This is a genomic window from Helicobacter sp. 13S00477-4 (assembly GCF_002272785.1).
Taxonomy (GTDB): Bacteria; Campylobacterota; Campylobacteria; order Campylobacterales; family Helicobacteraceae; genus Helicobacter_J.
This window is the reverse complement of record NZ_MLAS01000013.1, coordinates 1-53,519: the sequence shown is the minus strand read 5'-3', so window position 1 is coordinate 53,519 and position 53,519 is coordinate 1. Positions and strand designations below refer to the sequence as shown.

Below are 53,519 nucleotides of genomic sequence, written 5' to 3'. Positions count from 1 at the left end.
CCTCTTCGCTGATGATACTGCATCTTTCAGGTGTGGGAATGTAAGTCGATGCAGGGATAGGGAAACTCCTTTTATCTTTTTTATTCCTTCTTTATTTGTTTTTATTCCTTTTATGATTGTGATGTATATATTTGAATATTTTTGATTTCTTTGTTCGGGAATAGGGTATAATTGGAAACTTATATAAAATCATAAGGATATTTGATGAAAGTAGCACTTTTGATGAGTGGTGGGGTAGATAGCTCTTATTCGGCTTATTTGTTAAAATCTCAAGGCTATGAGGTGTTGGGGATTTATTTGAAATTGCACGATAAAGAGGCGAAACATCAAATGTTTTTGAGGAATTGTGAAAAAGTTTCAAAGAATCTGGATTTTGAATTCAGAGTGGTTGAAGCTCAAGAGGAATTTAAAAAAGCTGTTTATGATGAGTTTGTAGAATCTTACAAACGTGGAGAAACCCCTAATCCTTGTGCTTTATGTAATCCTTTAATGAAATTTGGCTTAGCTTTGGATTTTGCTTTAAATTTGGGTTGTGAAAGGATAGCTACAGGGCATTATGCTAGGATTGAAGAGATAAATAATATCAAAAGAATCCGTGAAGCCAAAGATAAAACCAAAGATCAGAGTTATTTTTTGTATGCGATTTCTCAAGAGGCTATCAATCGATTGATATTTCCTTTGGGTGATATGTTAAAAGAAGAAGTGAAACCTAAAGCTTTTGAAGTGATGCCTTGGTTGGGAACTTTAGAGACCTATAAAGAATCCCAAGAAATTTGTTTTGTTGAGACTGACTATATTGATATTTTGAAAAAACACACAAAAGTCGAGCAAGAAGGTATTGTGAGGGATATGAGTGGGAATGAAGTGGGTAAGCATAAAGGTTATATGCAATACACTATCGGTAAACGCAAAGGGTTTAATGTAAAAGGTGCCCATGAACCCCATTTTGTAGTAGGTATCAATGCACAAAAAAATGAAATTATCGTCGGGAAAAAGGAACAATTAGCTATCTCTAGGGTTGAGGCGATAAATAAATCATTATTGAAGGATTTTAATGGAGGGGAGTATAAGGTAAAAATCCGCTATAGAAGCACTCCTTCAGATGCTAAAATTATTATCAATGAGGCGAAAATCATTGCTGAATTAAAAGAGCCTGTTTATGGAGTAGCAAAAGGACAGGCTTTGGTTGTATATCAAGATGATAAGGTCTTGGGCGGTGGGGTTATTATTTGAATAATACCTTTTAGATTGTATTTTAAAAATTCCAAGCTTTGGGATTTAAGAAATTTGTTCATAAACAAATTTGCTACTAAAATTTTTGTTTTCATAATAATCTAATCTATCCCCATCTACGAGTCCAAAAGCAGTATCAAAAGAAGCAAGGAATGTATTTTGAATACAAAAATCTCGGGCATAATTCATTAAAATAAAATCTTCCTTCCATGTTCCTATGCCATTAAAAGACTGATCTAGAATCGGTGTTATGATGTCATAGGGTACCCATCCTGTTGATGCTAAATATATTTCTGCTTTGCTTGAAAAAGTGTTTTGAGGGTTATACAGATCGATTCCAAAAGCTTCTGTAGCAGGTATATTGCAGGCTCTACATAGAGAAACAAAAAGGCTAGTAGCACTTATATTTTCACCTGAAAAAAGTATGCCTAAACTTTTAGTTTGGATACTCCTAATGCCTTTGGTATTTTTCGCATTTTTTTCATCAATATGATTGATGATCCATTCATATATTTTGTTTGCAGTTTTTTGATTATCGTTAGTTTTGAGATTTAAGGCAAGTTTTTTTATCATGCCATCAGTGCGGATATATCGTGTATTTTCAAGGTATTGTTTAGGATTTTTTTGAGGATTTTTGGTATTCATTTTGTTCAATAAGATGTTAAGATTTATGGATATGTATTTGAGTTTTGAGTCCTGATCGTATTGTGTATAGATAAATGGGACTCCGTTTTGATACTCCGTGCTATGATGCTTGTAGTTGCCATTTATATTGAGATTGTATGGTTGTTGGAAGTCTGTACTTATTGGGAGTGGTATGTAAAGTTTGATTTGTTTGGCAGAATCAAAGTTGATTTTGTATGAGAAATTAAGGGAAAATTTTTTGCTTGTATTGGCATACAAAATATTAGGATTCATTAATATGCCTGTCCCTAAAATACTTGTTTTGATAAAGTCTCTACGTTCCATTGTTTTTCCTTTAATATATTATATCAATAAATATAATATATTAATAATAATCATTAATAAATAAAAATTATTTTTTGTATTGATTTGATAATAATCCTCAGCTGATTATCAGCTCTAAGGGAGTAAAATAATGCCTCATTTTCAATTTTTGAAATGGAGTTCACAGAGTTCACACACGTTAATTCTTCAAAAGTTGCGGCATAGCTGTTAAGGAACGTGGAGGCAAAACTAAATAAAAATAAGGAGAATATCATGGTAACCATGAAAGATTTATTGGAATGTGGCGTACATTTTGGGCATCAGACTAGAAGATGGAATCCAAAAATGAAACGTTTCATTTTTGGTGTGAGGAAAAATATCCATATTATTGACCTGCAAAAAACCCTTAGGTATTTTCGTTATACTTACAATATAGTCAGGGATGCTACCGCAGAAGGCAAGACTATTATGTTTGTAGGTACAAAAAAACAAGCCAATGAAACCCTAAAAGAATACGCACAGAAAATTCAAGTTCCTTATGTGAATTATCGATGGCTTGGTGGTATGCTCACGAATTTTAGTACGATCAAAAAATCAGTAAGGAAGCTTGAAATCATTGAAGAAATGGAGACTAGCGGTCAGATTGATTTGTTAACCAAAAAAGAAAAATTGATGATTTTGAGGAAAAAAGAAAAGCTTGATAAATATCTTGGTGGTGTTCGGCATATGAAAAAAGCTCCAGATATGATTTTTGTCATTGATGTTGTCAAAGAAAAAATTGCTGTTGCTGAAGCCAGAAGATTAGGCATTCCTGTAGTAGCTCCTTTGGATACTAATTGCGATCCTGATGCAGTTGACTATCCTATTCCGGGTAATGATGACGCGATCCGATCTATACAGTTGTTTTGTAAAGAAATCAGTGAAGCCATTATTGAAGGTAGGGAAATGAATGATAAGGATGGAGATAATATTGCAGAGCAAGAGTTTCGGTCAGCTTCAGAAGAAGAAAAACAAGAGCTTCTAGAAGAGGTGAATGCAGAGCTAGAGCAACAGATGACAAAAGGAGAATGAATGGCAGATATTAGTGCACAGCTTGTAAAACAACTCAGAGAGATGACTGATGCAGGTATGATGGATTGTAAAAAAGCATTGGTTGAAACAAATGGTGATATTGATAAAGCAGTCGTTTATCTCAGAGAAAAAGGACTCAGCAAAGCAGCAAAAAAAGCTGATAGAGTCGCAAGTGAAGGTATTATTTCTATTAGGGTGTCTGCTGATTATAGCAATGCTGTAATGGTTGAAATTAATAGTGAAACTGATTTTGTAGCTAAAAATGAAAGTTTTAAAGAATTGGTAGAAAAAACTTCAAATATGCTTAAAGATTCTTCTATAGTCAGTGTAGAGAACTTACACAAGGCTACTTTAGAAGGTATAGTTTATGAAGAGTACCTCAAAACTCAAATTGCTAAAATCGGAGAAAATATTGTTGTTCGCAGGCTTGCTAATATCAATGCTTCTATAAATGGTATCGTGAATGGCTATGTGCATTCTAATGGAAGGGTAGGGGTATTGATAGGGGCTGTGTGCAAAGAAGCCAAGAATGCTAAAGCTTGTGTAGAGTTGATTAGAAATATTTGTATGCATGCTGCAGCTATGAAACCTCAAGTATTGGATTTCAAAACATTTGATTTGGATTTTATTCAAAAAGAAAAAATAGCGTTGATTGCCGAAATAGAAAAAGAAAATGAAGAGTTAAAAAGATTAGGGAAAACGCTTAAGCATATTCCTGAATATGTTAGTAGGGCTGAACTCAATGATGATATACTCAAAGAGCAAGAAAACAGATTTAAAGAAGAATTGCAAAAGCAAGGCAAACCTGAAGCTATTTGGGATAAAATTATACCCGGTCAATTAGAGAGATTTATTGCTGATAATACTTTAATTGATCAAAGACTCACGCTCTTAGGACAATTTTTTGTCATGGATGATAAAAAGACCATTGAACAAGTGTTGGAACAAAAATCTAAAGAACTCAATGATGATATCCGTATTGTCGAATATATTCGTTTTGAATTAGGTGAAGGGATTGAGAAAAAAGTTGAAGATTTTGCACAAGAAGTCGCTGCCCAAATGAAGTAACTACCTGTTTTTTTGCATATCTTTTTTGAGTATATGCAGGTATTCAATAGTCGAATGCTGTTTATGTATACGCGAAGAATCAGCTTTGAATCGTTGGTGCTGTTGTGAAATGATATTATAGCTTCCATATTTTCTAAACATAGATTCTATTTGATCTAGGTTTAGCAAACCTTCATCATTGTAGCTTAAAAATATGTATTGAAAATTAGCAAGTCTGATTGTATCTTCTAGGGCTTGTGCAACGGTTATTTTTTTGCAAAAATTACTTTTAGTATAAGGTCTTAGTCCTGTTTTTCCTGCAGGTATAAAATCATCATACAAAGCAATCGTGTTTAAAATATGATAATTTGCTCCATATTCCCTAGCATTATAAGGAGGATCAAGGTAGAGTATATCTCCTTTGATTTGCTTGATAAGCTTTAATGTATCTTCGCAATATACTTGATGTGTAGTTTGACTTTCATTAATCGGTATGGGCGTTAGGATAATATTTTTCATCGCTGATTTTTTGAATTTTTTTAAAAAAGCTCCATAGACTGAAGCTGTATTGGCTATTTTATCTGCAGATTCTAGCAATGAAGCAAGCAAATAATAATAGAGGGATTCATCAATATTTCCAGAGTCTTTCCAAGATTGGATTTTGATACGTATAGCATCGATTTTAGCACCATTATAGTCAGTAAAATATTGTCGTTTGTAAGGAATTAAATTATCTTTCTGAAAATAATTTGTTTGTGTGAATTTTTCATTTCCTAAACAATAATTTAGATAAATTTTTCCTTCTATGGGGGGTGTTTTGACATCAGATTGTAGTTCTTCAAATAGATCATTTAATTTTGAAGAAGAAAGATTATTTATATTATAGCCTTGATTGAGTATGAAGCTATAGTATTCTTTGTCATTTGAAATGATTTGTTTTACTTTGTCCTTAAAAAGTCTATTTACTATCCCAGTCCCTGCAAAAATATCACAAAAAACACAATCTTGCAGTTTTATTTTGTCTTTTGCCAAAGTCAACTCTATGCTTGATAATAAAAAAGCAGAAAGTTTAAGTTTAGAGCCGATGTAGTTCATAGATTGTGTAGTAGTATTATGAATGCTTGTGTTTTGTAAGTCTTGGTGCCAATGTTTTTGTGTTTGTAAGTAAAGGTTATATCTAAAGGAGTGTTTAAATTGGTTTGGGCAATAGTTTCTTTTATTTTCATGGGTAAAATTTCTTCATCTAAATACACGATATATAATCGAGGTGTATACCCAAATCTACCTTCATCTTGTTGTTCATAAAGATATTTTATTACAAGCTTAGGATTTTCTATGGCTTTATGTTTCCAATTTTCTTTGAAATCTTTTTTGAATTTATCTGTAACACTTCTTGAAACTTTTTGATCAAATGAAATTCCATTGATAAAAAAATCCACCCCTCTATTGTGAGATAAAGTTGGGATAATATTTTCATTTTTTTCAAAAATAAGACTTTCTAAGAAATCATTCCTTTCTGTATTGATTTCTTTAATCCTTCTATATTTGACTGCAGCAAGTTTAACTTCATCGTCTTTGATATTTCTTGAATTTTCTCCTGAATTGATTTTTTGGACAAAGGCATCAAAAGCACCTTGAGAAAATGGCCAATCAATTTTTCCAAAATCTAAATTTTTCCATTCCTCTAAGAGAATTTTTATCATATTTTCAGAATGCAATCCTCTTTTGAACTTTTTCGTTTCTCTAAAAAGTTCTCTGACGATGGGTAATGCCTTTTGATAATTCCAATTTTCTACAATCAAATTATATATATCTTGAGATTTGGTTGGGAAGTCGATTTTAATTGATCCTAAAAATCTTTTTAAGAATTCTTTTGCAATATCAGTATTTGAAAAAATTTTTTTTACAATCATAGGTTCTAATCTATTTTTAATATCAAAAACCTGCATCAATAAAGAAGCCTTATATTTATTTTGAGTTTGAATTATAGCATATGGAAATAAGATTTTATTATAAGTTTTATTCCCATTCAATAGTGCCTGGTGGCTTGGAGGTGATATCATAAACCACACGATTGATACCAGTAACTTCATTAATAATACGTGTAGATACTTTTTCTAAAAACTGATGGGGCAAATGAGCAAAAGTTGCTGTCATACCATCGATGGCTTCAACTGCACGGATACAAATCGTATTGTCATAAGTGCGATTATCCCCCATTACGCCTACAGATTTTACATTTAGCAAGACACAAAAAGCTTGCCATACATTATCATAAAAACCATTCTTATATAACTCATCAATAAAAATAAAATCTGCTTTTCTAAGTAAATCTAAATCTTGCTTATTTACTTCCCCCATAATACGGATAGCTAGACCAGGTCCAGGGAATGGATGGCGCATTAGCATATCTTGGGGTATCCCTAGTTCAAATCCGAGCATTCTAACTTCATCTTTAAAAAGCTCTCTTAAAGGCTCTATCAATTCAAATTTCATCCATTCAGGCAAACCACCCACATTATGATGAGATTTGATAGTTTTAGAAGGTCCTTTTACACTTACAGATTCAATCACATCAGGGTAAAGTGTGCCTTGTGCCAAGAATTTTATTTCTCCATTATTATTGTGTTTTTTTGCTTCAGATTCAAAAACCTCAATAAATGTCTCTCCGATGATTTTTCTCTTGGCTTCAGGCTCTATGATACCTGCAAGCCTACTTAAAAAAAGCTCACTAGCATCTATAGTGATGAGAGGGACTTTTAGATTCTGTTTGAACATTTTTTCTACTGCTTCTCTCTCTCCTGCCCTTAAAAGTCCATGATCGACAAAAACAGGTATAAGTTGCTCTCCGATTGCCTGATAAAGGAGAGTAGCCACAACAGAAGAATCAACACCTCCACTTACTCCGCAAAGGACTTTTCCTGTTTTTGTAATATTGCGAAGTTTTTCAATTTCACTTTTAGCAAATCTAGCCATATTCCATCCTCTGAAAGCCTTGCAAATTTTGAGTGCGAAGTTTTTCAATATTTCTCCCCCACATTCAGTATGGATAACTTCAGGATGAAACTGGAGTGCATAGATTTGGTTCTTTAAATTTGCTATAGCACAATAATGAGTATCCTCACTTTTTGCTAATTCTATGAAGCCATCAGGTATGATTTCAACTTTATCAGAATGACTCATCCATATAATGCTACAGGGCTTTACACCTTCAAAAATTTTATTTGAAATAGATGAGTTGAGTAGTTCTAAATTTGCTTTACCAAATTCTTGGACTTGTGCTTTGATGACTTTACCGCCAAAATAATCAGCAATATATTGCATGCCATAACAGATTCCAAGTATAGGAATTTTCAAATCAAATATCCTCTTATCTGGTTTATAGGCATCTTTTTGGTAAATGCTAGCTGGTCCACCACTCAATATTATTCCTTTTGGTTCCTTTGATTGAATGGATTCAAAACTTTCAAAATAAGGCACAATTTCTGTATAGACACCGTATTCACGAAGCCTTCTAGCAATAAGCTGTGTATATTGACTACCAAAATCTAATACTAAAATTTCTACTTTATCCATAAAAACCCTTCAGTAAATATTCTTAAAATCATAGCAAAACTTCCCTGTAGAGATATAAATTAAATATGGAGAATATATTTTGTAAAAATTTTTCCTTTGCATTAGTTTTGATAACATCATAGGACTATAGATTGGCCTTTTTAATAAAAATTTCAAAGATATTTTTATCCTTAAACAAACTAGATAGTAAAATTAATATAAGATTTATGAGATAAGATGAAGCTTTAAAATTTAGAAATATTAAAGAGCTACCTTTGATCAGGAAGCTCATTTGAAATATAGGATAATAAATCTGAGGCGAGGGGTATTACATCATACCGCCCATTCCTCCCATACCGCCCATACCTCCCATATCAGGCATAGGTGCAGGTTTATCTTCTTTGATTTCGTTGATAGTCGCTTCTGTTGTTAATAATAAGCTTGATACTGATACTGCATTCTGAAGAGCAACTCTAGCCACTTTTAGAGGATCAATGATGCCTTCTTTGAACATATCAACATACTCGCCATTGCTTGCATTGAAACCAAAAGATTCTTTGCTTTTTTCAACTTCATTGACAACTACACCTGAATCATAACCAGCATTAGCTGCAATTTGTGCAAGTGGAGCTTTTATGGCTCGTTTTATAATCTCATAACCAATAAGCTCATCATCTTTGAGTTTTAGGTTGACTTTTTGTGCTGCACGGATAAGGGCTGCACCACCACCAATAACAATACCTTCTTCAACAGCTGCTTTTGTTGCAGAAAGTGCATCATCAACTCTATCTTTTTTTTCTTTCATTTCTACTTCAGAAGCTGCGCCAACTTTTATTACAGCAACACCACCACTGAGTTTTGCCAATCTTTCTTGAAGTTTTTCTTTATCATAATCACTTGTAGTGGATTCAATTTGGGTTTTGATTTGAGCAATCCTATCTTTTACTTCTTTGCTACTACCTTTTCCATCTACGATAGTTGTATTATCTTTGTCTATGACAATCCTAGCGGCTTGCCCTAAATCACTAATTTCAGCATTTTCAAGAGTTTTGCCCAATTCTTCAGAAATAACTTGACCACCTGTTAAAGTTGCAATATCTTTAAGCATTTCTTTTCTTCTATCGCCAAAACCAGGAGCTTTTACAGCTGCTACATTTAATACACCTCTGAGTTTATTTACGACTAGAGTAGTGAGAGCTTCACCTTCTATATCTTCTGCAATAATGAGTAAAGGCTTACCACCTTTCATTGTTGCTTCAAGCAATGGGAGTATATCTTTCATGCTTGATATTTTTTTATCTGTCAAAAGGATGTAAGCATTTTCAAGTTGTGTAGTCATTTTGTCTGCATTAGTTACAAAATATGGTGAAAGGTATCCTCTGTCAAATTGCATTCCTTCTACTACACTCAGTTCATCATTAATACCTTTAGCTTCTTCTACAGTAATGACACCATCTTTACCAACTTTTTCCATTGCTTCTGCAATAAGTGCACCAATTTTTTCATCAGAATTTGCAGAAATAGTGGCAACTTGTGCAATGTCACTTTTGCCACCTATTTTTTTGCTTGCTTTTTTGAGTTCTGTGATGATGGCTTCACTTGCTTTGTCCATTCCTTTTTTAACTTCAATAGGGTTGGCTCCAGCAGTGATATTTCGTAAACCTTCTTTGAAAATACTATAAGCTAACACAGTAGCTGTTGTAGTTCCATCTCCAGCAGCATCAGCAGTTTTACTTGCTACTTCTTTTACTAGTTGAGCACCCATATTTGCAATAGGATCTGCCAATTCAATCTCTTTAGCTACACTTACGCCATCTTTTGTGATAGCAGGTGCACCATAGCTTTTTTGAATTAAAACATTTCTACCTCTTGGACCCATGGTAACTTTAACCGCGTCATTTAGTTGTTTGACACCTTCATAAAGTTTATTCCTTGCAGAATCTGAAAATTTAATTTCTTTATTTGCCATTTTTAACTCCTTAATTTTAAATGTTTTTTCTTATTTGCTCAAGATGCCCAATACATCTTCTAAATCTAGGACAATATATTCTTGGTTATCTAATTTGATTTCACTACCTTTGTATTTACCAAAAACAATAGTATCGCCTTCTGAAATACATTTACATTCATCAGCAACTTTTTTGCTTATAGCTTTTACTTTGCCCATAAGCGGTTTTTCTTTTGCGTTATCAGGGATAATTATTCCTGAACTTGTTTTGCTTTCTTCTTCTAGTCTTTCAACTAAAATTCTTTCGCCGAGTGGTTTGAATTTCATTGTTTTCTCCTTGTTTTCAAGTTTAATTTATTTTGAAAAATTAGCACTTAAAAAATTTAAGTGCCATAATTATAATGGATTTTGTTAAACGAGTCAATATATTTATGATAAATATATCAAAAAATATTAGTCTACAAGACTAAATATTAATATGTTTATATCATATAGCTTTTAAATAAGTTAGCATTTATTGAGATATATTTTTAAGGGTGAAGATAATAAAATAAGATAAAAATTAAAGGAAATGAATGATTGCTCAAGCCTCAATAGAAGGCTTAAAACAAGTTATTGATATTGTTGAAATTATTGATTCATATATTGAACTTAAAAAATCAGGTAGTAATTTTAATGCGTGTTGCCCTTTTCATGATGAAAAAACACCTAGCTTTATTGTTAATAGGACAAAAGGACTTTATCATTGTTATGGATGTGGCGTTGGTGGCGATGCTATAAAGTTTGTGATGGAATATGAGAAAATTGATTTTGTTGAAGCTGTTGAGAAAATTGCAGGGATGTTTAATTTTTCTTTGGAGTATGAAGGGAGTCAGATTGTTAAAAAAGATGATTCTAAAATTTTAGAAAGTATTTCTTTATTTTATCAAAGAAGGTTGATAGAGACACCTTATTATAGAGATTATTTACTACAAAGAGGAGTGAGTGAAGCTTCTATTGAAAAATTTGCACTTGGGTTTTGTGGTCCTAGTTTTGAGACCATAAGGTTTGCTCAAGAAAATGGATTTGATTTTAAAGAATTGGTTGCTTTGGGTATAATTGGTGAGGATAATGCACGCACTTATGCAAGATTTTCTGAAAGGATTTTATTCCCTATATATTCTCCAAATGGTAAGGTTGTTGGTTTTGGAGGTCGAACCCTTAAAGAGGGTTTTGCCAAATATATTAATTCTCCTCAAACCAGACAATTTAATAAATCAAAATTGCTTTATGGCTATCATATTGCCAAAGAATCTATTTATAAAACACAACAAATCATTGTTACTGAAGGTTATTTGGATGTCATCATGTTGCATCAAGCAGGTTTTAGTACTGCAGTAGCAACGCTTGGTACCGCTTTGACACAAGATCATTTGCCCTTGCTTAATAAAGGAGAGCCTAAAATTATTCTTAGCTATGATGGCGATAAGGCTGGCATTAACGCAGCATTCAAGGCATCAATATTGTTGTCAAAAGCAGGTAAGGCAGGAGGAGTAGTGATTTTTAATGGAGGACTTGATCCAGCAGATATGGTGGTGCAAAAAAAGATAGATGAGTTAGAAAATCTTTTTGCTTCACCAGTCCCTTTTATTGAATTTGTATTCGCTCAAATTGGACAAAAATATAATCTGAGTGATCCTCTTCAAAAAGAAATTGCCCTTAAAGAATCTGCAGATTTTTTACATAGTCTTTCTCCGTTATTGCAAGAAGAATATAGAGGATTTGTTGCAGATATTTTGAAGATCCCTTTAAACCTCATTGTCCCAAAATATAAAGGGAGTTATAAAAATAGTTTTGTAAGAGATACTTCAATTAATATCTCTAAAAATCCTTATGATAAGCTTGAAAGCCTAATTATCAAATATATTTTAGAGGATAGGAATTTATTGGATATCGCGATTGAGTATATTGATGAGAGTGTATTTTGTTATAGGAATAAAGAATTTAATGCTTTATGTAGAGGGGATTTTGAAGATAGTATATTGATTGGGATTGCTCTTGATGATAGTTTGTTAGTATGTGAGGATGGATTTGAAAAAGAGCTTTTAGTCTTAATATTAAAATACTATGAGAATCGACTCAAACAGATTCGTTTAGAAAATCATCTTGGTTTTGAAGAAAAAAGTTTTCAAATTAGGAAAATCAAAGACAATATTGTGAAATTAAAAAAAGGTCAGTTGGTAGCAATTTAAATATCACGTATTACGTTTGGATATGTGAGTTCAAAATATAACCCTATCGCTATGATAGGGGAGAAATCAGGAAAATTTTATTTTTAAAATAATTTTTAATTTAATTGGGTTTTTTTCGGCAATAAGCAACTGACTACGAGGCAAATTATCAGCATAATAATAATATAAACAAAAAACATATTTTCAAAACCATAGTTTTTAAATTGGAGGGCAAAATAGGGTGCTGTTCCCCCAAATACTGTATTGGCTATGGCATAAGAGAGTCCTGTGCCAAGTGCTCTGACTTGGATTGGGAAAAGTTCAGCTTTTATGATACCTGCCACAGAAGTATAAAAACTCAAAATGAGTAATGAGAATGTGATGATACCAAAAGCTATAGAAGGATTTTGCGTGTGTGCAAGCATATTTAAAATCGGATAAGTAAAGATTATTCCAAATATTGAGAAGATGATTAATGAATTCTTACGTCCTATTTTGTCTCCAAATGCTCCAAAAATTGGTTGGAGAATCATATAACAAAAAAGTGCTGCAAGCATAATATAATTAGAGGTTTGAGATGAAAAACCAGCTGTATTTATCATGAAGGTTTTGGTGTATGTAGTGAAAGTATAAAAACAAAGTGAGCCTGCTGCTGTGAAACCAAGTACCATCATAAAAGATTTTTTGTATTTGAAAAGTTCTTTAAGGCTTCCTCTATTTTTATATTGATTCAAGTTTTGAGTGCTGTCATGCATATTTTTTCTAGCAAATAGTGATAATAATGCCAAAATTCCACCGATCACAAAAAGAATTCTCCAAGCATAATCACCTAGTTCTTCTTGGGTATAAAATATTTCAATAATCACAGATGAAAAAACTGCAAGTAATTGTCCTCCAATGAGTGTAACATATTGAAAAGAAGAGTAAAATCCTCTATTTCCCTTACTTCCTAATTCTGAAAGATAAGTTGCTGCGATTCCATATTCTCCACCTACGCTCAATCCTTGTATCAATCTAGCAATCAATAAAAAGATGATCGCAGCATCTCCAACTGTATTTTTTGTAGGTAAAATTGCAATTAAAAATGAACCAAATGCCATTAAGATAATAGAATAGACCATTGATTTTTTTCGTCCAATTTTATCAGCAAGAGATCCAAATAGCCAACTCCCAATAGGACGCATTAAAAAACCTAATGCAAACACACCAAATGCAGATATAAGCTCTATGGTCGGGTTATTTGAATTTGAGAATTGATGGGCAAAATAATGAGCAGTGAAGGCATAGATATAAAAATCATACCATTCAACTAAATTGCCCGAGGAGGCTGCAATCATAGAAGTGATTTTTTGTTTGGTCGTGAGGATTTGTAATGACATAAACAATTTTCCTTTGTTGAAGTTGTGTTTGATTGAATGCTAGATTATTCCATAAAAATAATTTTAAGATATTGTTTTTTAATTTTAGTTATTTTTTAAAATATAAAAATGCTAAAAAAAGTAACACATTAAATAGATTTTAGAGTGCAGCAAAATTACTTAAAATTTTAAGACCATTTTGATGTGATTTCTCTGGATGTGCTTGTATCCCTAATATATTTTCTTTAGCTACGATGGCGGGGAATTTTTCTCCATAGAAACATTGTGCAACTAGATTTGTTGGATTTATTGAAGTAGCATGATAGCTATGGACAAAGTACAAATATGTTTTATCTTGAATATTTTTTACCAAAGGATGTTGGATACCCATTGATGTAAAATGACATTGATTCCAGCCTGTATGAGGGATACTTAAAGTTTTTGTTTCAAATTTAATGATTTCACCTTGCATCAATTCAAGACCACTATGTTCACCAAATTCTTTACTTTTTTCAAAAAGCAGTTGCATCCCTAAGCATATACCAAGTATATATTTACCTTTTTTTATGTGTTCTATCAAAGCTTCTTTCATGCCAGTTGTTTGTAGATTCAATATTGCATCTCCAAAGGCTCCTACGCCTGGTAAAATAAGTTTGTCATAATTTGGAATATTTGAAGGGTTATTCTCAATGATAGTTTTTATGCCAATAGTTTCAAAAGCATTTTTAACATTAGCCAGATTTCCCATATTGTAGTTAATGATACCTATTTTCATTGCCTAGCTTTATTTAGATTTTAATTATTATAATTTAAAATTCCTCAAAATTTTTAAATATTTTTTTTGATATGTTCAATTACACCTAGGAGTTTTTGTTTGTAGTGATTTGTTTTTTCTTGGTTTTGAGCTTCAAATCTGGTAACCAAAACAGGGGTAGTATTGCTTGCTCTCACAAGAGCCCAACCTTCTTTAAAAATTATCCTAAGACCGTCAATGGTTATGATATCAATTATTTTGGGGAAATCTTCAGAGGGATTTTTTAGGAATTGATAAAGTTCTTCAATAATAAGGAATTTATTTTCTTCTGTTGCAGGGATTTTTTCTTCAGATGTTGAATACATTCTTGGAAGGTTATTGATAATAGATTCTATTTGCTCAGGAGTATGGCTTAAAAATAATTCTAATGCTCTTAGTCCTGCATAAATAGCATCATCATAGCCAAAATAACGATCATTGAAGAACATATGCCCACTCATTTCTGCTCCTAAATGGGCATTGAGTTCTTTGAGTTTGACTTTAAGATTGCTATGTCCTGTTTTATACATCACGCTTTTACCTATTTTATTTATTTCATCATACATAATTTGGGAACATTTGACTTCCCCTATCACAAGAGGATCGATATTGGATTTTTTTAAGTTTTTGGCAAAAAGGATGGCTAATTCATCCCCTTTATAGATGTGATTAGTGCTTAATAAAGCAATCCTGTCAGCATCTCCATCAAATGCTAAACCAATAGAAATGTCGTGTTGTTTCATATGTTTTTTAATATCAGATAAGTTTTTTTCTTCGCTTGGATCAGGATGATGATTGGGAAAATTTCCATTAGGCTCGGCGAATAAAGAATAGTGTTGAATGTTTAATTGATCCAAAATATCTTCCATTCCAATAGCACCAACCCCATTACCATAATCTAAAATAATTTTATAAGGGAAATTTTTGAGAGACGAAAAGTGTTTGACTAAATAGTCTTTATAAGTTTCGAGTGCATTAATGTGGTAGTCTTTGCTAAGAGAGCATGTATAGATAATAGGATGATTTAAAAGCTCATTTCCTAATTCTTTTATTTCTTTGCCATAGAAAGGTTTAGCATTAATGGTTATTTTGAATCCATTATATTGAGGTGGATTGTGTGAACCTGTAATCATTATAGAATTAGGTGAAGTGATCGAATCTATGGTATTGCAAGTGGTAAAATAAGCTATAGGAGTAGGTACTAATCCAATATTATAGATTTTTATTCCCTTTGAACTTAACCCTTCTTTTATCCATTCATAGATTATAGGCGAATGGATTCTAGCATCGTAACCGATACAAATATCTTTTCCTCCATTTTTTTTGATTTTTTCTCCCAATAAAACCCCGATGCCAAAAACAATATCTTTTGTGAGATTTTTATCATAAATTCCTCTGATGTCATATTCTCTAAAAATACTCATATCAATCATTAGATACTTCCTTATTGTTTTTCAAGTAAATCAAGTGCTTGAGTGCATAGATTTTTCCAAGCAGAATTTATTGGGATATTTATACATTTTTGAAATGAATCTTTTGCTTCTTTGGTATTATTTTGAAGATTCTGTATAGAGCCTTTCGTATAGAAGGCTTTTTGAATTTGTTCTTGAGTGATTTTTTTGTCTAATAGGGCATCAACTTCAAATAATGCTTGCATGAGTTTATGGGTCTGGATGAGGGCATTGATTAGTTCAAATTCTGTGTAAGGTGTAAATTCATCGGTTTTATATTTATCTTGAAGATTGATAATATTTTGAGCATATATTTGTATGGTGGTTTGATTTTTATCTTTTTTTTGCCATTCAAGTAAAGTTGCATAGACTTTGATCATTCTTTTGTCATTTTTAAATAATTTTTCTAATGTTGAAGATAATTTTAGGGCTTCATTTTTATTATTGATATTTACAAGGTCAAAGAATAATGTAAAGCCAACATCGTAATATTGTGATTTTTTAGTTGAAGTCGACATAGAAAGAGCATCTCTTGCAGCCAAAATAGATGTTTTGTAATCCCCAAGCTGATAAGAGTTTTTGGCATCTCTATAAAGCCATGCAAGTTTTTTATCAATATTATTTTTTGCATTTAATGCCATTCCTTTGGCAATACTTTGAGCCTTTTTGTTTAAAGAGGCATCATAGAGACAATCAAAAGCTTGTAGTTTTTGATTGTCATCAAGTTGGTATTCTGAAGTTTGCAGCAGGTAAATATTAGCATTTTTGCAATCATTTTTTTCCAAGTAGGATTTGATGAGTTTATTGATAGCAAGTTGGACTATGGGAGAATTTTCTTTAAGATCTTTTCTCATATCGAGGACTTCTTTGTATTTTTTCTCATCTAAAAATATTTGTGCTTTTAATTGAAAGGCTTTTTGACTTTCTTCAGTGTTGGGGTATTTTTTGATGATATAGTCATAACGTTGGATTTTTTCTTCATTGCTACCACTGATCTCAAAAAGTATAGAATCATCTCTTGCTTTAACAGATTTTGCTTTAGGGTTTGTAGGGTAGTCTTTGAGGTAATTTAGATTCGCAATGTGGGCTTTGTCAAATTCTTTAGCTTTTTGATACAAAACTCCTAAATCATATTTGATTTGTTCTTGAATTTGTGTGTTTGTTGTGTGCTTTGATACATACTCTCCTATATCAGCAGTAGTTTTATAAAGTTTATTTTTTTTCAGGAAATCCATAATTTTGTAGGTTCTTGTAGGTTCTTGTGTGAAAAATTGTGGATTGGCTTGCAAGATTTTATCAATCAATTCTTTAGCATTTGAAATATTTTGCTTTTTTATTTCAAATGTTGCCCAATTGAGTGCAATAATGCTAGCACTTTCAATATCTTTGGCTTGTGTATAGGCTTCTTGGAAATAAACTGCAGCTGATCCAATGTTTCCGGTATTTGTTAGTTGAATAGCTAACTGCATTTTAGCAAGAGGAGCATACCTATTTTTAGGGTATTCTTGAATGATTCTTTTATAATAGTATTGTGATTCTGAATAATATCTGATACCGGTATAAGCATTCCCTAATAGATATAAAACTTGTGGAACTGATGTATCGTTAGGGTATTGTTTGATCCAGCTAAGACCAATTTCTATAATAGCATCTTGTTGATTTTTATTGATTTTTGATAGTGCTATGAGTTGATAGAGATAGAGATCTTTTTTAAATATAGTATCGGGAAATTGCTTGAGTGTTTCATTGATGGTGTTTAATGCTTGATAATAATCTTTTTTTTCCATAAGAGATTTTATTTTCATGTAACTGTTAGAATCAAAACCTTTTGAGTAATTTAGAGGCTCATTGTTTATATCAAGTTCTGGTATATAAGGGGTTTGGGCATTTTCAATGAGGATAGGGAAGTTTAAACCTTTTGGTTTTTGATTTGACAAAAAGGGTATTTGATCTTCAAATCCTATGATTTGCCAGGATTTAGATAAAGAAGGTTTTTCTCGTGTGATTTGTATATTTTTTTTGAGATCTAGAGGGACAGCAAAAAGCTTTTGTTTTTTTTTGGGTTTGATATAAAGATGAAATTTTCCTTTTATCATTTGATAGTAAAACTCAAAAAATGTTGTTTTTACTGGTATAAAACCTTCTTTTGGAACAGCATCAATGATACATTCAATGGTTCTATTTTCAATATCAGTGTGACCAAAAATTGTTTTACACGCAAAAGGTTGAGGATTTTTTATATTGAGTACTGAGAAATTTTTTGAATTTTCTTTTCCATAATTGAGTGTGATTTCAAGAGAGGACAAAAGATTTGAAAACACAGCTAAGAATAGAAAAGTTTTTAAGTGGATCAAAGATTTCTCCAAAAAAGATCAATAAATATTATTGGTGATATATTTTGAAGTAATATCAAGCAAAAATTGGACCACAAAAATAGATAAGCAGCAAATTATAGCAACAATTCCAATAACTCCTTTGATAGAATAGGTTGAATTTTCTAAATAAATTTCAGAGTTCTGCGTTCCAATAATAGGTTTTTTAAGAAACATAAAAACAATGAGTTTTAGATAATAATATGCAGCAATAGCACTATTTAACATCATTGTAATAGCTAGCCAAATATATCCAGCATTGATAGCTGAACTCACTGCAAACATTTTACCCCAAAAAACTGCAAATGGGGGTATGCCTGCGAGACTGAGCATAAAAATAGCTAATAAAATTGCCATTAATGGAGAAATCCTTACCAACCCTTGAAATTTTGAATAAGGATGATCGTAGCGAGGATGCCATAATTTTTGTTTGTTTTTTGAAAGCCAGAGGATACTGAATGCACCTATATTTGTTATGAGGAATAAAAACCAATACAAAAACATTGCATTTTGACTTTGTGTTGTATTGATAAAAATACAAGCTAAGGCAAAACCAGAGTGAGAAATGGAACTAAAAGACAGCATTCTTTTAATATCTTCTTGTATTAAAGCCATGATATTAGGCAAGGTGATTGTGATGATTATCAAAATGTAAAGCAAGTTTTCTATCCAAGTGATTTCTGATTTGATAAAAATATCAAATATCCTTATAGCTATTGCAAAGCCTGCTATTTTTGGGATGATTGAAATATATCCAGCAAGTACAGGGTTACTCCCTTCATAAACATCAGGCATCCAAGTATGGAAAGGTACAAGTGATATTTTAAATCCGATGGCTCCAACCATGAATATAAAACCAATCACCAATAAAATAGTCGGTTCAAAATTGTTTTTATAGATTGAAGCAATGATATTGTGCATTTCAATACTACCTGTAGAAAGATAGAAAAACATTGCACCTATTATATAAAAGGCACTTGCTAAAACACCCATCACAAAATATTTCATAGCTGCTTCAATACCTGTATTTTCATCATTGAAAGCAATAAGTACACAGAGTGATAGTGAAGCTATTTCAAGACCAAGTAGGATTAAAATGAGATTATCACTTGAAACCATAAACTGAAAACCTGCAGTCATAAATAAATATAAAGGATAAAATTCAGGAGTTTGAAATTCTGCATAACGTTTTTTTGAGATTGCTAAAAATATAAAAAATAAACTCCCTATTAATATAATGATTTGAGTCAATATAGAGACTCCATCAAGAGTTATTAAGCCAAAAAAACCAGAATCAAAATCCCTAAGCCCTAAGATAAATGCTAAGTCAATCGCAATAAAGAGCATACACAAAGCTACATTGAGGCTACGAGAAAACTTGAGTGTGAAAGCATTGACTGCTAATATACAAAGCCCTCCAAAAATAACAATAAACATAGGAAAAACTGTATGCAGTTTCAAATCCCCAAAAGAAAGATTAAGAGTATCAAGCATATTGCACCTCTTTGAGTAGTTTTTGTATATGTAATGTATCAAGAGCAGTTTTTTGTTTGTTTAAAGAGTTTTGCAGATGGATTTTTGTATTTTCTTTGATTGCCCTATCATTCATAATTTGTAATAATTGTTGAGTGCTATTTTGAATAGGGATTAAAATAGGCTTAGGATAGATTCCAAAAAATATAATCACAACAACAAAAGAAATCATTACAGTCATTTCTCTGGGGCAAAGGTCTTTGAGTGTGAGGTTTTTTATATTTTGGATCGAACCTAAAAATACTTTTTTGTATAAAATGAGCATATAAATCGCAGATAATATAATGCTTGTTCCAGCCAATAGAGTTAAAATAGGATGAGACTTAAAAAATCCCAGCAAGCTAAAAAATTCACCAATAAAGCCTATGGTAAGTGGTAAGCCAACATTTGCCATCATTACTATACCAAACATTGTCGCATACTTAGGCATTATTTGAGCTAACCCTCCAAATTCTGAAATTTGTCTTGTTTTTTTTCTATGATAAATCATCCCTACTAGCATAAATAGAGCTCCACTAATAATCCCATGCCCAAACATTGTGAAGATTGATCCTCCAAGACCTTCAAGATTGAGCGCAAATGTTCCTATTACTGCAACACCCATGTGTGATATTGAACTATAAGCAATAACTTGTTTCATATCAGTTTGGGCAAATGCAAGCATCCCTCCATAAATGACCATAAATAATGCCAAAATAGCTATGGGAACTACAAGTGCAAAGCTTGCATCTGGAAAAAATGGCAATGAAAATCTAATCAGGGCATAAGTACCCATTTTTAGTAATACGGCTGAAAGGATTACTGATCCTAATGTTGGGGCATCTCCATAGGCATGTGGTAGCCAAGTATGGAAAGGAAATATAGGGATCTTAACTGCAATACTTACAAAGAAAGCCAAAAATAACCAAATTTGAATATCAAATGGCAATGTAAGGGTATACCAATCTAAAACATCAAAACTCCATTTTCCTGTCGTTATAAAAAATAGGTAAGCAAAATATAGTATGCCAATAAACATAATTACTGATGATGTAAATGTGTATAAAAAGAATTTTAATGCTGCATATATTTTTTCTCCAGTTCCCCAAGCCCCTATCATATATAAGATAGGTATGAGTGAAATTTCCCAAAATATATAAAATAACACCATATTTAAGGAAGAAAACACTCCCATTAAAATACTTTCAAGAAGCAATAAGCAAACAACTAGATGATTTTTATCATTGGGCTGATTGAGATAAATGGTTCCTAAAAAGATGATAAAAGCATTCAGGATCAATAAAAAGAGTGAAATCCCATCAATGCCTATATGATAATTAATACCATAAGTTGTGATGAGAGCAAAAGTATTTTCAAATTGCATATTTGGATTTGAGTAATCAAAACCCATCCATAAAACCATCACTAAAATAAATTCAATCAGGCTAATGGTGATTCCGTATGGTTTGGCAACATTATTATCCATCATGAAGATAAAAATGGAAGCTAGAGCCGGAAAAAAAATAATAATACTAAGCAAATAGTCCATGATTTACCTCCAAAGTCCAATGATTGCGAATAAAAGCATCATAAAAATGCCAAAACTCATCAAATGTAGAGAGCTCGTGATGTTTCCATTTTGAATAGAGCGAAATATTTTACTTAGCAATATCAATAGTTTACCGATGCTATCGACAGTTGCATCAATAATTTTTATTTCAATGTATTTCCATAGAAAATTTGAAATATTAATAAAAGGAATTATTAGGAATTTTTTATAAAGCTGAGGAATATAGTATTGATTGGCAAGGATTTGATATAAAAATCCGGATTTTGTCTCTTTAAATCCATTATAATAACGATATATAGCATACAAAATCGATAGAATAACGATAAAGCTTGTGATGAAAATTAACAATAAGATAGGTGCGTGGAATTGTTTTAAATTTGGAATACTTTGAGCAATGAAATAAGAGAAATTTTTTTCAAAAAATCCTGTAATTATGGCTAATATAGATAATGGAAACATACTCCATAACATAAAAGATTTTGCTTCATGGGGATGTTTGATTGTGTGTTTTTGTGGTCCAAAAAATACAAGCATTATGAGTCTGAAACTATAAAATGCTGTCATAGCAGCTCCGATCAATAATATGAACCATAAAAAATAATGTTGAGAACCAAAGCTTATTTCCAATATTTTATCTTTTGAAAAAAAACCAGCAAAAGGATAAATACCTGAAAGTGCTGCAGAAGCAATGATCATAAAAATTGCACTTAATTTGAGAGGTTTGAAAAGGGCACCCATTTTTGTAATATCAAGTTTGTCTTCCATTGCATGCATTATATTACCAGCTCCTAAAAATAGGAGTGATTTAAAAAATGCATGAGTAAATAAATGGAACAATGCAATCCAATAAGCCCCAATCCCTGCTGCGACAAACATATAACCAAGCTGTGATAATGTAGAATATGCAATGATTCTTTTAAGGTCTGTGTTCACTAATGCCATACTTGCTCCAAAGATTGCCACAAATGCACCAAGACAGGCGATAAAATATCCAATATTGGGAATTGCATCATAGATTGGATTTGAACGGATGATTAAATATACACCTGCTGTTACCATTGTTGCAGCGTGGATAAGTGCTGAAACTGGCGTAGGACCTTCCATTGCATTTGCGAGCCAAGTATGCAGTGGAAATTGAGCTGATTTGCCCATAGCACCTATGAACAATAAGATACCAATTGTGCTTAAATAGGGAATTGGAATATCTATAGAAGTGATAATATCAAAGACTTCTTGGTATTTGAGCGTGCCAAATACCCAATAAATCATAATAATTCCAAGTAGCATAGCTAAATCTGCAATTCTATTCATTACAAAAGCTTCAATAGAGGCTTTGTTAGCACTTTCTCTCTCATACCAAAAACCAATGAGCAGATAAGAACATAGCCCCACTCCTTCCCATCCTATAAATAACCCTAAAAAATTATCACTAGTTACTAGCACCATCATTGAAAAAACAAATCCAGAAAGATAGCTAAAATATCGGTTATAGCCTTTATCTTTTTCCATATATCCAATTGAATAAATATGAACCAAAAGTGAAACAAGGCTGACGACTAAAATCATTGTAGCACTAATAGGGTCTAGCATAAAAGAAAATTCGGTTTGAAAATCTCCTAAACTTAGCCAGTCTATTAGGCTGATTTCAAATTTGACTCCATTTGTGGCACTTATGAATAATATCACACTGGCTATAAAGGATAAAAAGATAAAAAAAGAATTTAAAATACCAACATGAAAAGATTTTTCTTTATTTCCATAAAAACCTGCATATATAGCCCCAAACAATGGAGAGAAAATAACCAAACATAGAAGAAAGATATAGGCTTTGTCAGATAAGAAATACATTTTTAATCCTTCATTGTATTTAAATGATCAATGTCAAGAGTTTTGTATTTCTTAAACCACATAATCACTAATCCAAGTCCAATGGCTACTTCACTTGCTGCTATTGCGATGATAAAAAGAGCAAAAATTTGCCCATTCATATCGCCTATAAAATTTCCAATAGCTACAAAACCGATATTAAGTGCATTAAGCATTATTTCTGTTGAAAAAAATAGCATTAAAATATTTTTACGTTTTAGCATACCAAATAGACCAATACAAAACATCAATGCACAAAGTATTAAATAATGACCCAAGCTTATCATAGGATTTCCTTTATGGGTTCTTGTGATGGAAATTCGATTTTTCTTAATCCTGTTGCAATCCCACCTATCATAGCAGCTAGAAGCATTACAGCGGCAACTTCAAACGGAATGAGGTATTTTGTGAACAAAATATATCCAATGAGTTCAATATTGCTTATTTTATTTGTCATAGCTGTAGCGGTATCAATTTGTATTTTTGATAGATTTTGACTTACAATAGGAGCCCCTAAAATTAGCACAAGAATAATGACAATCCCAAACACTAATATGTAAACAAGTTTTTTGGAATGGGAACGTTCAACTACATCTTGTGAGCTATCAAAAAACATCATTCCAAATGCATACATTACAATGACAGCTCCAGCATAAACTGCAATTTGTGTTACTCCTAAAAATTCAGCTCCCAATAAAAAGAAAAATGCTGAAATGAGTATCATTCCACTTGCAAGAGCTGTAATAGCATATAAAATGTTTTTGGTCGTTACTGCTATTAAAAACATTGATAAACTCAAAATCGCAAATATATAAAAAGCAATTGTCTCAAACATAGATACTCCTAATAATCCAAAGGGGTTTTTTTAATTTTTTTATCAGCATCAATACTTGGTGAACCAAAACCTTGAAATTCAATTTGCGAATAATTTTTTGCATCATCAATATTTTTTAGAAAATCTTCTTTGATGCCAAAATGTGCCCTCTGCTCGCTTGCATTTTCGAATCTATTCCCCATAACAATAGCCAGTTCTGGACATACTTCTGCACACAATCCACAATAGATGCAACGACCTAAATTGATTGTATAACTGTCAATTTTTTTTCTCCCATCCTCGCCTTTATGTGTTATGATGCGTATACAATTACTGGTGCATATTTTTTCACACAATCCACAGCCAATACATCTTTCCTCGCCAGATTCAAGTAAACGTTGTAGATTGTGTACAGCTCTATATCTTGGGCTTAATGGAAGGATTTCTAGTGGATAATGGATAGTAACTTTTTTACTAAAAAATTCTTTAAAGGTAAGAGCAAGTCCTTTAAAAAGATCCATCCCGCAAGTAGTTTTTACAGATTTAAAGAATTTTTCAGGTATGGAAGCTTTAGGTTGGCTTGTTTGTATCCATTTGTAATGTTGTTTTGACATGTTTGTCCTCCTATAACAAAATAGCAATGCTTGTGATTAAAATATTTAATAATGCCAATGGCATCATAATTTTCCAACACATATACATCAATTGATCAGGTCTTACATGTGGAAATGTTGCTCTTGCCCACATTGATAAAAATACAAAAAAACAAACTTTTAATATTATAGCAATCCCTCCAGGTATAATCCATAAGGGATTAAATCCCCCAAAGAAAATAAGAGAGATAACAAAACAAAATGCAAATAAATGTGCATATTCAGCCAGGAAGAACATCCCCCATTTTAACCCACTGTATTCAGTAGCATAACCAGCAACTATTTCAGCTTCGTGTTCAAGGAGATCAAAGGGGGTTCGATTCAGTTCTGCATAACTTGCTATCAGGAAAAGTAAAAATGCTAAAGGTTGTTTGAAAACCAACCAATTTAAAATCCCTCCAGATTGATAATTATTAATCTCAACTAGAGATAAAGAGCCTACAATCATTAAAGGAGCCAGAATAGTTAATGTACTCACAACTTCAAAGCTTAAAAGTTGTATAGCAGCTCTTGCTGCTCCGATTAAAGAATATTTGCTTGAAGATGATAGCCCTGCAAGTAAAGGGGCGTAAATACCAACAGAACCCATAGCTAAAAAAAATAATAAACCAATGTTGATATCTGAAATAATAGGTCTGATTTCATAGCCAAAAATCATAAAATTTCCAAAAAATGGAATAGGAGCCATTGAAACAAAAGCACTCATCATGGCGATAACTGGAGCAATGGTAAAAATAATCTTATTGGCATTTTGTGGTAGAATATCTTCTTTGCTAAAAAGTTTAATACCATCTGCGATAACTTGAAATAGCCCCCAAGGTCCTACATAACTTGGTCCAAGTCTACGTTGAAAAAATGCTAATATTTTTCTTTCGATGTAAGTTGCAAATCCGCCTAAAAATGAAAAAACTAAAACTAAAATTAAGATTTTAATCAATGTTTCTACGATAAATGCACTCATTTGCATTCCTTTAGTGTTAGATTTTGAAAAATATTTTGTCTAAAAAGACCCGATCTATCTAAACAAGGAGAAATGATAAAAATATCTTGCTCTAAATCATAATCAATATAGATATTACCTTCAATGCAATGGTTATCTTTTTCAAGACAAATCAAATCACCTTGTTTTAAATTAAGAGTTTCTAAGTTATTTTTAGAAGTGTATATGCCTATCTTTGTTTGTAAATTTTCACTTTGAGCTGTGGTATCTGAAAAGTGTGCTTGTGGGTATTTTAGATAAGCATTAAAGGTTTGGGGTATGATAGATTTTATGATGCTTATAGGGTATGATGATGGATTTTTATCAGGTTCTATTTGATAGCCACGTTTGTCTTCCCCGCTATTTGTATAAAAATTTCTTAAAAAATCATATTTAATATTCTTATAACCAGCTTTTTTTGGTAAAAGATGAGTATAATCAATAAGACTTTCTGCCTTAAAACCAAAAGCTTGTCCAATATCACTCAAATCATAGCCATTGTATGGAAGTGCAGGTTTAAGAGGTAGTAGTTTATATTCAAAATTTGTTAGCGTACCTTCTAATTGATTGATTGCAGGTAGGATAAAATTAACTTTTTGTTTTTGCTTATTTTTTGAGTTGATTTTATCAGAATCCATTATATATTCTCCAATTGAGCGGATACCAATGGTATTTTTTAATTCCCCATTATCTTCATCTAAATTACAAATCAAAGAAATACCTACAGAGTTAGTTTCAGGAGGTATAAGGATGATTTTTATATGGGTATTTTCTTCAAGGTATTTTAGTAGGGTTGCGATATTTTTAGCATTTTGGTGTTTGTAAATATCTTGTCCAATGACTAAAATAGGATAATTTGCAGCCTTTAGTAAAAATACAATTTTTTCATAAATTTCATATGTTATACCTATGTCTTGAAGGATTTTATAATAAGGCAAACTAATAGTTTCGTTAATTTTTTCAATGATTTCTTTGGGTGGTTGTCCTTCTTCTTGAGGGATAATTTTTTTGATTTCTTTGGTGATGGTTTTTTGGATATCTATTTTTGTGTCATATATTTCTTTTAGAGAATCTTCAGGATTGAGTTCAAGTGCCATTAATATAGCAGCAAGCATGATTTCATCACCTTTTGGCGAATATTGAATACTTAATATATTTTTAGTAAGCTTTTCTATTAGCATATCTTTAATAGGGTGTGCATAAATTAAGGAAGTATTTTTATTCAGTTTTAAAGTATTGTTGATTGCATATCGCAAGAGAGGATTTTCAGTTTTGAGGCTTGAGCCTATTGTAATGATAAGATCAGATTTTTTTACATCTGAAAGATTTATAATTTGTTTTTGAGAGAGGATATTTATAAAATCTTTAAAATGTTTTGTTTCTTCGCAATAAAGTTTGAATCCAATTTTTCGACGTAAATTTTCTATCAAATATGCTTCCTCATTTGTAACATCACCTCCAATTCGCACAGCTTTTGCATTTTTGAAAATACTGATTGCTTCAAATAAATTTTTACTACCCTCTTTGCTTGAAGCGATATCAAATGCAAATCTACCTGTTCCACAGATTGGATTGTGATTGAAATTATTACTGATACGGTAAATTTTTTGATTTTCTCCTGTGATATCTTTGTGCCTGACTTCATAAGTAATGAGGCATCCTGCAGGGCAATGTGGGCAAGTTGAATTTATTTTTTGTAATTCCCAAGCATTTGCTTTATAGCTAAAGTCTTTATAACCAAGTGCTCCTACTGGACATACTGATATACATTCACCACAATCAAGACAAGGACTTTCTCCAATAAAACCAATCAAGGCTTTTTGTTTTCTACTCCAGACTGTATAAGGATCTTTGGGCATATTGTCTTTAAATGAATCAGGAGAATGTAAATCTGTCTTAATGGCTTTTAAATTATTTTCTCCAATATTGTCTTTACAAGTAGTAACGCATCGTTCACATAAAATACACAGATCAGGATCATATATTGCTTGAGCCCAAAATCCAGGCTTTTTTGCATCATCTTGAATTCTAAAAGGTTGAGTTTCTACTTGCATCCTTAAGGTCATATCCTGTAGTTCACATTCACCGCTTTTATCGCATACTCCACATTCTAAGGGGTGATTCACATCATATGTTTGCATGATTGCTTTTCGTTCAGAAACTATTTCTGGAGTTTGAGTAAAAATTTCAGAATTATTTTTGACTTTTGTATTGCAGCTATAGATACGTTTTCCATCCATTTCTGACATACACATTTTGCAAGCTACTGTTGGTGAACATCCTGTCAAATAACAAATAGCAGGGATATAAATATTATTTTTCCTGGCTACTTCAAGGATAGTTTGTCCTTCTTCACATTCTAATTGATGATTATCTATTTTAATCTTAATCATTTTTCACTCCATTATTTAGGGTGATTTTTTCATAAGGATATTTTTGTTTTGAAATAGAATATTTTCCACTATCAAAAACTGCAATCATGCCTTTGAAGTATTCTTGTTCAACAAAATCACAGCTAAAATTTTGACCATTGAGATTAAAGGATACTTTTTGATGAGAATGGATTTTATTGGCGATTGCAAATTGTTTGGAACCTATGATTTTTGGAGAATCAAAATTCAAAAAATTCCCAGAAGGTTTTGGAGTGAATAAAATTGAACCATTAGATTCAGGAAGGAAATCAATAGTCTTGATTTTTTTGGTATTTTTTGCGATAAAAGATTTTTGTTCTAACTTATATCCTCTGATTTCTTCTCCATTTTTTTCAAAATAATTAGACAATGAGTCATAATCAATACTTTTAAACCCCTTTTCTGGAGGGAGTTTATGTGTAAACTCTATCAAAAAAGTTTCTTTAAGTCCAAAATGCTGGGCAATATCACATAAATCATAAGATTCATAAGGCAAGGAAGCAAAAATAGGCATTAATTGATAATCTGTATTGACAATAGTTCCTTCAAGTTGCGTCAAAGAGGGAAGAATCATATCAATTTTTGGGGCAAAATTTATATTTTCTTCATAGATAATCTCTTCAGAAAGTTCATTGAGTATAAATTCGCCATTTGTTCTATATCCAATAACATTTGTATTGTTATGGTTATCAGTATCTAGATTACAGATTAAAGAAATGCCTGTTGCATTTCCTCCAGGTGATAAAATGATGATTTTTAAGGGTGTATATTGTTCTATCAATCCTAGCATATAAGCAATATCTTCACAATGAGAATGATAGAAAAGCTCATGACCTACAAACAGAATGGGATTTTTTGATTTTTTAAATATTTCAGTAAGGTTTTGAAGCTCTTCTTCGCTGATATTGGATTCTGAACTTAGATATCCAATATCAAGGTTTTGTATAAAATCTGCGATTTCTTCATTGAGATGCAAATCTTTTAGAAAATTTGCCATCATTAGGGCAACAACTCCTAATTCTGTATTGACTTCATATTGGATATGGGAGTGTTTTTTTAAACGATCATCAACGATGGGGTGTAGGTAGATATATTTCATTTTTTGTGAATTGATAGCTTGAGCAATTTGACTTTTTAATACAGGCATTTCATCAAATATATAACTACCTAAACTCAAGCACATATCAGCGTTTTTGAGGGTATTTTTTGTATCAAAAATAGGTTTATTTGAAATGGATTTTAAAGTTGTAACAAAATTTTGATATACCCTTGCATCTTCACAATATAGTTTGAGTCCAAGTTGATTTTTGAGGTAATTTATAATATAAGCTTCTTCATTAGTTGTTTGGAGCCCTATCCTTATCGCAATAGCATTTTTGAATGCTTTGATAGCAGATTCAAAAGCTGGATGATTTTTTTGCCAAACTGGAAAATTAATAAAATTATGCCTTCCAGAATGACAAAGTTGTGCAAATTCCATTTGTGTATTGCTTCTATAAATTTTTTTATTTTTGCTGATATGTTCGGTTTTATGTGTATTTTTTGTTTCATAAATTATATAGCAACCAAGTGAGCAATTTGTGCAAGTGCTAGAGATTTTTTGTAATTCCCAAGCATTTGAATTATATTGAAATCTTTGAGATATCATAGCACCTGTAGGGCATACACTCACACATTCATCACAATCTTCACAATAATTTTCTTCATTAATACCTATTTTGGAATTATATCCTCCAGCAACAACTTGTAAATAGTTATTACCTACGATTTGGTTGCAGACTCTTGCACAACGTTCACACATAATACAAAGACTTTCATCATAAATTTTATTTTTGAAAGAAATAAAATCATCTTGCCTTTGTTTTGCTCCAAAGCTCTGAAAAGGAATTTTTGTCTCAAGTACTTTATCTTGCAGCTCACATTCACCACTTTTATCGCATACCCCACATTCCAATGGATGGTTTATGGATAGGAATTTCATTATTTCTTGGCGATATTGTTGTATTTTCGATGTATGGGTATAGATTTTACTCCCATGTATAGCTGGACTTTTGCAAGAGGCAATAATATTGCCACCTTCTTCTTCAACAACACACATCCGACAAGCTCCTACAGGCAAGAGTTTTGGTAAATGACATAAAGTAGGTATATAGACATTATTTTTTCTAGCTATTTCAAGGATGCTTTCACCTGGATTGAAAGAAAATTTTTGGCTATTGATATAAATTTCCATTATATTACTGCCATTGCTATATAGTAACATCGCATACATCTTTGTGCTTCATTGATAGCTTCTTGATTGGAAAATCCAAGATTTACCTCGGAAAAATTATTTTTCCTATCTTCAGGCAATATTTTTTCACTTTCAGATCGTTTTACTCCTTTTATCCAGCCTTGAATAGTTTCATCACGATTGAATACGCCAAAAGTATGTAGATAATCCTCCATTTTTTCATCATCGTTTAGTGAGATTTTACCAGTTTGTAAATAGCGTTTTATGACACTTGCTACTCTTTTACCTTGTCCGACAGCATTTACAATAGTAAGCGGTCCACTCACGCAATCCCCACAACCAAAAACTCCTTTTTTATTTGTGTGAAAAGTCCCTGTTTCTGTTTGTAGAGTCCCCCATTTGGTTAGTTCTATTCCCCAATTTTTTGGAAGATATGAAAAATCAGGGATTTGAGAAACTGCTGGAATTAGAATATCACATTCAATTTCTAAGGGTGGTTTATCAATTCTTATCAATTCTCCTTTTGGGGAAGAAGGAGTTTTTTTGAGTTCAAAGTTTATTACTTGCACTGAAGTGATTTGGTTGTTTTCAGAATTAATGCGGTCAATAGCACTTAAGAATTTAAATTTTACACCTTCTTCAAGGCTTTCGTGATATTCTTCTTTTGAAGTATTGTTAATGATGGAGGCTTCATCTCTACGGTAAAGCATAGTTACAGATTTTGCTCCTAGTCTTATTGCACACCTTACAACATCCATAGAAGTAAATCCCCCTCCAACACAAACAATATTCTTTCCTTTTAAATCAGGTAGGCTGCCTATGTTGAATTTTTGAGCTAAATTGACTTTATCCATAAAAGAGATGGCAGGGAAATAACCTTTTAATTTGGGATTTTCATCTACAACACCTAGTTTTTTAGATATCCTTGCACCAGTAGCAAGGATGATGGCTTGTGTAGATTTTTCAAGTTCTAGCATTGATTTTTCATCCATTGGGCTTGAAGTGTGGAATCTTACACCTAGTTTTTTAAGCATATCAATATCATGATTGTAATGAGAGATAGGCATCCTATAGTCTGGAACACCTACAGCAACCTCTCCACCAAGAACAGGTAAAGCTTCATAAACATCAGTATTAATGCCTTCTAGAGCCAAATAATAAGCAGCACTCAAACCAGCAGGTCCAGCTCCAATGATAGCTATTTTAGATTCAGAATGAATTTTATCAGGAGCTTTTGGATGTTGATAAGGAAGTTGCATATCGTATTCGTAATCTGCCCCGACACGTTTGAGTTCCATAATACTTATAGGTTCATCAAGAATAGATCGTCGACAAGCACTTTCGCAAGGATGTGGACAAACCCTACCACAGACTTGTGCCAAGGGCATTGATCCTCTTGTGGCAATCAGAGATTCTTTAAAAAGCATATCTCGGACACCTTCTATATAGCCAGGTATATTGACATGTGAAGGACAAGCATCTGTGCATGGTGCAGTTATTTTAGAAATATAATGTTGTTTTTTACCTTGTATTGAAGATGTGGTAAAAATCTCTTTTTTGGATTTTAATATTTGCAATATTGGTTTGGGGGTTGTTTTGCCAATCTCACATTTGCTTGTTGCAATCATTAACTCGCATACTTTTTCTAAATGTTGTATATCTGTTTGTGAAGATTGGGGATTTTTTTGGATTTTGTCCAAAAGTTCATATAGGACTTTTCCTCCATATTTTCCTGGAGTACATCTTCCGCAAGCTTCGGCATAGCATTGGTATTGAAAAGCATAATTTTTAAGTGTATCTAAAATATCAGTACTTTCATCAAAAATAACTAAACCATCCCATCCTATAAATGCTTTTAGTTTATCGCTTTGAAGATGATTTGGAAAATCTTGTATGGGTATAGAATAGGGGATAGAAGGATACATCTTATCAACCTCTTTTTTTTACCACAAGTATCCAATCGACTTGATTGAAACGAATAGAATTCATCAATTCATCACCACGATTTTTGATGAATTCTGCACTTTTTTTCACATTTTCAAAATCTCCCAATTCAAATATAAATATACCCACTTCACCATTTTCTAGATTTGAATCAATGATTTCTCCCATACGGTTATAAAACTCATTTTTTAAATGCCTCAAATCAAAACGTTTCATCTATCTACCTCTCCAAATACTGCATTTGTTGAACCAATAATAGTAACTACATCTGCTAAGTAATGATCAATGAGTAAATCTTGAAGAGCTCCAATATGATAAAAACTTGGGGCTTTTATCTTGACACGATGAGGGTAAGGGTTGCCTTCAGAATGGATAAAAAATCCAAGCTCGCCTTTTGGCGATTCTGTAGGTGCGTAAACTTCACCTTTTGGGGGTCTCATCCCTTGTGTTACGAGGACAAAATGTTGCATTAAAGCATAATTTTGAGTCATAATATCTTCTTTAGGAGAGGAGATATAATCAGGAGCCTTTGCCATTAATAAGTTATCAGTTTTTGGATACATTTCAATGAGTTGTTCTAAAATACGGATAGATTCTTTTATTTCTTGCATATAGAGTTTATATCTTCCATAAGAATCTCCACTATCTGTAATAGGTATATCAAAATCAAGTTCATCATAAAGTTCATAAGGCTCTTCTTTTCGTATATCATAAGCAATTCCTGTTGCTCTGAGCATAATCCCGCTCATTCCCCAAGTTTTAGCCATTTCTTGAGATATAGTACCAACATTTTCAAGCCTGCCTTTCCAGATACGATTCTCATCTAATAATCCTTCTATCAATGCAACAGTTTGATGTGTTTCAGTGATAAATTTCTTGAGTCCATCACACCATCCTAATGGTAAATCAAGTGGAACTCCTCCAATTCGAATTGCATTATGTGTAAGCCTTGCACCACAATAATCTTCTATCAAATCTAAACCATACTCTCTGGTTTTGAAGCAATATAAAAACATTGATAATGCTCCCACATCCATTCCGTGTACAGCAATGAAAAAAATATGAGAAATGATACGATTGAGTTCTAGTAAAATGGTGCGAATAACTTGAGCCCTACGAGGTATCTTTATATCAAGCAATGTTTCAACGCCATGAGCAAAAGCATAATTATTGCTTGTAGCTGAAGTATAATCAAGCCTATCAGTGGTGGGCATAAATTCATTATAAATCATATTTTCAGCAAGTTTTTCTATTCCTCTGTGCAGATAGCCAATATCTGGAGTAGCTTTGATGACTTTTTCTCCATCAAGTTCTAAAATTAAGCGGAGTTGTCCGTGGGAAGATGGGTGCTGTGGACCAAAATTAACAATCATTTTATTATCATCTTGCTCAAAAATGATATTTTCAAATTGAGGTTTGAGTTTTGTATAAACTTGTGGCATTTTTTTAAGGCCTTTCTTTTAATACTTTAGGGTTAGAATTTTCAAGATTTTTTACAAAAAGTGCATTTTTTGATCCAGATAATTTAAGTGTTTCTTGAGTGCCTTTTTGAGTTTCGTGTCCAATCCTCGCAAAGTTGAATGTATCTTTTTCATCAACCCTTGCACTATCTCTTTGTTCAGGTCCAATAATTTGTCTGTAATCCTTGCCAAAAATTTTATCAACCTCATACCAAGAGGCATTTTCATCTCCCTTGAGGGGATAGGATTTTAAGAGAGGATGACCTACCCAATCTTGAGGCATTAGGATTCTATTGAGGTGCGGATGATTTGTGAAAACAATACCTAGCATATCATAAGCTTCTCTTTCGCTCCATAGTGCAGCACGAAATTCTCCACTAATAGAATCAATGTTTTCATTTGGATTTAAATAGCATTTGATCCGTATGCGTCTTTTTTGAGAATTATTTGGCAGTATAGATAAAAATTGATAAAACATTTCAAATCGGTTATCTATAGCAAGCATATCAATCGCACTCATCTCTGTCAATATATCATATCCTAAGGATTTTAGTTTTTTTATAATGGGGATGAGTTCTTTTTTTTGTATCCAAAAAACAGCTGTAGAAAGTTCAATATAGGCATTTTCAATTTTGTGATTGTAGGATAAGTGATTATAGATAATTTCATATTGTGTTCCTACAATAGGGTATTTTATAGTTTCTTTAGGTTGGTAGAATTTATCTGTATGATAAACTTTTTTTTGAATATCTAAGCCAATTTTTTCTTGCCTAACCATATTTTATCCTTTATACAAGACGTTTAGGAGTATTTTTTTTGATTGCTTTTTGGTTGCGAATTTTTTTTTGCAGTACCATTAAAGCATATTGTAAGGTTTCTGGTCGTGGAGCACAACCAGGAAGATAAATATCCACAGGGATGATTCTATCTACACCTTGTACGGTCGCGTAGGTATTAAACATTCCTCCTGTATTAGCACAACTTCCCATTGAAATAACCCATTTTGGTTCTGGCATTTGATCATAGAGTCTGCGAGTAAATTCAGCATGTTTTTTTGTAACAGTTCCTGCAATGATCATCACATCTGATTGTCTTGGAGAAGCACGGAAGATTGTACCAAAACGATCAAAATCAAACCTTGAACCCCCTGTAGCCATCATTTCGATAGCACAACAAGCAAGCCCATAGGTAAGAGGCCATAAGGAGTTGCTTCTTCCCCAATTTAAAAGATTATCTATCGTTGTTAATGCTATAGGCAGTCCAGAATTTTTGAGGTAATTTATTTGATGTTGTGCCATAATAAAGCTCCTCTTTTCCAAGCATATATAAAACCAATACTTAAAAATCCAATGAAGCTAAGCATTTCGATAAAACCAAACATGCCTAATGCTTTAAAATCAATAGCCCAAGGAAACATAAAAATAACTTCTACATCAAATAAAATAAATAGCATAGCCATGATATAGAATTGATGAGAAATTCGATTTTGTTGTTTGATAGGCAAGGGTCCACATTCATAAGCAGCTAATTTTAATTTTTCATTTTTTTTATCGGCTAATTTTCTACTAATGAAACGTTGAATCCTGAGCGTAGTATTGAAAGCTAAAAAAGTAAAAACAAATAGTATAAAGACACCAAAATAAGGGTGCATAAGCATAGGATCGGTCATTTATAATTCCTAAAAGTTTGTATAGTCATTTTGTTCTTTGAAATTGTAGTGCTAAAATGGTTAAAAAATAAACAAAGAGATTGGATAAATCGAAAAAGAATTATTTTTGTTACAAATTTAAACATAAAAGTTATTTGAATTGTTTAACTATTTTGGCTTAAAATGCCTATAATGAGAATGAATAAGGATTTTTGTTTTTGAAATAAATCGCTTTTTTGTAACCTATTTTTTTTGCTATTTGCAGGCATTTTTCATAGCCAAAGCCTACTTGATCTATGCTATGAGCATCACTGCCAAAAGTAATCGGTATTCCAATTTTTTTAGCATATTCTAAAATTTTAAAATCAGGATATTGTTCTTTGATAGGTTTCCTGAATCCAGCAGCATTGATTTCAATGACCATTTCTGTTTCTCTGATGACTTGAAGAGTTTCTTTTATGTATGGAAAAATAGATTCAGTGGGTTTGTATCCAAAGATTTTCAGTAAATCAAAATGACCTACAATTTGAAAAAATCTACTTTCTGCCATTTTTTGGATCGATTGAAGATATTTTTTCCAATACTCATCAATATCTTTTTTTGCATATTCTCCTATGAATTCTGGATTATCAAATCCCCATTCATCAATAAAATGTATAGACCCAATAAGATAATCACATGGATATTGTAAGACTTTTTTATCAAGTAGGTATTCTCTACCTTTGATAAAATCTACTTCAAGACCCATTAATATCTCTATTTGATTTTCATATTTTTTTTTAGCTTCTATGATCATCTTATGATATTCATCAAGTTCTTCAAATGTCATCCTATATTTAGAGTCAAAATCCATAGGGGCATGGCAAGAAAAGCCATAAATATTAATCCCTAATTCAACTGCTTTAGAAATATATTCATCTATGGAGCCTGAAGCATGATTGCATAAAGTTGTATGATTGTGTAGATCTACTCTCATTCAGATGAGTGCTTTTGTTTGTTGATTTCTTCTAAGAATTCTTCAAGGTTAAATTTTTTTCGATGATTTTCTGTAAAAATATGTATCATGATATCCCCTAAGTCTGCAATTAGCCAATCTTCATTTTCTTCATCTGTATTGTAAAATATTTCTCCTAATGGTTTGAGTTGAGTTTTTAGCATATCAAGTAAAGAATGAGAATGTTTCCCTGCCATTGATGTAGCAATGATGACTTCATCAACAATATAATCTTTGCCACTGAGATTAAAACTTTCTAAGTCTTGAGCTTTTTTTTCATCCAAGAGATTGAGTATGGTTTTTGTCCGTTGTTTAATGGTTGGTGTTTGTGTCAAAGTAGCTCCTTATAAGATTTAATGACTTCGGTTTTGATTTTTTTTGGCAATTCTTTAGGTGGTTTACTTGAAGAGAGATTTTGTTTAATTTGTGTGGAAGAAATCTTGTGAGTGATTTTAGGTAATGTAAAAGTATGGAGATTTTGTTTTGATGTATTTTGATAGCCTTCTCGTTCAATTAAAATAAATTCTACTAATTTTTTTAATTCATCATACTTGTGCCATTTATAAAGACTTGATAAATTATCTTCCCCGATAATAAAAAATATTTTTTGAGGTTGAAATTTTTTCTTAATATTCAATACACTTTCAATGCTTGGAATAGGTTTTTTTTGTAATATCTCCATATTGCTTATTTCTACTTTTGATAAATTTTCAGTCAGTTGCTTCATCCAATCATAACGTTCTTGAGCTTCAAATAAACAGGGTTTTTTGAATGGACTTTGGTAAGCTACAATGACAATAAGCTTATCAATATCTAATTTTTCAAGGACAACTTCAATGATTTTAAGGTGTGCGATATGTGGAGGGTCAAAACTACCTCCATAGATGGCTATATTCATTGTTTATTCATTTTTTTCAAAACTACTTGCACGAGTTAACTTGGAAAACTTCACACCCTTTAAACCAGCAATTTCTAAGCTTACTTTTTCAATCTCATAAGGCTTGCCTTTTATAATAATAGTTTCAAGACAGTTACAATCATCCATATGGATGTGAGTATTGCATAATATAAAGGTATTGTTGTGGTGTTGGACCTCAAGCATTTTTTGATTGAGTTCTCTTTGATGATGATCATAGATGATAACTAAAACACCAATTCCAGACTCAGATTTTGGATCAGACCAAGCATCTTCAACAAGTTTTTCACGTATCATGTCTCTGACTAATTCAGATCGTGAAGCATAACCATTTTTTGTGATACGTATATCAAGCTCATCAAGCAAATTTTGATGCAGGGAAACTGAAAATCTTATACTTAAATCCTCTTCTTTTTTATACATTCTTGAATCTTTAAATTGTTAAATTTTTTTTAGTTTTTAATTCTATCAAATTTTTTTAACAATCAAGTGGATTATGTTTGTAGCTTTACATAAGAATAAAAAATTTCTAAGGGATAATTTTTATTAATTATTAATATTGACAATTATTATTAAAAAAGTGTTACAATATATCTAATTAAAATTTTTATTAAGGTGATAAAATCAATGGAATTCTTAAAATTACATCTTGATCATATGGTTTTTACAGTTTTAGGTTTGATGAGTTTTTTAGTTATTTGGTTTACTATAGAACGTATTATTTTTTATTGGAAGGTCGACATTACTAAATATAAAGATATTGATGCATTAGATGAGGATCTGACAAAAAATCTTACAGCACTTTATATCATTTATTCTAATGCGCCTTATATAGGTCTTTTAGGGACTGTTATAGGTATAATGATTACTTTTTATGATATGGGATTGAGTGGAGGGATGGATGCTAAAACTATTATGATAGGACTATCTTTAGCATTAAAGGCTACAGCTATGGGACTTTTGGTAGCTATTCCTACTTTGATGATTTATAATATTTTGCTTAGAAAAGCAGATGTGCTTTCAAATCGTTATAAGGTGTCGAAAAAATGAAAATGAAAAAAGGTGAGGGATTAAATATTGTTCCTTTCATTGATATTATGCTAGTTTTATTGGCTATTGTTTTGAGTGTTTCTACTTTTATCGCACAAGGTAAAATAGCCATTGATTTGCCTGAAGCAAATTCTGCACAAAAACAAAATGATGATAAAAAAGTTTCTATCGTTGTAGATGCTAATAATATTATTTACGTAGATGATAAACCCTACAATATAGAAGAGTTAAAGGATTTGATTCAAAATACAGATCCAAAAACTCTTATTGAATTAAAAAGTGATAAAGATTCTAAATTTGAGACATTTGTAAAAATTATAGATTTGCTCAAGGAAAAAAACCATGAAAATTTTGCAATATCTACAAAAACAAATTGAATCTCCCAATAAGGTTGGTTTTTTTATTTCTGCAGCACTTCATTTATGTGCAATTTTATTGATTTTTGGGACATTTAAAAGCACTGAGGTCAAACAAAATGGTTTGAGTGTTGTTACAATGAGTTTGGCTAGCATAGATACATCTGCTATGCAAAAACAACATGCAACTTCTGCTCCTAAGCCCAAACCAAAGCCTAAACCTAAACCAAAGCCTAAACCCAAAAAAAATAACACAAAGCCAGTAAAACAAGAACCAGAAGTTAAGCCACAAGAAGATGTTAAAGAAGTCAGCAAGCAAGAAACTAAAGATGATGAAAAACAAGAATCATCAAATACAAATTCAGAAGGTGCACAAGCTGAGTCTTTAGCATATAATGAAGGTGTAAGTGATGAGTTTCTTGCGAAAATACAAATGGCAATCAGTAGAAAAAATAAATATCCTAGAATAGCTAGGATAAGAGGTTTGGAAGGCGAGGTTCTTGTAGAGTTTGTTTTAAATATTGATGGAACTATGCAAGGATTAAAAATCATTCAAAGTACAGCAGGAGATATTTTGAATAAAAATGCCCTAAAAGCTGTTATGAGTGCTTCTAAAGATTTTCCTTTGCCAAAACAAAGGGTAAGGATAAAGATACCAATTGCCTATACTTTGCGTTCTTAACATAATTATATTAAAATATTTTTTCTAAACATAAATATTTAATATAGGGGTTGAATTGGAAATTAGAAAAAAATATTTCATATTAGCGATTGGATTTTTGGCTCTATTATTTTTTATAATAGAAACTTTTTTAGTCAAGTGGAATTCTTTATTTATTCAAACTTTTGATATTTTTTGGATAGATATTATCAGATCCAATATGACACCTGCACTTAGTTCAGTCTTAAAGTTTTTTACGCATTTAGGTTCTGTAAAAGTTATTGTCATTATGATGTTACTAATTATTTTAGGATTATATTTAAAACGAAATTTTTTGCTAGGGAGTTGGTTTGGTGGGTCTGTTATTTTATGCCTGCTTGTTTTAAAATTTTGTAAGAATTGGATAGAGAGATCTCGTCCTGATGCTGATAATTGGCTCATTCAAGCTTCTGGCTTTAGCTATCCAAGCGGTCATGCTACTTCCTCAACTATTTTTTATGGTTTGATTGCTTTGTTTTTAATTTTAAATTTTGAAGAATCTTGGAAAAGGATTTTTTCAGGGATTATAGGTTTTTTTATTATTTTCTTAATGATGTATATACGTATTTATTTAGGTGTTCACTATCCTTCTGATGTCTTTGGAGGTTTTTTGCTTGGAAGTGCTTTTGCTTTTATTTCAGTCGCTTTTTATTTGATATTTTTTAAAAAATCAAAAACCTAATGATTGTTGTTTAAAATATCAAACTTTCATTTCCAAAACAAATGCTCATTTAGCTAGAATTCTAAATTTTCCTTAGACTTAAAAGGACGGAATTTTGGTTGAAAAATATTTAAATTTCTTAGGATTTTAGATACAATCTATAGAAAGGTTTTTATTCAAAAGGCTTGATATGAATTTTAATGAGGAATTAAAAGAACTAGTTGTTTATGAGGCAGGAAAACCTATTGAATTGCTTGTTAGAGAATTTGGCATTAGTCCAGAAGAGATTATCAAATTAGGGAGCAATGAAAATCCATATGGTTGCTCGCCAAGTGTTATTGAAGCGATTAGAACAAATGCAAAAATGGCTAATTTTTATCCTGATGATTCGATGTTTGAGCTAAAAGAAAGATTGGCAAATAAATATTGTTTAGATTTAAAAAACATTATTATTGGTTCAGGTAGCGATCAAATTATTGAATTTTGTATCCGTGCTAAGTGTAATCAAAAAAGTAGGATTTTGATGGCTAAGACTACCTTTGCAATGTATGAGATTTATGCTAGACAAATTGGAGCAGAAATAATTAAAACTCCAAGCCATCATCATGATATTTTAGAATTCAAGCAAATGTATTCTGAATATAAACCTGATATTGTATTTTTATGTATTCCTAATAATCCCTTAGGTGAGTGTTTAGAAAAAAGTGATGTTTTTGAATTCATTTCTCAGACCCATCCAGATACTTTAGTGATAATTGATGGGGCTTATCAAGAATTTGCCTTTGCTAAAAATAAAAATAAAGGTATAGATCCTAAAGAACTACTTACTAGATTTGAAAATGTGATTTATCTAGGTACTTTTTCAAAAGCATATGGTTTGGGTGGTATGCGTATAGGATATGGGTTAGCCCCAGCTTTTATTATCAATGCTTTGAATAAAATCCGACCCCCCTTTAATATAAGCATTTTGAGTTTGTTTGCTGCAATAGAAGCTTTAAAAGATGAAGATTTTGTGCAAGTTTGTATCCAAAAAACCATCAAAGAGATGTTAAGATATGAGAGTTTTGCACACCAATACGATATTAGCTTTATACCTTCTTGGGGAAATTTTATTACCTATACTTTTGACAACAAATATTCTAGCACTGAGCTCTCAAATTGGCTATTGAAAAAAGGAGCTATAATCAGAGACCTCAAATCTTATGGAATCAATGCAGTTAGGATTACTATTGGACGTATGGAGCAAAATAATAAACTTTTTGCACTGCTTAAAGACTTTTTTTCGCAAAAATAATGCAAATTATAAGCAAAACTTAGCTAAAGTAAAATAAAAATTTAGAGGGTAAAATTGGACATCAAGGCTTTATTCCACCAAATCAATACGCTTTTTACTAGATTTAATAAAAAACAAAAAATTGTTATTTTGTTAGCCTTAGTTCTAGTAGTGGCTTTCATTGCATTTTTATTAGTTTTTCCTTTTGGGGGGAAAAAATACGGTGGAAATACTTATGGTGTTTTATTTGAAGGAATGAACCCTAGTGATAATGCACTTGTTTTACAATATCTTCAGCAAAATCAAATTCCTTATCAAGTCCCTAAAGATGATACAATCTTAATACCAAAAGACAAAGTTTATGAAGAGAGGATTGCACTTGCTTCTCAAGGTATTCCAAAGACTAGTAAAGTTGGTTTTGAGATTTTTGATGTAAAGGATTTTGGGGCTACAGATTTTGATCAAAAAATTAAATTTATTCGTGCAACTGAAGGGGAATTATCAAGGACAATTGAAAGCCTCAATCCTATTGAAAAAGCCAATGTTCATATTGCTATTCCTAAAGACAGTGTTTTTGTGAGTAAAGAAGTCCCTCCTACAGCCTCAGTCATGTTGAAAATTAAGCCTAATATGCGTTTGACACCTGCTCAAATCGTAGGGATTAAAAATCTTGTAGCAGCTTCTGTGAGTAAACTTGTTCCAGAAAATGTTAAGCTTGTTGATGAGAATGGTGAACCTCTTGGCGAAAGTGATGATTTTAATACTTCAAAAGAGCTTGCAGCTATGCAATTAAAATATAAGCAAAATATTGAAAATATTTTAGAAAATAAAATTACTAACATTCTCTCTCCTATAGTTGGTGGTAGTGATAAAGTTGTGGCTCGTGTTAATGCAGATTTTGATTTTAGTCAGAAAAAAAGCACAAAAGAAACCTATGATCCTAATAATGTTGTCCGTAGTGAACAAAATCTTGAAGAAAAAAGAGAGGGATTGCAACCCAAACAGATTGGCGGTGTACCTGGAGCTGTTAGTAATATAGGTCCTGTACAGGGACTTGATGATAAAGATTTGAAAGAAAAATATGAAAAATCTCAAAATACAACTAATTATGAAATAGGCAAAACTACCAGTGAAATCAAAGGTGAATTTGGAGTCTTGTCACGTTTGAGTGCTGCAGTGGTTGTAGATGGTAGGTATAAAAAGGTTAATAATGATGGTGTTGAGTCACTTCAATATGTTCCCTTAAATGAAGAAGAAATGCAAAAAATTGATGCTTTGGTAAAGCAAGCAATTGGTTATAATCAAGTTAGAGGCGATGATGTTACGGTGAGTAATTTTGAATTTGATGCAAAGGCTGATAATTATGTACCTTTAAATGGTTTTGAAAAATTTTCTTCAAAAATTGAAAAATATTTAGGTCCATTTATGCCACTTTTAAAATATTTATTAGTCGCTGTTGTTATTTTTATTTTCTATAAAAAAGTAATTTCACCATTTGCAGAACGTATGCTTGAAATTCATGAAAATGAAGAAGATAAGGTAGAATCTTTATTTGAGATTAATGACGATGATGATAGTGATCTCAATAAATTTAGCGAGATTAGGAAACGTATCGAAGATCAGTTGGGTTTGAGTAGTAATTTTAGTGAAGATGAAGTCAAATATGAGGTTTTATTGGAAAAAATTAAAACAAGTATTGAAGAAAAACCAGAAGAAATCGCTGCTTTATTCAAAACATTGATTAGAGATGAGATAGCTCCAGAAAATGAGAGGAACAGGTAATGGCTGGTAATTTTACACCTAAACAAAGAGCCCAATATGATGAACTCTCAATGGCTGAAAAAATTGCAATTTTATTGATTCAAGTTGGTGAAGAGGCTACAAGTGATGTTTTTCGTCATCTAGATATTGATAGTATCACTGAAATAAGTAAGCAAATTATGCAGCTTAATGGAACAGATAAAGCTATTGGTGGAGCTGTTTTAGAAGAATTTTATGCCATTTTTCAATCCAATCAATATATCAATAGTGGTGGTTTGGATTATGCACGTGAGCTTTTGAATAAAACTTTGGGACCCGAAGAAGCCAAGAAAGTCTTAGATAAGCTTGCTAAAAGCATGCAATCCACTAAGAATTTTTCTTATTTAATGAAGGTTAGACCCCAACAACTTGCAGATTTTATTGTTAATGAACATCCTCAAACGATTGCTCTTATCCTTGCACATATGGATTCTTTGAGTGCAGCTGAAACATTGGGGTATTTTCAAGATGATATGAGGGCAGAGATATCTATTAGGATGGCAAACCTCGGAGATATTTCACCAAATGTAGTCAAGAGGGTTTCAACCGTTTTGGAAAATAAACTTGAATCACTTACAAGTTATAAAGTCGAAGTTGGTGGACCAAGGGCAGTTGCTGAAATGTTTAATAGATTGGGGCAAAAAGCCGCAAAAGCTACGATTTCTTATATAGAGCAAATTGATGAGCAACTTGCCAATGAAATCAAAGAAATGATGTTTACTTTTGAAGATATTTCTAAGCTTGATAAGAATGCTATCAGAGAAATCTTAAAAATTGCAGATAAAAAAGACTTAATCCTTGCACTCAAATCATCACCTGATGATCTTAAAGAGAAATTTTTAGATAATATGAGTACGCGTGCAAGTGAACAATTTGTCGAGGAAATGCAATTTCTAGGTGCAGTAAAAGTTAAAGATGTGGAAGCAGCTCAAAGAAAAATTATTGAAGTTGTTCAATCTTTATCCGATCAGGGTTTGATACAGATTGGAGAGGAGGAAGATGTTGTTGAATAATTTTGAAGAAGAAAATTTGATTGTGAAATCTGATTTATCCAAACATAATGTCCAAAGGTATGATTTTAAATCCATCTCAAAAGATGACTATCACCAAAATATCAAAGAAGATTCTAAAATCATAAACCAAACTAAAGATATATCAACCAATGAATCGGAAATTAAAAAAACAAATAGTGCTTCTCTTGAAAGAGAATTAATTGAAAGATTGCTTCAAAAAACAGATGAGCTTTCAAGTAGTTTGGCTAAACTACAAATACAATTTGAAAAACAACAAATTGAAACAGAGCAAAGGGTTGCTACTGCAAGGAGTGATGCTTATAAAGATGGATTGAAAGAAGGGGAAGAAAAAATTAAAAAAGAGATGCTTTCTGAAATAGAAAAAGAAAAAACAGCTCTAATACAATCTGTCATAACCTTAGATAAGGAGATGGAAAAATCTCAAAAACATCTTGAAGAGCTAGAAAAAGAATTAAGCACTATTGCTGTAGATATTGCAAAAGAAGTCATCGTCAAAGAAGTAGAAGTTAATAGCCAAAAAGTTGCTTTTGAGTTGTCAAAAGAATTGTTATCTAATATTGTTGATGCAACTGATATTCATCTTAAGGTCAACACGATTGATTACCCTTATTTAAATGAAAGCCTTAAAGATTCTCATAAAATAAAAATTGAAGCTGATGATGCTATAGCTAAAGGAGGTGTAGTTATTGTGTCCAGTAGTGGAAATATTGATGGGAATTTAATGTCGCGATATAAGACACTTAAACAAAGTGTACTTGATAATTTAAGGTCTTGAAATGTATTTGCCTCAGAAATATCTTAAGCTTTCAGATAAAGATATTCCCTTTTTGAAAAATCTTTGTGAACAAATCCGTGTAAGGATTTTAGAAGTTGTGAGTAATAATGGTGGGCATTTGAGTTCGACGCTTGGAGCAGTTGAATTAATTGTAGCTATGCATAATGTTTTTGATTGTTTGGAAAATCCTTTTATTTATGATGTGAGTCATCAAGCCTATGCACATAAATTAATCACAGGCAGATGGGATAGTTTTAAAACTTTAAGACAGTTTGATGGTATCAGTGGTTTTATCAAGCCAACAGAATCTCGCTATGATTATTTTATCGCTGGACATAGTTCCACTTCTATATCTATTGGAGTAGGTGTCGCAAAATCTTTTGCATTAAAAGGAGAAGATTCCATACCTATTGCTTTGATAGGTGATGGAAGTATGAGTGCTGGACTTGCATATGAAGCCCTTAATGAATTGGGTGATAGGAAATTCCCTATGATTATCATTTTAAATGATAATGAGATGAGTATCGCCAAACCTATTGGTGCTATTAGCAAATACCTTTCTCATTTGATAGCAGGTCCAATGTATCAGTCTCTAAGGGATAGGATAAAAAAGATTTTAGTAAGGATGCCCGATAGTGCTTCTTATATTGCTAGAAGATTTGAAGAATCTTTTAAGCTCATTACCCCTGGAATTTTATTTGAAGAAATGGGGATTAATTACATAGGTCCAATTGATGGACACAATTTGGAAGAAATCATCCATTCTTTGAAACTTGCCAAAGAAATGCGTGCTCCAGTCATTATCCATGCACAGACAACGAAAGGTAAGGGGTATGAAATTGCTGAGGGTAAATATGAAAAATGGCATGGTGTGAGTCCTTTTGACATCAATACAGGGAAATCCAAAAAAATATCAATCTCTAAGAGTCCAACAGATATTTATGCAGAATTTTTGGATATTCTTGCCCAAAAAGATGAGAAAATAGTAGGTGTTACAGCCGCAATGCCTGGAGGTACAGGATTGGGAGCTTTGATTGATAAATATCCTAATCGTTTTTGGGATGTAGCTATTGCTGAACAACACGCAGTTGCTTCAATGGCTTCAATGGCTAAAGAAGGATTCAAACCTTTTATTAGTATTTATTCTACTTTTTTACAACGTGCATATGATCAAATTATCCATGATGTAGGCATTATGTCTTTGCCTGTAAAATTTGCTATTGACAGGGCTGGTATTGTTGGAGAAGATGGAGAAACGCATCAAGGATTATTTGATGTTGCTTATTTGCGCAGTGTGCCAAATATGACTCTTTTTGCTCCGCGTGATAACAATACATTGAAAAAAGCTTTGATTTTTGCTTCTGAATATAGTTTGGGTCCTTGTGCTTTTCGCTATCCTAGAGGAAAATTTATATTAGATGATGGTATCTTTAACGGTAGTGATTTTATTTTTGGAAAATCTGAATTTTTACTAGAAAGACAAAAAGATATTCTTTTGATAGGCTATGGAAATGGTGTTGGTAGGGGGTATGAAGTTTTGCTTTCTCTTAAGGAGTTTGGCATTGAAGCTTCATTGCTTGATTTGAGATTTTTAAAACCTTTAGATATAAATTTAAAAGATATATTGCCTCAATACCGTTTTATTTTTGTTTTTAGCGATAATTATAAAATCAATGGAGTTGCTTCAGCTTTGTTTGAATACGCTATGGAGTGGGATTTAAAATTGAATTTAAAAAGCTTTGAAATAAAAGATGAGTATATTCCTCATGGCAATATTTCAGAAGTAGAAAAATCTTTGTGTCTTGATAAAAAAAGCCTAAGCACAAAGATTTTGAAATATTTAGATACTACATTGGTATGAGCGAATATCCTTTTTCTTGAAACATTACAATGGTTGTGAGTGCAGAGAGTGCCATTGAGACATCAGGATTTAGCCAATCATCTTGAAATTTATTTTCTTTCCATGCTTGACCACATACAGCAATATTCACTCCTAATGATTTTAATTTTTTTATCAAGTCTTCATTGGGGTTATCAACACCAAACTTCTTTTTGTAAATATCATTTTTAAGTGCAAATGCAGGGGCTTTACCACTAGCTACAGCTACAATTTTGAGTTGTGAGGGAGAAATACCTACAGAGGCATATAGATTGATTATCTTTGCTACATGTTCTAAAGAAGGATTTACCTTATCAGGAGAGGTTGGTTCTTTAGTGAGTGTGAAGATGATTTTATGTTGAGATTTTGATTCCTCAGGTTTTAAATCTGCATTAGGCAGAGGAAAGATTTTACCATAAGGGCTTATAACAGGATTTTGAGGACTAGTAGAATTTTTTGCATTCAAAATAAATGGCATAGATAGCAAACTTGCTATAAATATTGTTGAAATAAATGAAAAACGCATATAAAAACCTCCGAATTTTATTTTTTGGAAATATTAAAAAACAATTGTTTTATTCCCATGAATGAATATTCTATCATTCAATGCTAAATTAATTGCTTTAGCAAAAACAACCTTTTCTACATCTTTACCTGCTTGACGCATATCTTCCCAACTATAGGTGTGATCTATTTTGATAATATCTTGTGTGATAATGGGTCCTTCATCAAGGTTGTCATTTACAAAATGTGCGGTTGCTCCAATGATTTTAACCCCCCTTTCATATGCTTGTTTATAAGGATTTGCTCCAATAAAAGCCGGTAGAAAGCTATGGTGAATATTGATAATTTTATTTTGATATTTTTTTACAAAACTAGGAGATAAAATCCTCATATATTTGGCAAGTGCTAAAAAGTCTGCATTAAATTCATCACATTTTTTTGATATAAGGGCTTCATGTTCTTCTCTTGATGTATTTTCAGCCGGGATATGAAAAAAGTCAATACCAAATTTTTTAACCAAATCTTTCAGATTTGAATGATTGCTAATAACAGCTTTGATTTCTGCTTCTAGCTCTCCGCTATCATATCGCAATAATATATCTCCTAAGCAGTGATTTTCTTTGGTACATAGGATAATGATAGATTTTTTCTTTTGTTCTACTACATTGATTTGTGCTTCTTTTGAGAGAGCAATTTTAAGTGCTTTTTCAAGATTTTTGGATTCAATTTTACCATTGACTAATGTCCTCATAAAAAATTGGTTGCTTTGTTTATCTACATATTCATCATTACGTTCAATATTGAGATTATATTGTAATAAAACAGAAGATATTTTATATACTAATCCGCACATATCAGGACAAGTGATGAGTATAATATGTTTCATCTATTTTCCTATTGTAGATGATAGCTAATAGATTGCATTAGCATTTGTGTACTTGTTTTGACTATTTTATTGATATAGGCTTCAAGTTTATCTTTTTTAGGGAATATAGCTTCTTGGACTTGGGAAAGATTTTTGAGTGTTTCTATAGCATCATTTTCTGTTCCAATCGCATCAATTAGACCAAGCTGAAGGGCTTTTTTAGCACTAAATATTTTGCCCTCAGCATATTCTTTTGCATTTTTTACATCCAATCCTCTGGCATCTGCGACATCGCTGATAAACATTTTATATTCTTCTTCGATCAAATTTTGAAGGTATTTTTTTTCTTGGGGTGTCCATTCACGCATAAAAGTTCCAACCTCTTTATACTCTCCAGCAGCAATACCTTGTTCTTTTATGCCGATTTTTTTGGCAAGTTGTTCAATATTCAATCCATTGAAAATAACGCCAATTGACCCAATAAGCGAACCGCGATTAGCATAAATTTTATCTGCATACATTCCTGCATAATAACTCCCACTTGCCATAAGCCCTTGAACATATACAATGACTGGTATTTTTTGTTTAAGTTCTCTCATCATATCGCTGATCTCTATACTTGCTGCTACCCCTCCACCCGGAGAATTTATGATAAATAATACGCCTTTAATACTAGGATTTTTGATTATTTTTTGGACTTGTTCGCTAATATCTTCACTTTTGATGATAGAACCTTCTAAGTAGATTTTGGCTAGATTTGGAGAACTGATGGTTGAGCTTTGTGGGATAATAGTAAGGATAAGTATGATCAAAATAAGCAAAAATATTAAAGCTTTGAAATATTTTGTGATAAAATCCAATGGTAATATTAAAAAAGATAAAATTTTTTTAATCATTTTTTTCCTTTGATTTTTTTAGAATAATTTTGGAATTATATTGTGTTAATGCTTATTTTTATTTGATAAAACAAAAATTAAGCAGATAAAGCAAAATTATGAAAAATGGAAGTGAGGATTTTATAATGGCTTGTAAATTTTGTCCTAAAATCAAAAAATTTGATTTAATTTTTATTATTATCGTTTGCATTGCAGTCTATGGGGTTGATAAATATCAAACATATAAAACAGAACAACAAAAAATTCAAGCATTTGAAAAGCTCCAAAAAGAGTGTCTTTACGGGGATAAATTAGTTTGTAAAAAAATATATGGGGAATAATTATATTCCTTTAAGGTAATATACTTTAGTATATGATATATACAAATAAGGAAAAAAATGATTGCAAAAGTCAATAAAATAGGTTTTTTAAAAGGGTTTTTTGTCAATTTAGGTTTATTTTTTGCTTTTTTAGAAGGATTTGAGATACCTGAGGAAAATTTCAAATATCTAGAAAAAAGAAATCTTGAATCCAATAATATGTTTGATGTGATTGATATTGAAAAAATAGGATTGAATACATCTTCATTTCTAATGATGAGCAGTTTTGATGTGAGTGTTGGAGGGAATATTTTATATAAAGATGTGCCTGTTTCAAAAATGTATCCAAATGATATCGATGAGGCTTTAGTGAAAAATTTTTCTTTTGGCGAAATTCCAAAAGTGTATTTACAAAGTATTGATAAGGATTCTTTAAGGCAATTATTCAAAAAATTTGATGTGAATATGGCGGATTTTACTCCCTTATTTTCTCAAAAGATAGTTGGTTTGAGTGGAGAATGTGGAAATTCTCTTTGTAATCTTGCTGAAAAAAAGATTGAAAAAGAAACTATCATTGCTGTTGGAGGCGAAGCTGAGAGGGGTTCTGGTATTTTATATTATGATGGTATTGTGAATGCTAATAATATAGTAGCTATTGGTGGGAAAGGCAAATATGCTGATGGATTTGAAAATGTTAATGGTTTTATAAGTGCAAATCGTTTGATTGCTATTGGAGGTGAAGGAGGAGATGCTGATGGATTTTATAATGAATCAGGTGAAGTGAATATTAGGAATATCGTAGCTATTGGTGGGAAAAATGGGGGCAATGGTTTTAAAAATAGACAAATATTAAATGTCAATAGCATTAGTGCTATTGGTGGTTTACAAGAAAGTTCTTTTGGGCTTGATAATTTTAGTTCAATCAAGACAAATTTATTAGTAGCTATTGGAGGAGAATATAGATCACCAGGTGTTTATAACCAAAAAAAGATTCAAGCAGATATGATTGTTTCTTTTGGAGGGAATAAAAAAGGCAGAGGTATTCTCAATGTAGGGAAAATAGATACAAATACATTAGTTTTAATAGGCGATAAAACTTCAATAGCCTTTCATAATCATAAAGTTGGCACTCTCAATGCAGAAAATATTTACTTGTATGGGTCAAATGCTTTGTATAATGATGGTATAGTAAAGACAAGCAACTTGATAGTTAATGATTTTTCTAGCATCAGAGGGGATTTAGAAACAACAAATCCTCTAGCAACTTCTATTATTTTTAATATAGTTAATAAAAAATGGGATACTTCAAAGGCTTATTTATCTATTAAAGATGGCAATTTGACGCTCCAGCAAAATACTTCCGTATCTGTTGTATTTTCTGATGATAAAATATTAGAAAATAATTTATCTTATGATAAAATTTATAAACTTCTTGAAATAAAAAATGGACAATTCATTGATAAACGCTCCAACAAACAAATAGAATTTGAAGGTTTAGATTTAAAGCCAGTAGTAAAAATTAATAATTCTAATATTTTATTTAGCTTTAATAAGAGTATAAATCACAATATTTTTGATACCCAAGAATCTAATTTAATAAATAAAAAATTATCTTCTTTAGGTATTCATTCTATTGAACAACAAGAAAAAATTATTCAAAAACTATCTTCCATTTCACCAAATGCTTCTAAAATACTCACATCTATCATTCAGAGTAACGCACGAGGAGGTGATTTTCAACAAGTTGCTATTGATGAAGGTCTTAAAAAGTTTGATTCTGATTCTGCTTTGTTGAAAGATTTGATTACCCAAACCGATAAGACTTTGGAGCAAAATAGTGTTGCAATAAGCATTTTTTCTCAAAAAAACATAGAATATGTGAATCGGCAAGTTTCTGATAGAATCAACATGCTTTCTTTTGAAAAAATTCTCCAACCAAGTCTAAGTGAATTATCTCGTAAATACGCTTTAGCAAGCAACACAGAAGGATTTTTTATTCCTGACTTGGAGAATAAAAATTCTGCATGGATTAATATTGGTGGTTCTTACTATCAAAATGCTTCCGCTTCATCTATAGCTTCCAGTATAAGTTCTTTGAATGTTACTTTAGGTTATGATAGAAGGATGGAAGCAGGCAAAGATTCAGATATTGTTTTAGGTGCTTTATTCAATTATGCAAAGAGTTTTTATGCACAAAGACAGGAAAAGGAAACTTTTGATACCTATGCTTTAGGTATTTATTCAGATTATGCTTTTGGGGATAATGAAATACAAGCTATAATTTCTGGGACTTGGTTAGTAGGTAGCAACAAGGTATCTAATGAAAAAATTGGTATCAATCCTCAATATTTTTCTAATAACAATACCGCCTTTAATACCAATATTTTTTATAAATACAAGATTGCATTGAATGAAAAACATTCTATAAAGCCATTAGTATTGGGCAATTATAGCTTGCTCTACACACCCTTATCGAGTTCTGAGAATTTTACATTCAAAGACTCCCTTGATTTTGTTTTTGCTTTAGGTGCTGGAGGCGAATATGTTTTTCAGACTTCCAAAACAGGCCATATTGTCCAATTTAGTGGTAGATATCACTTCCAAGAGATTGACAAAACTAGAGCGATAGCATTCAAAAGTTCTGATGTTTTTATCAATTATGATTTGAATCCTTCACGTACTTGGTTAAGGTTATCTTATAATGCTAAATTTTATTTATTGTCTGCTTTGAGTATAGATATTTCTTTGATAGGCGATATGAGTTTGAAATATGATTTTTTAGGGATGGGAAATGTTGGATTGAATTATACTTGGTAAACGTGGATTTTTTTGAAAATCCACGTTTGGATTGCAGATTTATCTTTGTTTATTGCAAGCTTTTCATATCGATTACATACCGAAATTTTGCCTTTCCTGTGGTGAGTTTTTCATAAGCTTCATTGATTTGATTAGCATCAATGATTTCAGTTTCAGGATATATTTTGTGTTTCAGAGAGAAATCCATCATTTCTTGTGTCTCTTTGATGCCTCCAATAAGAGATCCATAAACCTTTTTCCCAGCATTATATACTAATTGTGTCGCAGTGATTTTTGGAGTAGTTTCAATAGGTGGTAGTCCTACAATAGCCATTTCTCCGCCATATTTTAATAATTTCAGGTATGAATTTATGTCATATTTTGTTGGTATAGTGCTGATGATGAGATCAAATTTTTCTTTGACATTTGTTAGTGAGCTATAAAAATTGCTAACACCCATTTCAAAAGCATTTTGTTTTTTATTATCATTCCTGGCAAAAACACTCACTTTTGCCCCCATTTTAATTGCATATTTTACAGCCATACTGCCCAATCCACCAAATCCAGCAACACCGATATGTTGCCCTTCTTTTACTTTGGAGAATTTTAGTGGCGAATAAGTTGTGATACCTGCACACAATAAAGGAGCAACCTTTTCAAGCGGTGCATCTTTTGGCACTTCAATGGCAAATTTTTCAGATACAACAATATTGTTAGAATACCCACCATAAGTAGGCTCATTATTATGGAAACAATCAAGATTATTGTAGGTCAAAACCATTTGACCACGTTCGCAAAACTGTTCTTGACTCCTTTTACATGCTTCGCATTCACCACAAGAGTTGACCATACAGCCTACGCCAGCATAATCCCCAACTTTGAATTTGCTCACATTTTTTCCTATAGCCAAGACTTTTCCAGCAATTTCATGACCTGGAACCATAGGGTAAATACCTTCACCCCATTCGCTTCGCGCACTATGAATATCACTATGGCATATCCCAGCATAAAGTATTTCTATAAATATGTCATTATCTCCTATAGGATGTCTTGTGAAGTTAAAAGGTTGAAATTTTGCATCTTTTGCAGATACTGCATAGCCTTTAGCAGGAATCCTCTCTGTAGGATTGAATTTGATTGTATTTTCCATATTTTTCCTTTTGATTTTGGAGTTTTTAGTATTTCTGATTATACTCTTCTTTAATGATTAATCATAATCTACTTAATCTACTTAATCTACTTAAAAATCAATATTTATCACTTTATTAATATTTTAATAAAAGATAAATAATATTTTATTTAGTAAATAAAATATATTAAAATTTATGGATTATTGATGAAATTTTACCTAAAGCTCTAATAATTTTCAATTAAAATTCATATCTTGAATAGCTTTTTAAGTTTTATTTCAATAAAAAAATGTTTAAATTATAAAAATAACATTAAGTGAATTATCAACATTAAAGGATCAAAATGATGAATCTTCAAGCACAAAAATATAATACCCAAAATATCTATGGGGGGGGGGGTCAAATATGACTCCCTTCAATGCTCCTTCAAAAAATAATCTTCAACCTTTAAAATCTAAAAAACATTTTATCCCTATCATTTCTCTTGTATTATCTGCTTTTTTAACTTCCTTCAC

The 53,519-nt window shown here is 31.7% G+C and carries 47 protein-coding genes and 1 pseudogene; 15 read left to right on the top strand and 33 right to left on the bottom strand.

Translation table 11 applies throughout. From position 1 onward, the window contains the following. Positions 1-204: 204 nt before the first annotated feature. Entirely contained in the window at positions 205-1,233 is a 1,029-nt protein-coding gene (mnmA, locus tag BKH44_RS07160; protein ID WP_095271782.1) for a tRNA 2-thiouridine(34) synthase MnmA, read from the top strand. Between the two features lie 45 nt (positions 1,234-1,278). Here the strand turns inward: mnmA and BKH44_RS07155 are convergent, their stop codons facing one another. Further along, on the bottom strand, positions 1,279-2,202 hold the full coding sequence (locus tag BKH44_RS07155) for a transglutaminase-like domain-containing protein (protein WP_095271779.1): 924 nt from the start codon (positions 2,200-2,202) through the stop codon (positions 1,279-1,281). A 252-nt stretch (positions 2,203-2,454) separates the two neighbouring features. Here BKH44_RS07155 and rpsB point away from each other — a divergent pair, with 252 nt between their 5' ends. After that, a complete protein-coding gene (rpsB, locus tag BKH44_RS07150) occupies positions 2,455-3,252 on the top strand; it encodes a 30S ribosomal protein S2 (RefSeq protein ID WP_095271777.1) in 798 nt (265 codons plus the stop codon). Then, positions 3,253-4,320 carry a translation elongation factor Ts gene (tsf, locus tag BKH44_RS07145; protein WP_095271774.1) on the top strand — a complete coding sequence of 356 codons (1,068 nt, stop codon included), beginning with the start codon at positions 3,253-3,255 and terminating at the stop codon, positions 4,318-4,320. Here tsf and BKH44_RS07140 read toward each other — a convergent pair whose 3' ends face one another. The 5 genes and pseudogenes from BKH44_RS07140 to groES all read right to left on the bottom strand — a co-directional run. Continuing rightward, on the bottom strand, positions 4,321-5,394 hold the full coding sequence (locus BKH44_RS07140) for a DNA adenine methylase (RefSeq protein WP_095271772.1): 1,074 nt from the start codon (positions 5,392-5,394) through the stop codon (positions 4,321-4,323). Then, positions 5,391-6,248: a hypothetical protein gene (locus BKH44_RS07135; RefSeq protein WP_095271796.1), complete on the bottom strand. Its 858-nt coding sequence runs from the start codon at positions 6,246-6,248 to the stop codon at positions 5,391-5,393. Before BKH44_RS07135 ends, BKH44_RS07140 begins: the two co-directional genes overlap by 4 nt. Before the next feature lie 70 nt (positions 6,249-6,318). Then, entirely contained in the window at positions 6,319-7,875 is a 1,557-nt protein-coding gene (guaA, locus tag BKH44_RS07130) for a glutamine-hydrolyzing GMP synthase (protein WP_095271769.1), read from the bottom strand. Between the two features lie 307 nt (positions 7,876-8,182). Further along, positions 8,183-9,823 carry a chaperonin GroEL gene (groL, locus tag BKH44_RS07125; RefSeq protein WP_095271767.1) on the bottom strand — a complete coding sequence of 547 codons (1,641 nt, stop codon included), beginning with the start codon at positions 9,821-9,823 and terminating at the stop codon, positions 8,183-8,185. 36 nt (positions 9,824-9,859) lie between these two features. Continuing rightward, positions 9,860-10,129 (bottom strand): annotated as a pseudogene (gene groES / locus BKH44_RS07120) (co-chaperone GroES); the annotation flags it as partial. 248 nt (positions 10,130-10,377) lie between these two features. On the opposite strand from groES, the gene dnaG reads away from it, so the two are divergent. Then, the gene (gene dnaG, locus BKH44_RS07115; RefSeq protein WP_095271761.1) at positions 10,378-12,033 is read left to right on the top strand and encodes a DNA primase; all 1,656 of its coding nucleotides are present in this window, start codon (positions 10,378-10,380) and stop codon (positions 12,031-12,033) included. A 95-nt stretch (positions 12,034-12,128) separates the two neighbouring features. On the opposite strand, the gene BKH44_RS07110 is transcribed toward dnaG, so the two are convergent. The 23 genes from BKH44_RS07110 to nikR all read right to left on the bottom strand — a co-directional run bounded on the left by BKH44_RS07110 (position 12,129) and on the right by nikR (position 37,409). Continuing rightward, on the bottom strand, positions 12,129-13,391 hold the full coding sequence (locus BKH44_RS07110; RefSeq protein WP_095271759.1) for an MFS transporter: 1,263 nt from the start codon (positions 13,389-13,391) through the stop codon (positions 12,129-12,131). Between the two features lie 139 nt (positions 13,392-13,530). Further along, positions 13,531-14,145 carry an imidazole glycerol phosphate synthase subunit HisH gene (hisH, locus tag BKH44_RS07105; RefSeq protein ID WP_095271756.1) on the bottom strand — a complete coding sequence of 205 codons (615 nt, stop codon included), beginning with the start codon at positions 14,143-14,145 and terminating at the stop codon, positions 13,531-13,533. A gap of 53 nt (positions 14,146-14,198) precedes the next feature. Beyond that, positions 14,199-15,596, bottom strand: coding sequence for a phosphomannomutase/phosphoglucomutase (locus tag BKH44_RS07100; protein WP_257842620.1), 1,398 nt, complete (start codon positions 15,594-15,596; stop codon positions 14,199-14,201). An 11-nt stretch (positions 15,597-15,607) separates the two neighbouring features. Then, complete coding sequence (locus tag BKH44_RS07095) at positions 15,608-17,968, bottom strand: tetratricopeptide repeat protein (protein WP_095271754.1); 2,361 nt, start codon at positions 17,966-17,968, stop codon at positions 15,608-15,610. Positions 17,969-17,986: 18 nt separating this feature from the next. Next, positions 17,987-19,480, bottom strand: coding sequence for an NADH-quinone oxidoreductase subunit NuoN (nuoN, locus tag BKH44_RS07090; RefSeq protein WP_095271751.1), 1,494 nt, complete (start codon positions 19,478-19,480; stop codon positions 17,987-17,989). Next, positions 19,473-21,047 carry an NADH-quinone oxidoreductase subunit M gene (locus BKH44_RS07085; protein WP_095271748.1) on the bottom strand — a complete coding sequence of 525 codons (1,575 nt, stop codon included), beginning with the start codon at positions 21,045-21,047 and terminating at the stop codon, positions 19,473-19,475. The genes nuoN and BKH44_RS07085 overlap by 8 nt, the downstream gene beginning before the upstream one ends. Before the next feature lie 3 nt (positions 21,048-21,050). Continuing rightward, entirely contained in the window at positions 21,051-22,916 is a 1,866-nt protein-coding gene (nuoL, locus tag BKH44_RS07080; RefSeq protein ID WP_095271746.1) for an NADH-quinone oxidoreductase subunit L, read from the bottom strand. Between the two features lie 2 nt (positions 22,917-22,918). Further along, entirely contained in the window at positions 22,919-23,221 is a 303-nt protein-coding gene (nuoK, locus tag BKH44_RS07075) for an NADH-quinone oxidoreductase subunit NuoK (protein ID WP_095271743.1), read from the bottom strand. Continuing rightward, positions 23,218-23,769, bottom strand: a complete 552-nt coding sequence (locus BKH44_RS07070; protein ID WP_095271741.1) for an NADH-quinone oxidoreductase subunit J — start codon at positions 23,767-23,769, stop codon at positions 23,218-23,220. Before BKH44_RS07070 ends, nuoK begins: the two co-directional genes overlap by 4 nt. An 8-nt stretch (positions 23,770-23,777) precedes the next feature. Continuing rightward, positions 23,778-24,362, bottom strand: a complete 585-nt coding sequence (nuoI, locus tag BKH44_RS07065; RefSeq protein WP_095271738.1) for an NADH-quinone oxidoreductase subunit NuoI — start codon at positions 24,360-24,362, stop codon at positions 23,778-23,780. A 10-nt stretch (positions 24,363-24,372) separates the two neighbouring features. Next, entirely contained in the window at positions 24,373-25,362 is a 990-nt protein-coding gene (gene nuoH, locus BKH44_RS07060) for an NADH-quinone oxidoreductase subunit NuoH (RefSeq protein ID WP_095271736.1), read from the bottom strand. Continuing rightward, positions 25,359-27,773, bottom strand: a complete 2,415-nt coding sequence (locus tag BKH44_RS07055) for an NADH-quinone oxidoreductase subunit G (protein WP_095271733.1) — start codon at positions 27,771-27,773, stop codon at positions 25,359-25,361. The genes nuoH and BKH44_RS07055 overlap by 4 nt, the downstream gene beginning before the upstream one ends. Then, positions 27,766-30,054 carry a molybdopterin-dependent oxidoreductase gene (locus BKH44_RS07050; protein WP_180674142.1) on the bottom strand — a complete coding sequence of 763 codons (2,289 nt, stop codon included), beginning with the start codon at positions 30,052-30,054 and terminating at the stop codon, positions 27,766-27,768. The genes BKH44_RS07055 and BKH44_RS07050 overlap by 8 nt, the downstream gene beginning before the upstream one ends. Then, positions 30,024-31,949 (bottom strand): FAD-dependent oxidoreductase, encoded by a 1,926-nt coding sequence (locus BKH44_RS07045; protein WP_095271730.1) that lies wholly within the window; start codon positions 31,947-31,949, stop codon positions 30,024-30,026. Before BKH44_RS07045 ends, BKH44_RS07050 begins: the two co-directional genes overlap by 31 nt. Before the next feature lie 4 nt (positions 31,950-31,953). Beyond that, a complete protein-coding gene (locus tag BKH44_RS07040) occupies positions 31,954-32,184 on the bottom strand; it encodes an NADH-ubiquinone oxidoreductase subunit E family protein (RefSeq protein WP_095271727.1) in 231 nt (76 codons plus the stop codon). Continuing rightward, positions 32,181-33,410: an NADH dehydrogenase (quinone) subunit D gene (gene nuoD, locus BKH44_RS07035; RefSeq protein ID WP_095271725.1), complete on the bottom strand. Its 1,230-nt coding sequence runs from the start codon at positions 33,408-33,410 to the stop codon at positions 32,181-32,183. The genes BKH44_RS07040 and nuoD overlap by 4 nt, the downstream gene beginning before the upstream one ends. A 4-nt stretch (positions 33,411-33,414) precedes the next feature. After that, complete coding sequence (locus BKH44_RS07030) at positions 33,415-34,206, bottom strand: NADH-quinone oxidoreductase subunit C (protein WP_095271722.1); 792 nt, start codon at positions 34,204-34,206, stop codon at positions 33,415-33,417. Positions 34,207-34,216: 10 nt separating this feature from the next. Beyond that, positions 34,217-34,726 (bottom strand): NADH-quinone oxidoreductase subunit B, encoded by a 510-nt coding sequence (locus BKH44_RS07025; protein ID WP_095271719.1) that lies wholly within the window; start codon positions 34,724-34,726, stop codon positions 34,217-34,219. Next, a complete protein-coding gene (locus tag BKH44_RS07020) occupies positions 34,708-35,097 on the bottom strand; it encodes an NAD(P)H-quinone oxidoreductase subunit 3 (RefSeq protein ID WP_095271717.1) in 390 nt (129 codons plus the stop codon). Before BKH44_RS07020 ends, BKH44_RS07025 begins: the two co-directional genes overlap by 19 nt. 166 nt (positions 35,098-35,263) lie before the next feature. Beyond that, positions 35,264-36,052 (bottom strand): histidinol-phosphatase, encoded by a 789-nt coding sequence (locus tag BKH44_RS07015; protein WP_095271714.1) that lies wholly within the window; start codon positions 36,050-36,052, stop codon positions 35,264-35,266. Next, positions 36,049-36,387, bottom strand: coding sequence for a ribosome silencing factor (gene rsfS / locus BKH44_RS07010; protein ID WP_095271791.1), 339 nt, complete (start codon positions 36,385-36,387; stop codon positions 36,049-36,051). Before rsfS ends, BKH44_RS07015 begins: the two co-directional genes overlap by 4 nt. 14 nt (positions 36,388-36,401) lie before the next feature. After that, the gene (nadD, locus tag BKH44_RS07005; protein ID WP_095271712.1) at positions 36,402-36,968 is read right to left on the bottom strand and encodes a nicotinate (nicotinamide) nucleotide adenylyltransferase; all 567 of its coding nucleotides are present in this window, start codon (positions 36,966-36,968) and stop codon (positions 36,402-36,404) included. 3 nt (positions 36,969-36,971) lie between these two features. Further along, a complete protein-coding gene (gene nikR, locus BKH44_RS07000; protein WP_095271709.1) occupies positions 36,972-37,409 on the bottom strand; it encodes a nickel-responsive transcriptional regulator NikR in 438 nt (145 codons plus the stop codon). 204 nt (positions 37,410-37,613) lie between these two features. Here nikR and exbB point away from each other — a divergent pair, with 204 nt between their 5' ends. The 9 genes from exbB to dxs all read left to right on the top strand — a co-directional run bounded on the left by exbB (position 37,614) and on the right by dxs (position 46,496). Further along, a complete protein-coding gene (gene exbB, locus BKH44_RS06995; RefSeq protein ID WP_095271706.1) occupies positions 37,614-38,036 on the top strand; it encodes a TonB-system energizer ExbB in 423 nt (140 codons plus the stop codon). Continuing rightward, positions 38,033-38,413: a TonB system transport protein ExbD gene (exbD, locus tag BKH44_RS06990; RefSeq protein WP_095271703.1), complete on the top strand. Its 381-nt coding sequence runs from the start codon at positions 38,033-38,035 to the stop codon at positions 38,411-38,413. The genes exbB and exbD overlap by 4 nt, the downstream gene beginning before the upstream one ends. Then, a complete protein-coding gene (locus BKH44_RS06985) occupies positions 38,379-39,074 on the top strand; it encodes an energy transducer TonB (RefSeq protein ID WP_257842619.1) in 696 nt (231 codons plus the stop codon). Before exbD ends, BKH44_RS06985 begins: the two co-directional genes overlap by 35 nt. A 55-nt stretch (positions 39,075-39,129) precedes the next feature. Further along, positions 39,130-39,774 carry a phosphatase PAP2 family protein gene (locus tag BKH44_RS06980; RefSeq protein ID WP_095271700.1) on the top strand — a complete coding sequence of 215 codons (645 nt, stop codon included), beginning with the start codon at positions 39,130-39,132 and terminating at the stop codon, positions 39,772-39,774. A 169-nt stretch (positions 39,775-39,943) separates the two neighbouring features. Beyond that, positions 39,944-41,047: a histidinol-phosphate transaminase gene (gene hisC, locus BKH44_RS06975; protein WP_095271698.1), complete on the top strand. Its 1,104-nt coding sequence runs from the start codon at positions 39,944-39,946 to the stop codon at positions 41,045-41,047. A 54-nt stretch (positions 41,048-41,101) separates the two neighbouring features. Then, a complete protein-coding gene (gene fliF, locus BKH44_RS06970; protein ID WP_095271696.1) occupies positions 41,102-42,808 on the top strand; it encodes a flagellar basal-body MS-ring/collar protein FliF in 1,707 nt (568 codons plus the stop codon). After that, positions 42,808-43,839: a flagellar motor switch protein FliG gene (fliG, locus tag BKH44_RS06965; RefSeq protein WP_095271693.1), complete on the top strand. Its 1,032-nt coding sequence runs from the start codon at positions 42,808-42,810 to the stop codon at positions 43,837-43,839. The genes fliF and fliG overlap by 1 nt, the downstream gene beginning before the upstream one ends. Beyond that, entirely contained in the window at positions 43,832-44,635 is an 804-nt protein-coding gene (gene fliH / locus BKH44_RS06960) for a flagellar assembly protein FliH (RefSeq protein WP_095271786.1), read from the top strand. The genes fliG and fliH overlap by 8 nt, the downstream gene beginning before the upstream one ends. 1 nt (position 44,636) lies before the next feature. Further along, positions 44,637-46,496 carry a 1-deoxy-D-xylulose-5-phosphate synthase gene (gene dxs / locus BKH44_RS06955; protein ID WP_095271691.1) on the top strand — a complete coding sequence of 620 codons (1,860 nt, stop codon included), beginning with the start codon at positions 44,637-44,639 and terminating at the stop codon, positions 46,494-46,496. On the opposite strand, the gene BKH44_RS06950 is transcribed toward dxs, so the two are convergent. The 3 genes from BKH44_RS06950 to sppA are packed head-to-tail and all read right to left on the bottom strand — an operon-like array spanning position 46,483 to position 48,779. Further along, positions 46,483-47,040 carry a DsrE family protein gene (locus BKH44_RS06950; protein ID WP_095271688.1) on the bottom strand — a complete coding sequence of 186 codons (558 nt, stop codon included), beginning with the start codon at positions 47,038-47,040 and terminating at the stop codon, positions 46,483-46,485. The two genes, dxs and BKH44_RS06950, sit on opposite strands and share 14 nt — an antisense overlap. 33 nt (positions 47,041-47,073) lie before the next feature. Then, on the bottom strand, positions 47,074-47,904 hold the full coding sequence (gene purU, locus BKH44_RS06945; protein WP_095271686.1) for a formyltetrahydrofolate deformylase: 831 nt from the start codon (positions 47,902-47,904) through the stop codon (positions 47,074-47,076). Between the two features lie 8 nt (positions 47,905-47,912). After that, positions 47,913-48,779, bottom strand: a complete 867-nt coding sequence (gene sppA, locus BKH44_RS06940; RefSeq protein ID WP_095271683.1) for a signal peptide peptidase SppA — start codon at positions 48,777-48,779, stop codon at positions 47,913-47,915. Positions 48,780-48,904: 125 nt separating this feature from the next. Here sppA and BKH44_RS06935 point away from each other — a divergent pair, with 125 nt between their 5' ends. Continuing rightward, positions 48,905-49,099: a hypothetical protein gene (locus BKH44_RS06935; protein ID WP_095271784.1), complete on the top strand. Its 195-nt coding sequence runs from the start codon at positions 48,905-48,907 to the stop codon at positions 49,097-49,099. 57 nt (positions 49,100-49,156) lie between these two features. Next, complete coding sequence (locus BKH44_RS06930; RefSeq protein ID WP_095271680.1) at positions 49,157-51,895, top strand: autotransporter outer membrane beta-barrel domain-containing protein; 2,739 nt, start codon at positions 49,157-49,159, stop codon at positions 51,893-51,895. Between the two features lie 49 nt (positions 51,896-51,944). On the opposite strand, the gene BKH44_RS06925 is transcribed toward BKH44_RS06930, so the two are convergent. Next, the gene (locus BKH44_RS06925; protein WP_095271678.1) at positions 51,945-53,024 is read right to left on the bottom strand and encodes an NAD(P)-dependent alcohol dehydrogenase; all 1,080 of its coding nucleotides are present in this window, start codon (positions 53,022-53,024) and stop codon (positions 51,945-51,947) included. Positions 53,025-53,519 lie beyond the last annotated feature (495 nt).

What these genes read in the sequence shown, in the direction of transcription:
- mnmA (WP_095271782.1), top strand. Translation starts at nt 205, where the DNA reads ATGAAAGTAGCACTTTTGATGAGTGGTGGGGTAGATAGCTCTTATTCG.
- BKH44_RS07155 (WP_095271779.1), bottom strand. Translation starts at nt 2,202, where the DNA reads ATGGAACGTAGAGACTTTATCAAAACAAGTATTTTAGGGACAGGCATA.
- rpsB (WP_095271777.1), top strand. Translation starts at nt 2,455, where the DNA reads ATGGTAACCATGAAAGATTTATTGGAATGTGGCGTACATTTTGGGCAT.
- tsf (WP_095271774.1), top strand. Translation starts at nt 3,253, where the DNA reads ATGGCAGATATTAGTGCACAGCTTGTAAAACAACTCAGAGAGATGACT.
- BKH44_RS07140 (WP_095271772.1), bottom strand. Translation starts at nt 5,394, where the DNA reads ATGAACTACATCGGCTCTAAACTTAAACTTTCTGCTTTTTTATTATCA.
- BKH44_RS07135 (WP_095271796.1), bottom strand. Translation starts at nt 6,248, where the DNA reads ATGCAGGTTTTTGATATTAAAAATAGATTAGAACCTATGATTGTAAAA.
- guaA (WP_095271769.1), bottom strand. Translation starts at nt 7,875, where the DNA reads ATGGATAAAGTAGAAATTTTAGTATTAGATTTTGGTAGTCAATATACA.
- groL (WP_095271767.1), bottom strand. Translation starts at nt 9,823, where the DNA reads ATGGCAAATAAAGAAATTAAATTTTCAGATTCTGCAAGGAATAAACTT.
- dnaG (WP_095271761.1), top strand. Translation starts at nt 10,378, where the DNA reads ATGATTGCTCAAGCCTCAATAGAAGGCTTAAAACAAGTTATTGATATT.
- BKH44_RS07110 (WP_095271759.1), bottom strand. Translation starts at nt 13,391, where the DNA reads ATGTCATTACAAATCCTCACGACCAAACAAAAAATCACTTCTATGATT.
- hisH (WP_095271756.1), bottom strand. Translation starts at nt 14,145, where the DNA reads ATGAAAATAGGTATCATTAACTACAATATGGGAAATCTGGCTAATGTT.
- BKH44_RS07100 (WP_257842620.1), bottom strand. Translation starts at nt 15,596, where the DNA reads ATGATTGATATGAGTATTTTTAGAGAATATGACATCAGAGGAATTTAT.
- nuoN (WP_095271751.1), bottom strand. Translation starts at nt 19,480, where the DNA reads ATGCTTGATACTCTTAATCTTTCTTTTGGGGATTTGAAACTGCATACA.
- BKH44_RS07085 (WP_095271748.1), bottom strand. Translation starts at nt 21,047, where the DNA reads ATGGACTATTTGCTTAGTATTATTATTTTTTTTCCGGCTCTAGCTTCC.
- nuoL (WP_095271746.1), bottom strand. Translation starts at nt 22,916, where the DNA reads ATGTATTTCTTATCTGACAAAGCCTATATCTTTCTTCTATGTTTGGTT.
- nuoK (WP_095271743.1), bottom strand. Translation starts at nt 23,221, where the DNA reads ATGATAAGCTTGGGTCATTATTTAATACTTTGTGCATTGATGTTTTGT.
- BKH44_RS07070 (WP_095271741.1), bottom strand. Translation starts at nt 23,769, where the DNA reads ATGTTTGAGACAATTGCTTTTTATATATTTGCGATTTTGAGTTTATCA.
- nuoI (WP_095271738.1), bottom strand. Translation starts at nt 24,362, where the DNA reads ATGTCAAAACAACATTACAAATGGATACAAACAAGCCAACCTAAAGCT.
- nuoH (WP_095271736.1), bottom strand. Translation starts at nt 25,362, where the DNA reads ATGAGTGCATTTATCGTAGAAACATTGATTAAAATCTTAATTTTAGTT.
- BKH44_RS07055 (WP_095271733.1), bottom strand. Translation starts at nt 27,773, where the DNA reads ATGATTAAGATTAAAATAGATAATCATCAATTAGAATGTGAAGAAGGA.
- BKH44_RS07050 (WP_180674142.1), bottom strand. Translation starts at nt 30,054, where the DNA reads ATGTTACTATATAGCAATGGCAGTAATATAATGGAAATTTATATCAAT.
- BKH44_RS07045 (WP_095271730.1), bottom strand. Translation starts at nt 31,949, where the DNA reads ATGTATCCTTCTATCCCCTATTCTATACCCATACAAGATTTTCCAAAT.
- BKH44_RS07040 (WP_095271727.1), bottom strand. Translation starts at nt 32,184, where the DNA reads ATGAAACGTTTTGATTTGAGGCATTTAAAAAATGAGTTTTATAACCGT.
- nuoD (WP_095271725.1), bottom strand. Translation starts at nt 33,410, where the DNA reads ATGCCACAAGTTTATACAAAACTCAAACCTCAATTTGAAAATATCATT.
- BKH44_RS07030 (WP_095271722.1), bottom strand. Translation starts at nt 34,206, where the DNA reads ATGGTTAGGCAAGAAAAAATTGGCTTAGATATTCAAAAAAAAGTTTAT.
- BKH44_RS07025 (WP_095271719.1), bottom strand. Translation starts at nt 34,726, where the DNA reads ATGGCACAACATCAAATAAATTACCTCAAAAATTCTGGACTGCCTATA.
- BKH44_RS07020 (WP_095271717.1), bottom strand. Translation starts at nt 35,097, where the DNA reads ATGACCGATCCTATGCTTATGCACCCTTATTTTGGTGTCTTTATACTA.
- BKH44_RS07015 (WP_095271714.1), bottom strand. Translation starts at nt 36,052, where the DNA reads ATGAGAGTAGATCTACACAATCATACAACTTTATGCAATCATGCTTCA.
- nadD (WP_095271712.1), bottom strand. Translation starts at nt 36,968, where the DNA reads ATGAATATAGCCATCTATGGAGGTAGTTTTGACCCTCCACATATCGCA.
- nikR (WP_095271709.1), bottom strand. Translation starts at nt 37,409, where the DNA reads ATGTATAAAAAAGAAGAGGATTTAAGTATAAGATTTTCAGTTTCCCTG.
- exbB (WP_095271706.1), top strand. Translation starts at nt 37,614, where the DNA reads ATGGAATTCTTAAAATTACATCTTGATCATATGGTTTTTACAGTTTTA.
- exbD (WP_095271703.1), top strand. Translation starts at nt 38,033, where the DNA reads ATGAAAATGAAAAAAGGTGAGGGATTAAATATTGTTCCTTTCATTGAT.
- BKH44_RS06985 (WP_257842619.1), top strand. Translation starts at nt 38,379, where the DNA reads ATGAAAATTTTGCAATATCTACAAAAACAAATTGAATCTCCCAATAAG.
- hisC (WP_095271698.1), top strand. Translation starts at nt 39,944, where the DNA reads ATGAATTTTAATGAGGAATTAAAAGAACTAGTTGTTTATGAGGCAGGA.
- fliG (WP_095271693.1), top strand. Translation starts at nt 42,808, where the DNA reads ATGGCTGGTAATTTTACACCTAAACAAAGAGCCCAATATGATGAACTC.
- dxs (WP_095271691.1), top strand. Translation starts at nt 44,637, where the DNA reads ATGTATTTGCCTCAGAAATATCTTAAGCTTTCAGATAAAGATATTCCC.
- BKH44_RS06950 (WP_095271688.1), bottom strand. Translation starts at nt 47,040, where the DNA reads ATGCGTTTTTCATTTATTTCAACAATATTTATAGCAAGTTTGCTATCT.
- purU (WP_095271686.1), bottom strand. Translation starts at nt 47,904, where the DNA reads ATGAAACATATTATACTCATCACTTGTCCTGATATGTGCGGATTAGTA.
- sppA (WP_095271683.1), bottom strand. Translation starts at nt 48,779, where the DNA reads ATGATTAAAAAAATTTTATCTTTTTTAATATTACCATTGGATTTTATC.
- BKH44_RS06935 (WP_095271784.1), top strand. Translation starts at nt 48,905, where the DNA reads ATGGCTTGTAAATTTTGTCCTAAAATCAAAAAATTTGATTTAATTTTT.
- BKH44_RS06930 (WP_095271680.1), top strand. Translation starts at nt 49,157, where the DNA reads ATGATTGCAAAAGTCAATAAAATAGGTTTTTTAAAAGGGTTTTTTGTC.
- BKH44_RS06925 (WP_095271678.1), bottom strand. Translation starts at nt 53,024, where the DNA reads ATGGAAAATACAATCAAATTCAATCCTACAGAGAGGATTCCTGCTAAA.